The 57,671-nt window shown below is 47.8% G+C and carries 55 protein-coding genes (2 of these 55 running past the window's edge); 27 read left to right on the top strand and 28 right to left on the bottom strand.

Annotated features, from left to right (window positions below):
* Together ACFOET_RS07525 and ACFOET_RS07520 are read right to left on the bottom strand one after the other, a co-directional pair.
* A protein-coding gene (locus ACFOET_RS07525) for an ABC transporter permease (protein ID WP_379021173.1) crosses the window boundary here: on the bottom strand, positions 1-259 show its start. Its footprint begins 1,067 nt before the window's first position; only the first 259 of its 1,326 coding nucleotides appear in the window; its start codon is at positions 257-259; its stop codon lies off the left edge, out of view.
* Complete coding sequence (locus ACFOET_RS07520) at positions 256-1,191, bottom strand: ABC transporter ATP-binding protein (RefSeq protein ID WP_379021171.1); 936 nt, start codon at positions 1,189-1,191, stop codon at positions 256-258. Before ACFOET_RS07520 ends, ACFOET_RS07525 begins: the two co-directional genes overlap by 4 nt.
* A 302-nt stretch (positions 1,192-1,493) precedes the next feature.
* On the opposite strand from ACFOET_RS07520, the gene ACFOET_RS07515 reads away from it, so the two are divergent.
* The 3 genes from ACFOET_RS07515 to ACFOET_RS07505 all read left to right on the top strand — a co-directional run bounded on the left by ACFOET_RS07515 (position 1,494) and on the right by ACFOET_RS07505 (position 3,790).
* Positions 1,494-1,967: a hypothetical protein gene (locus ACFOET_RS07515; RefSeq protein ID WP_379021169.1), complete on the top strand. Its 474-nt coding sequence runs from the start codon at positions 1,494-1,496 to the stop codon at positions 1,965-1,967.
* A gap of 155 nt (positions 1,968-2,122) precedes the next feature.
* Positions 2,123-2,968: a 3-hydroxybutyryl-CoA dehydrogenase gene (locus ACFOET_RS07510; RefSeq protein ID WP_379021167.1), complete on the top strand. Its 846-nt coding sequence runs from the start codon at positions 2,123-2,125 to the stop codon at positions 2,966-2,968.
* Between the two features lie 78 nt (positions 2,969-3,046).
* Positions 3,047-3,790 (top strand): RluA family pseudouridine synthase, encoded by a 744-nt coding sequence (locus ACFOET_RS07505; protein WP_379021165.1) that lies wholly within the window; start codon positions 3,047-3,049, stop codon positions 3,788-3,790.
* A gap of 38 nt (positions 3,791-3,828) precedes the next feature.
* On the opposite strand, the gene ACFOET_RS07500 is transcribed toward ACFOET_RS07505, so the two are convergent.
* The 3 genes from ACFOET_RS07500 to purN all read right to left on the bottom strand — a co-directional run bounded on the left by ACFOET_RS07500 (position 3,829) and on the right by purN (position 6,960).
* A complete protein-coding gene (locus ACFOET_RS07500; RefSeq protein WP_379021163.1) occupies positions 3,829-4,704 on the bottom strand; it encodes a DUF72 domain-containing protein in 876 nt (291 codons plus the stop codon).
* Between the two features lie 17 nt (positions 4,705-4,721).
* On the bottom strand, positions 4,722-6,248 hold the full coding sequence (gene purH, locus ACFOET_RS07495) for a bifunctional phosphoribosylaminoimidazolecarboxamide formyltransferase/IMP cyclohydrolase (protein ID WP_379021161.1): 1,527 nt from the start codon (positions 6,246-6,248) through the stop codon (positions 4,722-4,724).
* Positions 6,249-6,381: 133 nt separating this feature from the next.
* Positions 6,382-6,960, bottom strand: coding sequence for a phosphoribosylglycinamide formyltransferase (gene purN, locus ACFOET_RS07490; protein ID WP_379021159.1), 579 nt, complete (start codon positions 6,958-6,960; stop codon positions 6,382-6,384).
* Between the two features lie 309 nt (positions 6,961-7,269).
* On the opposite strand from purN, the gene asnB reads away from it, so the two are divergent.
* A complete protein-coding gene (asnB, locus tag ACFOET_RS07485) occupies positions 7,270-8,967 on the top strand; it encodes an asparagine synthase B (protein WP_379021157.1) in 1,698 nt (565 codons plus the stop codon).
* Positions 8,968-9,055: 88 nt separating this feature from the next.
* Here the strand turns inward: asnB and ACFOET_RS07480 are convergent, their stop codons facing one another.
* Positions 9,056-9,796, bottom strand: coding sequence for a 3-keto-disaccharide hydrolase (locus ACFOET_RS07480; RefSeq protein WP_379021155.1), 741 nt, complete (start codon positions 9,794-9,796; stop codon positions 9,056-9,058).
* 56 nt (positions 9,797-9,852) lie between these two features.
* Positions 9,853-11,028 carry an acyl-CoA dehydrogenase family protein gene (locus ACFOET_RS07475; protein WP_379021153.1) on the bottom strand — a complete coding sequence of 392 codons (1,176 nt, stop codon included), beginning with the start codon at positions 11,026-11,028 and terminating at the stop codon, positions 9,853-9,855.
* A gap of 214 nt (positions 11,029-11,242) precedes the next feature.
* On the opposite strand from ACFOET_RS07475, the gene folB reads away from it, so the two are divergent.
* Together folB and ACFOET_RS07465 are read left to right on the top strand one after the other, a co-directional pair.
* Positions 11,243-11,638, top strand: coding sequence for a dihydroneopterin aldolase (folB, locus tag ACFOET_RS07470; protein WP_379021151.1), 396 nt, complete (start codon positions 11,243-11,245; stop codon positions 11,636-11,638).
* 100 nt (positions 11,639-11,738) lie between these two features.
* Complete coding sequence (locus ACFOET_RS07465; RefSeq protein ID WP_379021149.1) at positions 11,739-12,176, top strand: Hsp20/alpha crystallin family protein; 438 nt, start codon at positions 11,739-11,741, stop codon at positions 12,174-12,176.
* A gap of 80 nt (positions 12,177-12,256) precedes the next feature.
* On the opposite strand, the gene ACFOET_RS07460 is transcribed toward ACFOET_RS07465, so the two are convergent.
* Complete coding sequence (locus ACFOET_RS07460; RefSeq protein ID WP_379021147.1) at positions 12,257-12,697, bottom strand: acyl-CoA thioesterase; 441 nt, start codon at positions 12,695-12,697, stop codon at positions 12,257-12,259.
* A gap of 62 nt (positions 12,698-12,759) precedes the next feature.
* Between ACFOET_RS07460 and ACFOET_RS07455 the strand changes: the two genes are divergently transcribed.
* The 5 genes from ACFOET_RS07455 to ACFOET_RS07435 all read left to right on the top strand — a co-directional run bounded on the left by ACFOET_RS07455 (position 12,760) and on the right by ACFOET_RS07435 (position 19,192).
* Complete coding sequence (locus tag ACFOET_RS07455) at positions 12,760-13,752, top strand: ligase-associated DNA damage response exonuclease (RefSeq protein ID WP_379021145.1); 993 nt, start codon at positions 12,760-12,762, stop codon at positions 13,750-13,752.
* A complete protein-coding gene (locus ACFOET_RS07450; RefSeq protein ID WP_379021143.1) occupies positions 13,749-15,353 on the top strand; it encodes an ATP-dependent DNA ligase in 1,605 nt (534 codons plus the stop codon). Before ACFOET_RS07455 ends, ACFOET_RS07450 begins: the two co-directional genes overlap by 4 nt.
* An 88-nt stretch (positions 15,354-15,441) precedes the next feature.
* A complete protein-coding gene (locus ACFOET_RS07445) occupies positions 15,442-17,913 on the top strand; it encodes a ligase-associated DNA damage response DEXH box helicase (protein WP_379021141.1) in 2,472 nt (823 codons plus the stop codon).
* Between the two features lie 4 nt (positions 17,914-17,917).
* Positions 17,918-18,580, top strand: coding sequence for a ligase-associated DNA damage response endonuclease PdeM (gene pdeM, locus ACFOET_RS07440; protein ID WP_379021139.1), 663 nt, complete (start codon positions 17,918-17,920; stop codon positions 18,578-18,580).
* Positions 18,581-18,628: 48 nt separating this feature from the next.
* Entirely contained in the window at positions 18,629-19,192 is a 564-nt protein-coding gene (locus ACFOET_RS07435; RefSeq protein WP_379021137.1) for a type 1 glutamine amidotransferase domain-containing protein, read from the top strand.
* Positions 19,193-19,198: 6 nt separating this feature from the next.
* Here the strand turns inward: ACFOET_RS07435 and ACFOET_RS07430 are convergent, their stop codons facing one another.
* From ACFOET_RS07430 to ACFOET_RS07410, 5 genes are all read right to left on the bottom strand, one after another.
* Complete coding sequence (locus tag ACFOET_RS07430; protein ID WP_379021135.1) at positions 19,199-20,077, bottom strand: SMP-30/gluconolactonase/LRE family protein; 879 nt, start codon at positions 20,075-20,077, stop codon at positions 19,199-19,201.
* Between the two features lie 43 nt (positions 20,078-20,120).
* Complete coding sequence (locus ACFOET_RS07425; RefSeq protein ID WP_379021133.1) at positions 20,121-22,013, bottom strand: OmpA family protein; 1,893 nt, start codon at positions 22,011-22,013, stop codon at positions 20,121-20,123.
* 47 nt (positions 22,014-22,060) lie between these two features.
* On the bottom strand, positions 22,061-22,834 hold the full coding sequence (locus ACFOET_RS07420) for an enoyl-CoA hydratase/isomerase family protein (protein ID WP_379021131.1): 774 nt from the start codon (positions 22,832-22,834) through the stop codon (positions 22,061-22,063).
* Positions 22,835-22,861: 27 nt separating this feature from the next.
* Positions 22,862-23,944 carry a mannose-1-phosphate guanylyltransferase gene (locus ACFOET_RS07415; protein ID WP_379021129.1) on the bottom strand — a complete coding sequence of 361 codons (1,083 nt, stop codon included), beginning with the start codon at positions 23,942-23,944 and terminating at the stop codon, positions 22,862-22,864.
* A gap of 104 nt (positions 23,945-24,048) precedes the next feature.
* Positions 24,049-25,014 carry a KpsF/GutQ family sugar-phosphate isomerase gene (locus ACFOET_RS07410; protein ID WP_379021127.1) on the bottom strand — a complete coding sequence of 322 codons (966 nt, stop codon included), beginning with the start codon at positions 25,012-25,014 and terminating at the stop codon, positions 24,049-24,051.
* Between the two features lie 97 nt (positions 25,015-25,111).
* Between ACFOET_RS07410 and recQ the strand changes: the two genes are divergently transcribed.
* Together recQ and kdsA are read left to right on the top strand one after the other, a co-directional pair.
* Entirely contained in the window at positions 25,112-27,304 is a 2,193-nt protein-coding gene (gene recQ / locus ACFOET_RS07405) for a DNA helicase RecQ (protein ID WP_379021125.1), read from the top strand.
* A gap of 67 nt (positions 27,305-27,371) precedes the next feature.
* Positions 27,372-28,190: a 3-deoxy-8-phosphooctulonate synthase gene (gene kdsA, locus ACFOET_RS07400; protein WP_379021123.1), complete on the top strand. Its 819-nt coding sequence runs from the start codon at positions 27,372-27,374 to the stop codon at positions 28,188-28,190.
* On the opposite strand, the gene ACFOET_RS07395 is transcribed toward kdsA, so the two are convergent.
* Positions 28,187-28,357 carry a hypothetical protein gene (locus ACFOET_RS07395; protein WP_379021121.1) on the bottom strand — a complete coding sequence of 57 codons (171 nt, stop codon included), beginning with the start codon at positions 28,355-28,357 and terminating at the stop codon, positions 28,187-28,189. The genes kdsA and ACFOET_RS07395 overlap by 4 nt on opposite strands.
* An 839-nt stretch (positions 28,358-29,196) precedes the next feature.
* On the opposite strand from ACFOET_RS07395, the gene ACFOET_RS07390 reads away from it, so the two are divergent.
* From ACFOET_RS07390 to ACFOET_RS07370, 5 genes are all read left to right on the top strand, one after another.
* Entirely contained in the window at positions 29,197-29,736 is a 540-nt protein-coding gene (locus ACFOET_RS07390) for a DUF3575 domain-containing protein (protein ID WP_379021119.1), read from the top strand.
* Between the two features lie 48 nt (positions 29,737-29,784).
* A complete protein-coding gene (locus tag ACFOET_RS07385) occupies positions 29,785-31,506 on the top strand; it encodes an Mfa1 family fimbria major subunit (RefSeq protein WP_379021117.1) in 1,722 nt (573 codons plus the stop codon).
* A gap of 90 nt (positions 31,507-31,596) precedes the next feature.
* Positions 31,597-32,505 carry a FimB/Mfa2 family fimbrial subunit gene (locus ACFOET_RS07380; protein ID WP_379021115.1) on the top strand — a complete coding sequence of 303 codons (909 nt, stop codon included), beginning with the start codon at positions 31,597-31,599 and terminating at the stop codon, positions 32,503-32,505.
* A gap of 148 nt (positions 32,506-32,653) precedes the next feature.
* Positions 32,654-33,796 carry a clostripain-related cysteine peptidase gene (locus ACFOET_RS07375; RefSeq protein ID WP_379021113.1) on the top strand — a complete coding sequence of 381 codons (1,143 nt, stop codon included), beginning with the start codon at positions 32,654-32,656 and terminating at the stop codon, positions 33,794-33,796.
* A 35-nt stretch (positions 33,797-33,831) separates the two neighbouring features.
* Positions 33,832-34,269, top strand: a complete 438-nt coding sequence (locus ACFOET_RS07370; protein WP_379021111.1) for a hypothetical protein — start codon at positions 33,832-33,834, stop codon at positions 34,267-34,269.
* A 51-nt stretch (positions 34,270-34,320) separates the two neighbouring features.
* On the opposite strand, the gene ACFOET_RS07365 is transcribed toward ACFOET_RS07370, so the two are convergent.
* The 4 genes from ACFOET_RS07365 to ACFOET_RS07350 are packed head-to-tail and all read right to left on the bottom strand — an operon-like array spanning position 34,321 to position 37,697.
* Positions 34,321-35,082 carry a phosphate ABC transporter ATP-binding protein gene (locus tag ACFOET_RS07365; protein ID WP_379021109.1) on the bottom strand — a complete coding sequence of 254 codons (762 nt, stop codon included), beginning with the start codon at positions 35,080-35,082 and terminating at the stop codon, positions 34,321-34,323.
* A 3-nt stretch (positions 35,083-35,085) separates the two neighbouring features.
* Complete coding sequence (locus tag ACFOET_RS07360) at positions 35,086-35,937, bottom strand: PstA family ABC transporter permease (RefSeq protein ID WP_379021107.1); 852 nt, start codon at positions 35,935-35,937, stop codon at positions 35,086-35,088.
* Positions 35,937-36,833 carry a phosphate ABC transporter permease subunit PstC gene (gene pstC / locus ACFOET_RS07355; protein WP_379021105.1) on the bottom strand — a complete coding sequence of 299 codons (897 nt, stop codon included), beginning with the start codon at positions 36,831-36,833 and terminating at the stop codon, positions 35,937-35,939. Before pstC ends, ACFOET_RS07360 begins: the two co-directional genes overlap by 1 nt.
* Positions 36,834-36,836: 3 nt before the next feature.
* Complete coding sequence (locus ACFOET_RS07350; protein ID WP_379021103.1) at positions 36,837-37,697, bottom strand: PstS family phosphate ABC transporter substrate-binding protein; 861 nt, start codon at positions 37,695-37,697, stop codon at positions 36,837-36,839.
* Between the two features lie 367 nt (positions 37,698-38,064).
* Between ACFOET_RS07350 and ACFOET_RS07345 the strand changes: the two genes are divergently transcribed.
* The 8 genes from ACFOET_RS07345 to ACFOET_RS07310 all read left to right on the top strand — a co-directional run bounded on the left by ACFOET_RS07345 (position 38,065) and on the right by ACFOET_RS07310 (position 46,259).
* A complete protein-coding gene (locus tag ACFOET_RS07345; protein ID WP_379021101.1) occupies positions 38,065-40,173 on the top strand; it encodes a HEPN domain-containing protein in 2,109 nt (702 codons plus the stop codon).
* A 19-nt stretch (positions 40,174-40,192) separates the two neighbouring features.
* Positions 40,193-40,981: a uroporphyrinogen-III C-methyltransferase gene (gene cobA / locus ACFOET_RS07340; protein ID WP_379021099.1), complete on the top strand. Its 789-nt coding sequence runs from the start codon at positions 40,193-40,195 to the stop codon at positions 40,979-40,981.
* The gene (locus tag ACFOET_RS07335) at positions 40,978-41,577 is read left to right on the top strand and encodes a precorrin-2 dehydrogenase/sirohydrochlorin ferrochelatase family protein (protein WP_379021097.1); all 600 of its coding nucleotides are present in this window, start codon (positions 40,978-40,980) and stop codon (positions 41,575-41,577) included. The genes cobA and ACFOET_RS07335 overlap by 4 nt, the downstream gene beginning before the upstream one ends.
* Positions 41,574-42,275 carry a phosphoadenylyl-sulfate reductase gene (locus ACFOET_RS07330; protein WP_379021095.1) on the top strand — a complete coding sequence of 234 codons (702 nt, stop codon included), beginning with the start codon at positions 41,574-41,576 and terminating at the stop codon, positions 42,273-42,275. The genes ACFOET_RS07335 and ACFOET_RS07330 overlap by 4 nt, the downstream gene beginning before the upstream one ends.
* Positions 42,276-42,315: 40 nt before the next feature.
* The gene (gene cysD / locus ACFOET_RS07325; RefSeq protein ID WP_379021093.1) at positions 42,316-43,206 is read left to right on the top strand and encodes a sulfate adenylyltransferase subunit CysD; all 891 of its coding nucleotides are present in this window, start codon (positions 42,316-42,318) and stop codon (positions 43,204-43,206) included.
* Positions 43,206-44,453 (top strand): sulfate adenylyltransferase subunit 1, encoded by a 1,248-nt coding sequence (locus tag ACFOET_RS07320; RefSeq protein ID WP_379021091.1) that lies wholly within the window; start codon positions 43,206-43,208, stop codon positions 44,451-44,453. The genes cysD and ACFOET_RS07320 overlap by 1 nt, the downstream gene beginning before the upstream one ends.
* 202 nt (positions 44,454-44,655) lie before the next feature.
* On the top strand, positions 44,656-45,987 hold the full coding sequence (gdhA, locus tag ACFOET_RS07315; protein ID WP_379021089.1) for an NADP-specific glutamate dehydrogenase: 1,332 nt from the start codon (positions 44,656-44,658) through the stop codon (positions 45,985-45,987).
* A gap of 23 nt (positions 45,988-46,010) precedes the next feature.
* Positions 46,011-46,259, top strand: a complete 249-nt coding sequence (locus ACFOET_RS07310) for a hypothetical protein (protein ID WP_379021087.1) — start codon at positions 46,011-46,013, stop codon at positions 46,257-46,259.
* A 7-nt stretch (positions 46,260-46,266) separates the two neighbouring features.
* Here ACFOET_RS07310 and ACFOET_RS07305 read toward each other — a convergent pair whose 3' ends face one another.
* Positions 46,267-46,956: an SIR2 family NAD-dependent protein deacylase gene (locus ACFOET_RS07305; protein WP_379021085.1), complete on the bottom strand. Its 690-nt coding sequence runs from the start codon at positions 46,954-46,956 to the stop codon at positions 46,267-46,269.
* A gap of 67 nt (positions 46,957-47,023) precedes the next feature.
* On the opposite strand from ACFOET_RS07305, the gene rnhA reads away from it, so the two are divergent.
* Positions 47,024-47,482 carry a ribonuclease HI gene (gene rnhA / locus ACFOET_RS07300; protein WP_379021083.1) on the top strand — a complete coding sequence of 153 codons (459 nt, stop codon included), beginning with the start codon at positions 47,024-47,026 and terminating at the stop codon, positions 47,480-47,482.
* 24 nt (positions 47,483-47,506) lie between these two features.
* On the opposite strand, the gene lysA is transcribed toward rnhA, so the two are convergent.
* From lysA to ACFOET_RS07255, 9 genes are all read right to left on the bottom strand, one after another.
* Complete coding sequence (gene lysA, locus ACFOET_RS07295) at positions 47,507-48,679, bottom strand: diaminopimelate decarboxylase (RefSeq protein WP_379021356.1); 1,173 nt, start codon at positions 48,677-48,679, stop codon at positions 47,507-47,509.
* A gap of 23 nt (positions 48,680-48,702) precedes the next feature.
* A complete protein-coding gene (locus ACFOET_RS07290; protein WP_379021081.1) occupies positions 48,703-50,016 on the bottom strand; it encodes an aspartate kinase in 1,314 nt (437 codons plus the stop codon).
* 69 nt (positions 50,017-50,085) lie between these two features.
* The gene (locus tag ACFOET_RS07285; protein ID WP_379021079.1) at positions 50,086-51,033 is read right to left on the bottom strand and encodes a D-2-hydroxyacid dehydrogenase; all 948 of its coding nucleotides are present in this window, start codon (positions 51,031-51,033) and stop codon (positions 50,086-50,088) included.
* Position 51,034: 1 nt separating this feature from the next.
* Positions 51,035-52,102: a 3-phosphoserine/phosphohydroxythreonine transaminase gene (serC, locus tag ACFOET_RS07280; RefSeq protein ID WP_379021077.1), complete on the bottom strand. Its 1,068-nt coding sequence runs from the start codon at positions 52,100-52,102 to the stop codon at positions 51,035-51,037.
* Positions 52,103-52,226: 124 nt separating this feature from the next.
* Positions 52,227-53,114 carry a flavin reductase family protein gene (locus ACFOET_RS07275; RefSeq protein ID WP_379021075.1) on the bottom strand — a complete coding sequence of 296 codons (888 nt, stop codon included), beginning with the start codon at positions 53,112-53,114 and terminating at the stop codon, positions 52,227-52,229.
* A gap of 18 nt (positions 53,115-53,132) precedes the next feature.
* Positions 53,133-54,104, bottom strand: coding sequence for a fumarylacetoacetate hydrolase family protein (locus ACFOET_RS07270; protein WP_379021073.1), 972 nt, complete (start codon positions 54,102-54,104; stop codon positions 53,133-53,135).
* Between the two features lie 30 nt (positions 54,105-54,134).
* Entirely contained in the window at positions 54,135-55,496 is a 1,362-nt protein-coding gene (locus ACFOET_RS07265; protein WP_379021071.1) for a sigma-54-dependent transcriptional regulator, read from the bottom strand.
* A gap of 33 nt (positions 55,497-55,529) precedes the next feature.
* On the bottom strand, positions 55,530-56,819 hold the full coding sequence (icd, locus tag ACFOET_RS07260; RefSeq protein ID WP_379021069.1) for an NADP-dependent isocitrate dehydrogenase: 1,290 nt from the start codon (positions 56,817-56,819) through the stop codon (positions 55,530-55,532).
* A 6-nt stretch (positions 56,820-56,825) separates the two neighbouring features.
* Positions 56,826-57,671, bottom strand: the 3' portion of a protein-coding gene (locus ACFOET_RS07255) for a cation:proton antiporter (protein ID WP_379021067.1). 1,287 nt of this gene lie beyond the right edge of the window; 846 of the gene's 2,133 nt are visible here — the last part of the coding sequence; the start codon falls outside the window, past its right edge; it ends in the stop codon at positions 56,826-56,828.

Here is a 57,671-nt window from a genome sequence, read left to right as displayed (position 1 = left end):
CTTTCTCCTTGTTGATATCATCTGAAGCTTCAATAAACGTCAGCCCTTTGGTATCATTGAGCTTTCCAGTAAAAAGCCCGCTTTGGTCGACAACATACACCGTCGCCTGGCTGCTTTCAAAACTTTTTGCGGTCAGGTAGATGGTCAACGCATAAATCCCGATAAGAAAGAGCGGTACCAAAAAGGTTACCAGCAAAAATGACTTTTTCTTTACCCGGCTGAGATACTCCCGCTTAATGATCAGTATAATCTTATTCATTCGTGTGTTTCGATTAAGTTGTGTGGGGTTTGATTGGTAACCTGTTGTACAAAGATATCGTGGATGCTGGGTACAATCTCCCTCAATTCGTGAATCTGGACAATGGGTATTAAATAGATTAATACATCATTGATGGTTTTGCGATCGGCAATCTTAATGGTCAGCGTGACGCTTTCCTCCGTGGCTACCGTGTGCACGATGGAAAACAACCCTTCCACCGGTGCTACCGACACATCAGGGGTAAGATAATTAACGCGATAGGTATTGGATCGGTATGCATTCTTTATGTCCTTCACCTTGCCGTCTAGTATCTTTTTAGATTTGTTTATCAGCACGATACTATCGCATAGTTCCTCTACCGATTCCATGCGGTGCGTAGAGAAAATGATGGTAGCACCGCCGCGATTTAGAGCCAATATTTCTTCTTTTATGATGTTGGCATTGACGGGGTCGAAACCCGAGAAAGGCTCGTCCAATATAATGAGATCGGGTTGGTGTACCACAGTAGCCACAAACTGCACCTTCTGCTGCATGCCTTTACTGAGGTCTTCTACTTTTTTGTTCCACCAGTTTTGCATCTCCATTTTTTCAAACCAATGCTTTATGCGCTCGGTAGCCTGCTGGCTTGACAACCCTTTGAGTTGTGCCAGGTATAGCATCTGCTCCCCAATTGCCATTTTTTTATAAAGACCGCGCTCTTCCGGCAAGTAGCCGATGCGCCCAATGTGGTCGGGACTGAGGCGATTGCCGTCGAAATAGATTTCGCCGCTGTCCGGCGCGGTAATCTGATTGATGATCCGGATCAGCGAGGTCTTTCCAGCACCATTGGGGCCCAGCAGACCAAAGATGCTACCGCTTTCTACCTGCGTGGAAACATCATCCAACGCCCGGTGATTGGCATACTGTTTAACAATGTTTTTGATCTCAAGCATATGTGTGTTTTGTGGCTTTCTTCCTTTAGACACGCATATGCTCGAATTGTTACATCGTAGCGAACGTCTATTCTCGACTGCTGGTCCAGCCATTCATCGATGTAATGAATACATCATACACGCCTCCTACACACGGGTTGCACTGGTGTCCTTACAAGGATACGGAGAATAATAGAATACTGATAGTTGCCGCTTTAACATTTTTTAACAAAATGGTTAGTTAAACTATTTGATCTAAAATCCCTCTTAACTAAAGAAAGCAAAACAGCATCGATGTTAAATTAATTACGGAGGAGCATATCATGAAAAACACGGCATTGATTACACTTATTGTTTCTGGGATTAGTTTCACGGCAATCGCACAGGAACGCGGAATGCGGCAGGAGAAAAGCGCAGCGGAAATTGCGGAGATGCGGACCGAGCGGATGACAGAAAAGCTGGGATTAAGTGATGAACAGCGAAAGGAAGTATATGCTCTGAATCTGGAAAAGGCAGAAAAGATGAAAGCCTCGCGGGATGAGCAGCAGGCAAAGAGAGCGGCGGTGCGGCGTGAGCGGGAAGCGCGAATAGCCAGCATGAAAGCTGAACGGCAAGCCGAACAAGCGCGGCTAAACGAGATTTTGAACGAAGAGCAGCAAGCACTATTGGAACAGGAACGTGCCGAGCGTGTGGAGAAGATGAAAGTGATGAAAGACGCACGTAGGGACGGAAAGTATAGCGAGGAGCGTCTAAAGATTGGAGAGCGAGGCAGTTCCCGTTTCCATAAAAAGCGATAGTTTAATTGTTCTATATTTTTGGTTAAGTTTGATGATGAACGCCCATTCCGCCGCTTGGTGGATGGGCGTTTTTTTCTTTTTAATTTCAATTTTCATTTTATCCCTGAAAACTTTGCCGGTTTAATTAGTTTTGTGACAAACCAGTATTGTACCTTATGCAGCATATCAGTGTAGTCGGCGCAGGCACCATGGGCAACGGTATTGCTCACACATTTGCCCAATTTGGATTTGACGTCGCCTTGATAGACGTCGATGCTGCGGCGCTGGTGCGCGCTCTAGCAGCAATCAGCAATAACCTGGACCGGCAGGTAAAAAAGGAAACGATTACCGAGGCGGATAAACAGCGTACGCTTGGGCGCATCACGACCTATACGGCCCTTGCCGACGGCATAACAGATGCAGACATTGTCGTGGAGGCTGCTACGGAAAACGAAGCGATAAAGTTAAGGCTCTTCGGCGAACTGGACGGTTTATGTGCCAAACATACTATTTTGGCGAGCAACACCTCCTCCATTTCGATTACCAAGATCGCTTCGGCCACACGGCGTGCCGACCGGGTGATCGGCATGCACTTTATGAACCCCGTGCCGGTTATGAAGCTTGTAGAGGTCATAAAAGGCTATCACACGTCTGAAAATACAACTCGCAGTGTGGTAGCACTATCACAGCGATTGGATAAAACGCCTGTTGAGGTAAACGATTATCCGGGGTTCGTGGCTAACCGGATCTTAATGCCGATGATCAACGAAGCGATTTACGCATTGTATGAAGGGGTTGCCGATGCCCGGGCGATAGATACGGTGATGAAACTGGGCATGGCTCATCCAATGGGGCCGTTGCAACTGGCAGATTTCATTGGGCTGGATGTATGCTTGGCCATCCTGCGTGTATTGCATGAAGGGTTTGGCCACCCGAAGTATGCGCCATGCCCGCTACTGGTGAATATGGTGGCAGCCGGGACGCTGGGGAAAAAATCCGGGCGTGGGTTTTATGATTATTGAGTAGAAGTTTTACACCTCGTTCGCTGTGCGTATCATTGCGATGGCACAAAAAAACAATAAATTCCGTACTTTTGCGGAATGAAGACCATTGGGGGCCGTGTACCGAAAATCCAACAGTTCGCTGAACTGATTATTCATGAGGATGACGACCTTATCGTTATCAACAAACCGCCTTTCTTGGCGTCACTCGACGAACGGGAAGGAGGGGAGGCCAGCGTGCTCCGCCTTGCGAAGAAATACCATGCGGATGCACAGGTGTGCCACCGCCTCGACAAAGAAACCTCTGGATTGCTGCTTATTGCCAAAAACCCGGAAACCTACCGATTGATATCCATCGAGTTCGAACGGCGGCGCGTAACTAAGATTTACCACGCCGTCATTGAAGGCACCCATGTGTTTGAAGACCTTTTGGTGGATCTTCCTATCCTGAACCTCGGCAACAAAAACGTCACGATTGACCGGGCTAACGGCAAACGCGCTGAAACCTTTTTCAGGTCACTACGCTATTTCAAGCACTACACCTTGGTAGAATGCCGTCCGGTGACCGGCCGTATGCACCAAATTCGCATTCACCTGGCCACGCAGCACGCTGCCATCGTAGGTGACTCCCTTTATCGAGGTAAACCGGTATACCTGTCGCAGATTAAAAAAAGGGGCTTCACGTTGGGCAAGAATCAGGAAGAACAGCCGATCATGAAGCGTTTCGCGTTACATGCCCGAGAGCTAAAGTTTACGTTGAATGATAAGGAATTTCACTTTGAAGCACCGTATCCAAAGGATTTTGCGACGTTGCTCCGGCAATTAGAAAAATTTGACGACTGAGACGGAGCCGCCTGACCTGCCTGACAGCTACAATTACCCTATATCAGTTGACCATGTGGTCCTCTGACCTTGAGCCCGAGTGTGTTGTTCAGCTTGTCGATAAAATACCTGGATAGCAGCGGGGATTCTACCTCGACGTTTTGATGCACGAAAAAATATAGCGACTGAAGTCCGGCATCCCGCCACTCTTTGATGCGGGCTACCCAATCGTCCAGCCGGCTGTTGTCGGTCGGGTGATTGGCGCCGACGTAGCGCACGAAAGCGGCAGGAGTGGTGAGGCGCATATGTAGCATGTCGCGGCGTCCTGCGGTATCTACGATGACGTTTGCAACGTTCTCTGTTTCTAACAGCTCATAAAGCTGCTGACTTGTAACAGGATTGGCAAACCATTCCATATTCCGAACTTCTATGGCAAAAGGCACGGATTTCGCGAATTTCCTCACGAACGCGGCCAATCTGTCGAGATCTTTGGGTTTATAATTGTCATGCAGCTGAAGGAACGCTACACCAAGCTTCTCTTCGAAGAATGCTATGGCATCGCAAAAGGCCTTCATTTTTTCATCCACGTTCAGCAGGCGCCCGAAGTGGCTGATGGATTGAGGCACTTTTGGAAAAAACTTAAAATCGGCAGGCGTTTTGCTTTTCCAAATTTCCACTTGCGCTTTGTCGGGTGAATTGTAAAACGTGCCGTTTAATTCAATACTGTTGAATTGTGTGGCATAATAGATCAGCTCATCCTTCGTGCCTCGTGGATAAAAGCCCTTCAAATCCTGCCGGTTCCATTTTGCGCAACCCACATATACCTCCAGCTCCTTACCGGGTTTGTGCTTTTTTAAAAGGGCCAGTGTGTCCGGATGAGTGGGGGGTAAGGCGAAATCCACTTTCCCTGGTTCGTCTACGCTTCCGAATTTCATGAAAAGCTTTTGAGTTCCTAATGTTTAAAATGCCGTACGCCCGTAATAACCATAGCGACCCCTTTTTTGTTGGCCATCTCAACCGATTCATTGTCACGGATCGATCCGCCCGGTTGCGCAATAGCTGTTATTCCCGCTTCTGCTGCGATTTCGACGCAGTCGGAAAAAGGGAAAAATGCATCTGACGCCAACACTGCACCGTTTAGGTCAAAGCCGAACGATTTAGCTTTGGCTATAGCTTGCTTTAACGCATCTACGCGGGAGGTTTGCCCTACGCCGCTGGCAGATAATTGTCCGCCCTTAACCAATACAATGGCATTGGATTTGGTATGTTTAACGATTTTGTTGGCGAAGAACAGGTCTGCCAGCTCCCGCTCCGTGGGAAGCCTGTCCGTTACGGGCTTCATCGCTTCTGGTCCTTCAATGACTGCGTCTTTATCTTGTTCGATAACGCCATTCAGCAATGTTTTGAACTGTTTGGCCGGCAGCGCTGCGTTTTTCCGCCTGAGCAGGATACGATTTTTTTTCGAGGTGAGGATGCGCAATGCATCATCGCTGTATGCGGGCGCGATCAGCACCTCAAAAAACAGCTTATTGATTTCTGCAGCGGTCTCCTCGTCGATTTCGCGATTGCAGATAATTACCCCACCAAATGCAGATACCGGGTCGCAGGCAAGGGCATCTTGCCATGCCGATAACAGCGCGGATCGGGAAGCCACGCCGCATGCATTGGTGTGTTTCAAGATGGCGAAAGTTGGCGCTTCAAACTCATCGACAAGCGCCACGGCAGCATCGATATCCACGAGGTTGTTATATGACAGCTCTTTTCCATTCAACTTGTCGAACAGGTCTTCCAGGTTGCCGAAAAATACGCCGCGTTGATGGGGATTTTCTCCGTATCGAAGCACCTGTGCATGTTGTTCACTCGCCTTGAACACCTCCAAGGGCTCCTGCCGATTGAAGTAGTTGAAGATAGCAGTGTCATAGTGCGAGGAAATATTGAATGCCCGCTTTGCGAAATCCTTCCTGTGTTCCAAAAAAGTATACCCTTCGTTTTCAGTCAATATTTCTGCCAACCGGTTAAAATCGTCCTTTGACGCCACGATGACCACATCGTTGAAGTTTTTCGCCGCTGCACGGATGAGCGAAATGCCGCCAATATCGATCTTTTCGATGATTTCCTGATCTCCGGCACCTGAAGCCAAGGTTTCCTCAAAGGGGTAGAGGTCTACGACAACCAAATCAATCTCAGGAATCTCGTACTCTTGCAGCTGCTGTTTATCGGTTTCCAACGACCTCTGCGAAAGTATACCTCCGAAAACCTTCGGATGAAGCGTCTTCACGCGGCCGCCCAAAATGGATGGATATCCGGTCAGGTCTTCCACCGCGATTACCTCATGGCCCAATTCGCGGATAAAGGACTCGGTACCGCCTGTGGAGTAGAAGGTGACGCCGTGATTACCTAACAGATCTATCAATGGAGCGAGGCCTTCCTTATAATAGACCGATACTAAAGCATTTTTTATTTTGACAGGGTAGCTCATGTTTAGTGTAGCTGTTTGGATTTATGAGCCGCAAACTTAGGTAAAGTTTGCTGAAAGTAAAAGCAAATTTGCAGCGGCATTCTTCTGATGTTTTATATTACATTTTTACGGCATAAGCACATTTTTTCTTCGATCAGTGTTGCATCTTTTTCAAAAGATTTTCAATGATTTTGGGGTAATGCTGGTGTTCCAACTGCTGTCCTTTAAACTTGATAACCTCTAACGTATCACCGGGTTCGATCCTGAAGCGAGCTTGGTAAATCACCTCACCTTCGTCAAAATGTTCGTTGACAAAATGAATGGTAATACCAGATTCTTCCTCGCCAGCGTTCAATACCGCCTGGTGAACACGATCGCCGTACATTCCCTTGCCACCGTATGCAGGCAACAACGCGGGATGGATATTGATGATTTTGTTTGGGAACTTGCGCAACAGGTTTTGTGGTACCAACAAAAGAAAGCCTGCCAATACAACCAAGTCGATGTTCAGTTTTTCCAAGAGCTCAGGAATTTCGTCAGTTTCGTAAAAAGCATACCGATCAAAGACATGTGTCGGGATTTCAAAATTATCCGCACGTTGGAGCACGTAGGCATCCGGATTATTGCTCAGTATTAAGGCTACCTCGGCCAGATCGTGATATTTGAAATATTCCATGATCTTTTGGGCATTAGACCCTGATCCTGAGGCAAAAATGGCAATTCTTTTTTTCACTTTTTTTGTCGATGGTGATGTTATCTGCTGATTGCACCCAAACTTAACAAAGTTTGGCAAATAAACAAACCGCAAAAGTAGCTTTTCCGTCCAGACCGACAAAGGGTAAAACCGATTTCACTAAGCGATAGCTGTTATTATAATATTAAAAATATGATATCTTAATCACAGTTTTATTGATATTATTGTGCGAAAAATTAATTTTTTTTTAGAAAATGATTGTAAAACACATAAATTGTTACGAATATCAATATTTTATTCGTTACTTTGCATGACGATAACGATAACTAACATTTAAGATATTCATTTATGTGTGGAATCATTGGTGCTTTTGACCTGAAACAGAAGTCAGAAGAATTACGGCCCCAAGTGCTGAAGATGTCGAAGAAGGTACGTCACCGAGGGCCGGACTGGTCGGGGATATACAGCTCCGACCGGGCTGTTTTAGCGCATGAGCGTTTGGCGATTGTGGATCCGAAATCTGGTCAACAACCACTATATAGCCCCGATCGGAACGTTGTGCTTGCCGTTAATGGCGAAATATACAACCATCAACAATTGCGGAACGGGCTGCCTGATTATGCGTTTTCCACCCAATGCGATAGCGAGGTTATATTGGCTTTGTATGAGCAAAAAGGTCCGTCTTTTATCGGAGACCTGAATGGGATTTTTGCATTTGCGCTCTATGACGCCAAGAACGATGCTTACCTAATCGCCCGAGATCACATCGGGATCATACCGTTATATATGGGGTGGGACGACTTGGGGACTTTTTACGTGGCATCCGAACTGAAAGCTTTGGAAGGTTATTGCAGCCGCATCGAAACTTTCCCTCCGGGCCACTACCTATACAGCAAATCGAGTAGCGAGCCGCAGCGGTGGTATTCCCGTGAATGGGAGCAATATGAAAATGTAAAGAATAATACTACAGATATCGATGCATTGCGTAAGGGCCTGGAAGATGCGGTGCATCGGCAGTTGATGTCGGACGTACCTTATGGCGTATTGCTTTCTGGGGGATTGGATTCATCGGTTATCGCGGCAATTACGAAAAAATTCGCTTCGCGTCGCGTGGAATCCAATGACCAAGAAAAAGCTTGGTACCCACGCCTGCATTCGTTTGCTGTCGGGTTGAAAGGATCTCCGGATTTGACTGCCGCGAAAAAAGCTGCGGATCACATCGGTACTATACACCATGAGATTAATTTCACCATACAGGAGGGGCTTGATGCGATCCGAGATGTGATTTATCACCTGGAAACTTATGATGTGACGACTGTCCGCGCATCAACACCCATGTATCTGCTTGCGCGAGTAATCAAATCGATGGGAATCAAAATGGTGCTCTCCGGCGAAGGGGCAGATGAGTTGTTCGGCGGGTACCTTTATTTTCATAAAGCACCCAATGCGAAAGCGTTCCATGAAGAGACCGTCCGCAAACTGAGCAAATTACACTTGTATGATTGCTTGCGCGCCAATAAATCGCTGGCTGCCTGGGGCGTGGAAGGCCGGGTGCCGTTCTTGGATAAGGAGTTTGTCGATATCGCCATGCAGCTGAATCCGGAAGACAAAATGATCCGTGAAGACCGCATGGAAAAATGGGTAGTGCGCAAAGCTTTTGAAGATTACTTGCCTGAAAGTATCGCTTGGCGACAGAAGGAGCAGTTTTCAGACGGCGTGGGCTACAGCTGGATCGATACGCTGAAGGAGCAGGCGGCGCTGCGTGTAAGCGATGAGGAACTTGCTTCCGCTGCAGAGCGTTTCCCTATTAATCCGCCCCAAAACAAAGAGGAGTACCTGTACCGGTCTATTTTTACTGAGCATTTTCCATCGGCCGCCGCCGCTCGGACGGTTCCGTCTGTGAAGTCGGTGGCATGCAGTACACCGGAAGCGCTTGCATGGGATGCGTCTTTCCAAAATGTGAATGACCCGTCCGGACGTGCCGTGGCTAACGTACATCAGGAAAGCTACGAAAAAGAGAAAGTTAAGGTGGCTGAAGCGCTGTAATCAGGGGTTGGGGGATAGCGGTGAGTTGATACGTAATAAACGGCCGGGCATCGAAACGATGCTCGGCCGTTTGCTATTTACGTCCGTTTTATAAAGGCCTGATCCAGATATTGCGGAAACTTACGGGATTCCCATGGTCCTGAAGGATGATAGGGCCAGGGCCATGCGCCTTATATTTGGGGTTGCCGATGTATTCAGTGGCCCCATCCAATTCCACGTTATTCTGTACCAACACTCCATTGTGGATGACCGTTATACGCGCCTTGCTGATCAAAATGCCGTCGGCATTGAAGCGCGGGGCTGTCCATACGATATCGTACGTCTGCCATTCGCCTGGCGGCTTGGTGGCATTTACCAGCGGAATGCGTTGTTTGTAGATGCTAGCGGCCTGTCCGTTGGAATACGTGCGGTTATTGTAGCTATCCAGCACTTGCACCTCATACAGTCCTTGCATGAAAACTCCGCTGTTTCCACGGCCTTGTCCTTCGCCCTCGATTTTCGTGGGAGTGCGCCATTCCAGATGCAATTGATAATCCGTGAATTCCTGTTTGGTTTGAATGTCGCCTTTGCCACGAGCCACGGTAAAAGCACCGTCTGCCACCTCCCATTCAGCAGGGGAAGAACCATCCTTCCGGCTCACCCATTGGTCGAGGGAGCTGCCGTCAAACAATACAATGGCGTCGGATGGTGCTTTGTCAGGGTAGGTGGTCACCACGCGCGGTTCGGGCTCCCATACTTCGGTCTCCTCTGGTTTCATCTTTGTCTGCGCTAAGACCGGCAGCGTCAGTAATGCGACTGCTCCGGCGGAAATAACTGATTTTGTATCCATATAAAGTTAACGTTTTATTAGTTTTTCTGTCTGAACGCACCGGCTTATTGCCCTATTCAGCCACCAAAGGCACTGATTCCGGTAATGTCCATGCCCGTGATGAGCAAATGGATGTCGTGCGTCCCTTCATAGGTAACGACCGATTCCAGGTTCATCATGTGCCGCATGATTGAATATTCGCCCGTAATGCCCATACCACCAAGTATTTGCCTGGCTTCGTGGGCCACATGGAGTGCGGTTGCAACGCTGTTGCGTTTCGCCATGGATATCTGCGCCGGTGTAGCGCGGTTGTCGTTCTTTAACGTGGCTAGTCGCCATACCAACAATTGCCCCTTGGTAATCTCGGTGATCATCTCGGCCAGCTTTTTCTGCTGCAACTGAAATGATGCGATGGGTTTGCCGAACTGCTTGCGTTCTTTGGCGTAGCGCAGGGCCGTATCATAACAATCCATCGCCGCGCCCAGTGCCCCCCAAGCGATGCCATAGCGGGCCTGGTTTAAGCAACTGAGCGGACCGCGCATGCCCGTTACACCCGGAAGGATGTGGGTTTTGGGTACCCGAACATTGTCAAATACCAGTTCACCCGTAGCCGAGGCCCGCAAACTCCATTTGTTATGGGTTTCCGGCGTGGAGAAGCCTTCCATGCCACGCTCGACGATGAGCCCTTGCACCTTGCCTTCCGGATTTTTAGCCCATACAACCGCAATATCTGCAAAAGGCGCGTTGGAGATCCACATCTTGGCGCCGTTGAGCACCACATAGTCGCCGTCGTCTTTAAAGCGGGCGAGCATGCCCGCTGGGTTGGAGCCGTGGTCAGGTTCTGTAAGGCCGAAGCAGCCAATAAGTTCTCCACCGGCCAGCTTGGGGAGGTAGTGCCGTTTTTGTTCCTCACTGCCGAAAGCATAGATGGGGTACATCACGAGCGATCCCTGCACGGAAGCCGTCGAACGAATTCCAGAGTCACCCCGCTCCAATTCCTGCATCATGATGCCATAAGCGAGGTAGTCGAGCCCAGCCCCGCCATATTCTTCCGGGATGGTGGGGCCGAAGAGCCCAAGCTGTGCCATACCAGGAAGCAGCTGGTGCGGAAATTCCGCACGTTGGGCGTATTCTTCAATGACGGGCAACAGCTCCCTGTTGACCCACTGCCGCACGCTGTCGCGGATAAGCCGGTACTCATCACCGATGAGTTCGTCCAAAAGGTAATAGTCTGGTGCTTGGTATTGGCCCATAACGTTAATTTAGCAGACAATTATAACGATAAAATCTGGTTTAGGGAACAAGTAATGTGACGCTTATCCGATGTTCAGTTTTCTTGTAAGGTCTTCAACTAGCGCTTTCTTACCGTTGCTTTGGCACGTATGGCGTCCAGTTTGGTTTGGAGAAGCGTTCCTGATGCGGAAATTCGGGGTTGTAATGTTTGCTGATTTCGTGTAGGTTTGCTCAATGGAAACAACCCGGCAGCAGATATCACTCACTGACTTGAAGTGCTATGCCTACCACGGCTACTATCCGGAAGAACAGGTGCTTGGTACCGAGTTCATCGTGGCAATCCACGTAGCATTTTACAAGCGCAGGAAAACCGAAGATGACCTGTCTCGCACGGTCAACTATGAAACACTTTATGCGATCGCTAAGACAGAGATGGAACAACCACGCAAACTTATGGAAGCTGTTGCCGAATCTATTCTTTATCGAATCCGTGAAGCATTTCCCTTTGTAGATCATATTGAAGTGAATCTTTGTAAAAGCCAACCGCCCTTTGGCACCGAGAATGCAAAAGCGACCGTAAAGTTAACTTGGAATTGCAGTCGTGCGACAAAATGTCTTGTAGATAATTGATTTTAGTGTCAAAACGTCATGTTAAGAGCCTATATTTCCATTGGTATACATTTTGGAAAGTTGTTGCTGAGGTTAAATAAAATTATAGGAGGAATAAAATATGACACTGGTAAAATTTTCTGGAAACAAGAACGGAAGCGTGGATAACTGGGTAAATGATTTTTTCAACCCTATCTTCAATGATTCGTTTCTATCCGACCGCTTCATCTCTCGAGTACCGGCAGTAAACGTTGCGGAAACGAGCGACGCCTACCACATTGAGTTAGCAGCGCCGGGCTTGGAAAAGGGTGATTTCAAAATCAATGTAGACGGAGACGTATTAACCATCTCTGCCGAAAAGAAGGTTGAAAACACCGATGAAAACAAAAAGTACAGCAAGCGCGAATATAGTTACGCGTCATTCACTCGTTCGTTTACCTTACCCGATAGCATTGACCACAATAGCATCGATGCCAATTACAAGGATGGTGTTTTGAAGGTGGCTATCGGCAAAAAAGAAGAAGCCAAAGTTGCTTCTCGATTGATCGAAGTAAAATAACGAAGAGTCGCGTAAATAAGAAACGTAACGTTCAAAAAAATAACCCTTGGAGTCACTGACTTCGAGGGTTATTTTTTGCATCAAACTGATACCTCGTGAAAATCTTCGCCTTTTGGGAGACGTTCTACAATCGTCTGCCATTCAGCGGGCAACACTGTCAACTTGCGTTTGGCAATATCCATCCATGCACCATCTACCGTTACCACGGCACATTTGGTGCCGTCCGACCGGTAAATCTCGTGCCGGAATGAAAACCGGGAGTTGGCTGTGTTGTATCTTGTCATCACGACCGTTACCCGGACGTCATCATTTAGGTGTATTTCACGCAGGTACATAAGTTCTTCACGGAAGAGGACCGGCCCGATGTTCATCTCTGCAATCTTATCGAGCGAAAGCCCCATATCTTTTAGCATATTACTTCTTGCTTGCGCACAGAGATCGGCGTACGCCGAATGCCTAAGGTGCCGATTGGCATCGATCTGAGCCCATATGATTTGACCTTCGTAGAAAACATTTTCCATACCCAAACATAGTAATAATATCGATAAACCAAGAAGCCCATTTTTTTGTTTACCTTTAAACGATGCTGAAATTTACCGAACGTGGTATTTATTGTCCACAGGCTGACATTTATGTCGATCCGTTGCTTCCCGTGGAAAGCGCGGTAATTACCCACGCGCACAGCGACCATGCCCGAGGGGGAATGGGAAAGTATCTTTGCCACCAACACACCGCTCCGATCTTGCGGTTGCGGCTGGGGATGGACATCGCAATTCAGAAGTTGAATTACGCGGAAACACGCACAATAAACGGTGTACGCATAAGTTTGCACCCCGCTGGGCACATCATCGGTTCGGCCCAGGTAAGATTTGAATACAAGGGAGAGATTTGGGTGGTTTCCGGGGACTATAAGTTGTTCCACGATGGGCTCAGTGAACCCTATGAACCGGTACGTTGCCACCATTTTGTCACCGAATCGACATTCGGCTTGCCGGTTTATCAGTTTCCTGATCCGAGCACTGTTTTTGTTGCGATCAACGAGTGGTGTGCGCGCAACGCCGCTGATGGCTTTAACAGCGTGATACTCGGCTACGCGCTAGGCAAATCACAGACCCTGCTGGCGCATTTGGATACAACCATTGGTCCGGTATTCCTCCACGGCGCCGTGGCGAACGTGAATGCGACATTGAGCGGAATCGGCTTTCAATTTCCCGGAGAGCGTATTACGCCCGATACCGACCGAAAAGCGGTAAGCCGTGCCATTATCGTGGCGCCACCTTCCACATTCGGTTCCTCTTGGCTAAAGAAATTGTTACCCTACCGGATAGCGCTTTGTAGCGGCTGGATGCAGCTTCGCGGTGCCCGCCGGCGCCGAGGAGTGGACCGGGGCTTTGTCCTGTCCGACCATTGCGACTGGAGACAGCTAAACGATGCGATAGTTGCCACAGAAGCCGAAACGGTCTATGTAACTCACGGCTATGAAGGACCTTTTGCCCGGTGGTTGCGCGAAGGAAAAGGACTTCAGGCAAAGGAAATCCAATTGCATGGTTCAGAAACGGTGGAGGACGACTTATGAAACGGTTCACTAGATTGTTTACAGCCATCGACCAGACGACGAAGACCAACGAAAAAATTGCCGCCATTGTCAGTTACCTTGCAGACAGCAGTGACCGGCATAACCTGTATGCCATAGCGTTACTGATCGGCAACCGACCGAGGCGCCCGGTAAGGACCAGTGATCTCAAGGCGTGGGCAGCGGAGGCAGCGGGAATACCCGACTGGCTTTTCGAGGAATCCTATCACATCGTGGGCGATCTGGCCGAGGCCATCTCGTTAGTCCTTCCGCCCAATCCGCTTTCAAAGAATGATTACCGGCTGCCTGATGTAATTGACGAACTGTCTACGCTACTGAAACAGTCAGATGGGCGGAAAAGGGGGATCATCACCGGTTATTGGCAGCATCTTGACAAGGATGCGCGGTTTATTTTCACTAAACTGATTACCGGGAATTTCCGGATCGGCGTATCCCGGCAACTAGTTATAAAAGCACTTTCCATCCATCTCGGCATGCAGGAGGCGGCCGTTGCACACCGGTTGATGGGCAAATGGGTTCCAGCAGAGGAGACGATGATGTCGCTGTTTTCTGAACCTGCATCCGGCACCCGTGATTTCCAACCGTACCCATTTTATTTGGCCTACCAATTGGACGCTCCCCCCGAGTCGCTTGGCGATATCAATGATTGGTACATCGAAAAAAAGCTGGATGGTATACGGGGCCAGATCATCGTGCGCAATGGCCAGTTATTCGTGTGGAGCAGGGGAGAGGATTTGCTGACGGATAAATTTCCGGAATTCGCACAACTGACGGCGTCTTTGCCCGGTGGCACAGTCATCGACGGCGAAATCATTCCTTGGCAGGATGGACGGCCATTACCTTTCCAGGTCATGCAAACACGCATCGGGAGGAAGAACCTTTCCCAAAAGGCGCTTCAGGAAGCACCGTTGGTGATGGTTTGCTATGACCTTCTGGAATGGAAAGGGAAGGATATTCGCGAGATGCCAATGAGTTACCGCCGAGATCTGCTTGAAGCGCTGCTTTCCGCGCCAACGGACGCCCAAAACGTCCTATTGCTGTCGGAGATAATGCCGTTCAACAACTGGGCTGAAGTGGCGGTTTTCCGTCAACAGGCGCGTGACTTCAATTGCGAAGGGGTAATGCTCAAGCGTCGGGACAGTTCATATGGCAGTGGCCGCAGAAAGGGAAACTGGTGGAAATGGAAAACTGATCCGCTGACAGCCGATGGCGTGCTGATCTATGCCCAAAGCGGGCATGGACGCCGGGCAAACTTATACACCGATTATACATTCGCTGTATGGGATGAAGCGGGGACTTTAGTGCCTTTCGCAAAAGCGTATTCGGGGCTCACTGACCATGAGATCACGGAATTGGATGCTTGGATTAAACGGAATACAACAGAACGCTTCGGTCCTGTGCGCAGCGTAACACCGCACCATGTTTTTGAGATTGCTTTTGAAGGTATCCAGCAAAGCACCCGCCACAAATCGGGTGTGGCGCTGCGGTTCCCCCGAATATTGCGATGGCGCCGAGACAAAAAAGCCGATGAAGCCAATACCAAAGCGGATTTGCTGCAATTGATTGATGCAGCGAATAGGTGAACTGATCGTTGCGGGCACCTCCTGAATACTGACTTGATACCTTCTTCTAAATAGCGCACGTGAATTTACATCCTGCTCCTCGATGTCCATGGGTCAAATTCACGCGCAAAACCGTACCTTTGTTCAAGAGGATATATTGCCGTTGAACGTATTTGCAGATACTTGGTTTTTCAATAAAGGCTGGCAGCCGCATCGCTTCCAGCAGGATTCTTGGGCAGCCATCGCTGAAGGCAAGTCGGGTCTTCTAAATGCACCCACGGGATATGGAAAAACGTTCGCCATATGGTTTGGCGTACTCCAGCGCTATTACCGAGACGAACGGCGAAAAAAAGGCATTCACTGCTTGTGGATCACACCGTTGCGGGCACTTTCTGCAGAAATACTTCAAGCTACCCGCTCGGTAAGCGATGATTTGGAGCTTGACTACCGTATCGGGCTACGCACCGGCGATACAAATGCTGCCGAACGGCAACGGCAGAAGACCTCTGCGCCCCAAGCACTTATTACAACGCCCGAGAGTGTTCATCTGTTGATGGCATCCAAAGGATACCGCGAGTATTTCAGTGGACTGGAGTTCGTAATTATCGATGAATGGCATGAATTGATGGGCAGTAAACGGGGTGTGCTGATCGAGCTTGCGCTCAGCCGGCTCCGCGCCATCTGTCCGGGGCTTCAGGTATGGGGTATCTCTGCAACCATCGGCAATCTTGAAGAGGCCATGGAGATTTTAATGGGCGGGGAGGGTAAGGGTACCCTGGTACGTGCCAGCCTGAAAAAGGACATCCACATGGAAACCTTATTGCCTGATGTACTGGAACGCTTTCCGTGGGCCGGGCATTTGGGCACTGCAATGATTGACAAGGTTTTGCCCATTATCAATGCGCATCAGTCAACCCTATTGTTTACCAACACCCGCTCGCAAGCGGAGATTTGGTACCACCGATTGTTGGATGCTGCTCCGCAGCTTGCCGGGGCGTTGGCCATTCATCACGGGTCTTTGAGCGAGGAATTGCGTCTTTGGGTAGAAGACGCATTGCACCGGGGAATACTCAAAGCGGTGGTGTGCACAAGCAGCCTGGACTTGGGCGTAGACTTTCGCCCTGTGGATTGCGTCGTGCAGATCGGATCGCCTAAAGGAGTGGCTCGATTTGTACAGCGCGCAGGGCGGAGCGGCCACCGCCCGGGTGAAACGAGTAAAATTTATTTTTTACCTACCCATTCCCTTGAAATCATGGAAGGGGCAGCCATCCGCCATGCCGTACATAACGGGCTGTTGGAACAGCGGTTACCCTATGTCCGGTCGTTTGACGTGCTGTTGCAATACATGGTCACGCTCGCGGTGTCCGATGGCTTTCGGGCGGATGAGCTGTATGCCGAGATCAAACGAACGCATTGTTTTTCGTCCATCAGTCGCTGTGAATTTGATGAATGCCTGCTAATGGTGACCCAAGGCGGCCGTACGCTCGATACCTACGAAGAGTTTCACAAAGTAGTGGTGGATAATGGCCTGTATAAGGTCACGAGTAAGCGCGTAGCAATGCGTCACCGGTTGAGCATCGGCGCCATTGTCTCCGATGCAATGATGCGCGTGCAGTATTTGAGCGGCAAATACCTCGGTACCATAGAGGAATGGTTTATTTCTCGGCTACAGCCCGGCGATACGTTCTGGTTTTCCGGGAGATTGCTTGAACTGGTACGCGTAAAGGACATCCAGGCCATTGTCCGCCCGGCCGCCGGCAAAAAAGGCACGGTACCTTCATGGATGGGAGGCAGGTTTCCGATTTCGGATAATTTCGGTGCAGCACTCCGGCATACATTCACGGAGATTCACCGGAAGAGCCGCAGCTTACCAGCGGAATTGCTATTCCTTCAGCCGCTTTTCGTTGAGCAGCGCCGCGTGTCGGCCCTACCAGGAGAGCATGATTTGTTGATGGAATACATTCGCACCCGCCATGGGTATCACTTGTTCGTTTATCCGTTTGAAGGGAAGTTGGTGCACGAGGGCATGGCTGCTGTGGTGGCTTACCGGTTAAGCAGCATCCGGAAGGCTACCTTCAGTATTGCTAGCAATGAATACGGTTTCGAGTTGCTCTGCGATGATCCGCTTCCGTTGGATGAAGCGCTGCATGCAGGCCTGTTTTCCACGGAAAAACTGGTTGATGATATCCGTGGAGGCATCAACATTCGGGAGATGGCGCGGCGTAAATTTAGGGACATTGCCGGCATCGCAGGCCTCGTATTCCAGGGTTATCCGGGCAAACAGATGAAGACGAAGCATCTGCAAGCCAACTCGGGGCTATTTTTCTCGGTATTTGAGGAGTATGATTCTGACAACCTATTGCTCCGACAGGCATATGATGAGGTGTATGATTTCCAGCTAGAGGCGTCGCGCATGCATAAGGCGTTTGAGCGGATCAGCACACACCGCATCATAGTGCAACGGCCGGACCAGCTTACCCCGTTTGCTTTTCCCGTATTTGCCGAATCTTTTCGGGAGCGTTACAGCAATGAGGACTGGCAAGCGAGGTTGGAGAAATTGAAAGCCCAATTGGAGGCGTAACCGTATGGCAAAGATTATTCAACTCTTGGGTACGCGCCTGATTTTATTGCCCGAAAGAGCACTTTTGCTCCCCCAATACCGTACACTGATTGTTGCCGACTGGCACTTGGGCAAGGCCGCACATTTCCGTAAAGCCGGCATCTTCATGCCTGCGTTGCCCGTCGATAGCGATGCAATGCGCCTGCAATCATTGCTGAAAAACCATGATGTCGAAACATTGGTCTTTCTGGGCGACCTCTTCCATAGTGACCTGAATAGCGAATGGTTAAGCTTTGAGCGGCTCCGAACGGCCAACCCATCTACGCGGTTCATCCTGACGCGTGGAAACCACGATATTCTCTCCGACAATTTGTTGGATCATATTGCGGTTGAGGTGATGCCTTCTTATTTCATTGCTCCGCATATCCGTTGTACCCACCATCCTGTTGGGATTGCGTCCGCCGGCGAGCTAAACATTGCAGGCCACATCCATCCGGGTTGCGTTATTCCCGCTGCGGGAAAGCAGACCCATCGGTTGCCTTGTTTTTACTATAGTGAGCAAACATTATTGCTCCCCGCTTTCGGTGCACTGACCGGACTGCACGTCATGGCGCCCACCAGGGATGCCCGCATTTATCCGATAGCCGGGAATAACGTCTGGGAGTGGAAAAAGGATAAAACAATCTAATCTTTTGCATGTAACTATTATTACAACAGCAATAAAAAGGAGTGCAATATGGCAGATGAATTAAAAGAACGGAAAGTAGCAATTCTGACAACAGACGGATTTGAAGAAATCGAATTGACAAGCCCCAGAGACGCCATTCAACTGGCCGGCGGAATTACCCATATCGTATCGCCAAACGGAGAAGTGGTGCGTGGCAAGAAAGGGAACGAATGGAGTTTGGATTTCGACGTGGATATGCCCTTAGACAAGGCCAGCCCGGATGACTATGACGCATTGCTGATTCCTGGTGGTGTGATCAATCCGGATAAGCTCAGGGTAAATGAAAAGGCCCTCGATTTTGTGAAGGCTTTCTTTAAAGCTGGAAAGCCGGTAGCGGCGATCTGTCACGGCCCGCAGGTACTGATTGACGCAGAAGTGGTTGAAGGTCGGAGAATGACCTCTGTAAGCAACATTCGCAAAGACCTGATCAATGCCGGTGCGCTTTGGGAAGACAGCGCCGTTGTCGTAGACCAAGGATTGGTGACGAGCCGAACACCTGATGATCTTCCGGATTTCAACGAGAAAGTTATCGAGGAATTTGCTGAAGGCAAACATGAGGGGCAGCATGCTTAAGGGGGATTATTTTATCCCCTTTACAGCCATTTTCAATAAAAATATTTTATTGCCCGCGGTAATAAAAAGGAAATCTCGGTCCGGTCCACCGAAGCAAACGTTGGCAGTCCAATTGGCCGGCACATCAATGTGTTTGATTTTTTCGCCTGTTGAGCTATACACATCCACCCCCTTGCCCGTGAGGTAAACATTTCCTGCTTCATCGATGGTCATACCGTCGGAACCCTGCTGTGCAAAAAGCTGCTTACCGTACACGGTACCGTCTTGTCGGATGGAGTAACGATAAATTTTATTGTCACCGATATCAGCCACATAAAGATTTTTGCCGTCAGGGGTACCGATGATACCATTAGGTTTTCTGAATTCACCGTCTAAGCGGGCCACTTCCCCGTTTTTATACCCGTATAGCGCTTGCCGTTTCATATCAGGTGATGTCCTTGTCCAGTATTCCCGCTGATAATAGGGGTCTGTAAAATAGATTACCCCGGTAGGAGATACCCACACGTCATTGGGACCGTTGAAAAGAGAGTCTTCGAAGTTTACGACCAGTTTTTCGATATTTTTATCCATGCTGATACGCCAAAGTTCGTTTTTTTCGTCGGCGCAGGCGATCAGGTAACCCTCGTTGTCGAAATATAGCCCATTGGCCCGTCCTGCAGGTTCCAAAAAAACAGATAGACCTCCATCGGTATCGTATTTCCATATCCGGTTATTGGGCTGGTCGGTGAAGTAGACGCTTCCCTCCGCACTAACCGCAGGCCCCTCCGTGAAACTGAATTGATCGGATATCAATTGCAGTTCGGCGCCTGGTGCGACGACTTGTGCGGTGGAAGTCAAGCCAAGAGAAAGCGATAGCAGTGTTGATAGATAAATTTTGTTATTCATTAGACCATATTTGTGTCGCGCCAGCGCTGACGCGGCAGATTCATTATTCAATAATTTTAAAATCGGTCCTTCGATTGAGCTGTCTTCCGCGTTCCGTTTCATTGCTCGCTACTGGCTGAGACTGACCAAACCCTTTATAACATAGGCGAGCGGCTGTAATACCGGCATGAAGCAGGTAATCATGCACCGCTTTGGCCCGATTTTCCGAAAGTACTTGATTATGTGCTTCGCTTCCAGTGTTGTCTGTATGCCCGCCTATTTCCACTCGAACGGACCTATTCAGGTTGAGAAATTCAATAAGGTGATCTAGATCGCTTTTCGACTCGGGCAGGAGTTCATATCGGTTTGTTTCAAAAAAAATATTTTTGAGTGTTTCTGAGTTTCCGACTTTTATCGGGGACAATGCAATGCGGATCTCATAGGCGTCATTGATTTTCACGCTTTCGTCAAGTGGATAGTTTTCCGAATAAAACAGATATCCCGGCTGTTTGACGTGCAGGGCATATGTTTTGCCGAAAGGCAGCGGTGCCAAAAACATGCCATCTTCATAATCCGCCCGTTCGCGATACATCAATTTATCAGCCAAAATATCGGTTACTTCCACTTCAGCTTCAATTGGGGATCCATTCTCAGCATCCATAATGATCCCCTTAAGATAGGCCACCGGATGCGGCCGGACAGACTCGGGCAAGTCAAAGTAATAAATGTCCAATCCGCCCAAGGCGTCCGGCCGGCGCGTGGAGAAAAAGGCCTGCCTCCCGTTCATGCTTACGGACAATGCACTCTGTTCATGGTGGTCGTTTATCGGGTAGCCAAGATTGATAGGCAGCTGCCAATTGCCTGCGCTGTCCACTTGGCTCTTAAAGATATCCTTATCCCCGAATCCAGGCCAGCCGTTGGATGCGAAATACAGTGTGCGATTGTCTGCATGAATATAGGGTGAGCTTTCGTCATAGGGCGTGTTAATCGTTGGGCCTAGATTTTTTGGAATACTCCATTGTCCGTTGTCTTGCAACGTTGATTTCCATATGTCGTATCCACCCTGGCCGCCTTGGCGGTTACTGACAAAGTAAAGCGTACGCCCGTCCGCGCCCAATGCGGGCTGTGCTTCCCATCCGCGGCTATTGACCGGCGCGCCGAGGTTGTGTGGGGGTCCCCAGCGATCGCCCTCACGCCTTGACACATAAATATCACAGCTTCCCAGGCCATCCGGACGGTTACAGCCGGTGAAGAACAGGTATTTCCCGTCAGGTGAAATACAGTGGGCGCCTTCGTTGTGTAGTGCCGAATTGACCTCGCCCTGGAGAGATCTGGCGGGTTGCCATGTACCGCTGCTGTCTTGCTTGCTTTCATAGAAGTTTTCCCTTTCGTCTTTCTTGCGGGTGAAGATGATCGTCTGGTGATCTGCCGTAAGTTTTGGGAAATATTCATCATATTGGCTATTGATGGCCGGTCCAGGATTGTAAGGTCGGAAGGCTTCTGGCCGCTTGAGGGCAGCGATGCTAAATTCACAGTCGGCGATGTATTTGATAGTCCGTCGCCTGCCTGCCTCATCTAATGCGGGGGAGGCTAGGTATCTCTGGAAAGCCGGTAATGCTTGTTCGTAGTCGCCAATATGGAGGAGGCTTTCTCCCAAACCGAACCAGGTAAGCGACGTTAATGTCGAATCCAGCTGAATGACACAAGAATAATACTGTGCGGCTTTTTCATAATCCCGTTGCCTACGATAGATGTCACCAAGCTGCTGATGAGCTGCCGCAAATTTTGGATCGAATGCTACGGCCGATTCCAGTGACGCTATGGCTTCCAGATATTGCCTGTTTTTCAATTGGTCGGATGCCCTTTCGAAAGCCTCTTGCGCCCTTTTGTTTCCCGCTCGCGGCTGGGCATACGCGGAGAACTGTAGCAGGAGTAAGAAGAACATCAAGATATACATTGGTTTTCGCATGAACGAATTATTTCAATGTACTAAAGTACGACAAATTAGCTTTTCTTCTTATTTTGCTTAAACGCTTGCAACAGCTGCTTGGTTTCTTTGCTGAGTGCCAGACGGCCGCTGATAGCGGCTTGATCATACAAAAGTTGATCCCAATGCGTTGTACCAAGCCAAAACGTTTTTTTAAGGGCAGTGAGCGCTTCGATGTTTTTGTTGAGCAGAGGGTCACAAAACTCCTGAACTGCTTTATCCAGCTCTCCAATAGTCGGCAACACGGCATGGAATAGGCCCTGTTGTTGCGCCCACTGTGCATCGAAAAACAGCGTCGGATTGAGTGCGAGGTGGGTTAATGCGGAGATACCTATACGCCGCTCCAACGCTGGTGCGATGACAAAAGGTCCGATGTTGATACTGATTTCACTCAGTTTCACAGCAGCCCTTTCCGCAGCGAGGCAGTAATCACATGCTGCGATCAGTCCTACACCACCGCCTACTGCTTTGCCCTGTACCCGTCCGATGACCAGTTTGGGCGATTTCCGTATCGCGTTGATAACGTCGGCAACCCCAGAAAAAAAAACTTTGCCGGACTCCTCGTCGGTAATGGCCAGCAACTCATCAAAACTTGCGCCCGCACAAAACGTGCCCTGTCCGTCACTTTTCAGCAAGATAAGCTTAGTACGCGAATCGGTGCCTGCAGCTTGAATCTGACGCTTTAACTCGGCCAACAAAGCGGATGGTAGCGCGTTATGCGCGGGATGACCGAAGGTAATAGCGGTCAGCCCATTGCTGCATATTTCGGTGTTCACAAATCCTGATTGCATAATAAGAAGACTTAGAACGCGACATTATCAAATATATTTGTTTCCGAATTTTTCCTTTACGTCAGTAACGATTTGCTTAACGTCCTGTTCCTGATCCTTCGGACAGATGACTAAACTGTCGTCTGACTGGACAACTATAAAATTATGCAGCCCTTTGACGATGACCAACTTGTCTTTTGGTGCGCGGATCATGCAGTTGGAAGAATCGTACACGATTACATTGTTAGCTGATGAAGACACGTTGCCAAGATAATCTTTCTCTGCTAACTCGTAAATGGACGCCCATGTACCCAAATCGGACCAACCGAAGTCTGTTGGCAACACATAAACGTTGTCTGCTTTTTCCATGACTGCAAAATCGATGGATATATTGACACAGCGCACGAATGCTCCTGAAATGAATTTGGCTTCGCGGTCGGAGTTATACACCTCAACTCCTTCTTTGAACACCTCATTCATTTCGGTTTGATATTTCTGAAAAGCTTGGATGATGGACTTAGCCGACCAAATGAATATCCCTGCGTTCCAGAGGAAGTCGCCGCTCTGCAGAAAGGTTCTCGCTAGTTCGAGATTCGGCTTCTCGGTAAAGGTTTTTACCTTTTTAAAACCCGGGGCCGAAGCACTTTTTCCATATTGGATGTATCCGTAGCCGGTGTCCGGGCGCGAGGGCTTAATGCCCAATGTAATTAACCAGTCTTTGCTTTCGGCACATTCAAGTCCTTTGGTCACATCGTTGACAAAGACATCTGTTTCGAGAATCAGGTGATCTGCCGGTGCGATGACCATGGTGGCGTCTGGGTTCAATTGCTGTATTTTATGGCTCGCATAGGCAATGCAGGGGGCGGTATTCCGCATGATTGGCTCGAGTATCAGCTGGCCCTGTGATAGCTGCGGAAGTTGTTCGCGTACCAGGTCTGCATACGATTCGTTTGTGGCGACGAAAATATTCTCTTCCGGAACAATTTTTTGAAAGCGCTCATAGGTTGCTTGGATAAGCGTTTTCCCCGTACCCAACATATCAATAAACTGCTTGGGCTTTCGCGTGCGGCTTACCGGCCAAAACCGGCTACCAATACCTCCTGCCATGATTACGGCATAATAATTCTTCATGTATGGTTCTTTTTTAATGATAATTCGGCTACCAATCAATAATCGAAAATTTGACAAATGACCTAAGTATGAAGCTGTAAATCTACAACCTAAAATCCAACATCTCAAATAATCCCTTCCTTGAGCAAATCATGCAAATGAACAATTCCGTCATAAGACTGATTGTGGATCACCAAAAGTTGTGTAATATTGTTCTCCCTCATGATAGTGAACGCATTGATGGCTAACTCATTCCGGTCAATTGTCTTCGGCGATCGGCCCATTATATCCTTTGCGTGGAGCTGATCGATTTGTTGGTGGTTCTCCAGCATCCGCCTTATATCCCCGTCTGTGATAATCCCTATCAGGTTTTGATTAGCGACTACAGCAACCGCCCCCAATCGATGTTGAGTAATCGTAACGATCACCTCCCTCACTGATGCATCAGGCTGGACACTTGGCCTGCCGTTTTGCGCAGAGAGGTCTGAGACCTTTAGATACAAGCGTTTACCCAATGCACCGCCGGGATGGTAGCGGGCGAAATCACGGTCGCTGAATTGTCGGCATTCCAATAGGCAAACCGCCAGGGCATCGCCCATCGCCAGCTGTGCGGTGGTGCTGGTGGTGGGAGCAAGGTTATGCGGGCAGGCTTCTTTGTCTACCGTGGTATCAAGGACGAAGTCAGCGTGCTGGGCCAGGTAAGATCGTGTGTTTCCCACAATAGCGACGAACTGGCTTGATGTTTGCCTTAAAAGCGGCACCAGAACCCGTATTTCGGGTGTATTTCCGCTTTTGGAGACCGCCATCACCAAATCTTCCGCCTGGATGATGCCAAGATCGCCGTGAATGGCATCGGCAGCGTGCATAAAAATAGCGGGTGTTCCCGTCGAGTTCAGCGTCGCCACAATTTTTTGAGCAATGATAGCGCTTTTACCTACACCTGTTACGACAACGCGGCCCTTTAATCCCAAAATGGCTTCTACTACGGCAATGAAATCACTTCCAATTCGTTCCGTCAGTTTGTTCAAAGCATCCGCTTCTTGGGTCAAAACGTTTATTGCGATATTTTTAATTTCGGAATTGCTTTTCACAAATATATTTTATAATTTTAGATACTGATATGCGCAAAAATATGTTATTTTGGCCATTCTTTGGTTATCAGTCTGTCTAAATTTTGCGAAGAGCGCAATGGAAATAGAGAAAAGATTATTTGACAATTTACAGGAATTTTTTGGTTTTGACGCGTTTAAAGGTGACCAAGAAGCAATAATCACCAACATCCTACAAAAGAAAGATACATTTGTGATCATGCCCACGGGGGGAGGGAAATCTATTTGCTATCAACTGCCTGCACTGATGAGCGAAGGTACTGCCATAGTGATCTCGCCACTTATCGCTTTGATGAAAAATCAGGTCGATCAGCTGCGATCCTTCGGTGGGGACGATAGTATCGCACACTTCCTAAACTCTTCATTGAACAAAAGTGACATAACCCGTGTGCGGCAGGATGTAATCGCTGGGAAGACCAAACTGCTTTATGTGGCTCCTGAGTCGTTGGCGAAAGCCGAAAACGTGGAATTCTTAAAGTTGATTACGGTTTCATTTGTGGCTGTAGACGAAGCGCATTGTATCTCTGAATGGGGACACGACTTCCGGCCTGAATACCGGAAAATTCGCTCGGTCATCAATTCGATCGGGAGCGGGATACCAGTGATTGCGCTCACCGCGACAGCCACCCCGAAGGTGCAGTCGGATATCCGCAAAAACCTTCAGATGAACGACGCGACGATGTTCAAATCGTCATTCAACAGGCCAAATTTGTATTATGAGGTGCGGCCGAAACGAAATGTCGTAAAAGAAATCGTACGGTTTATCAAGAATAACATAGGAAAGTCCGGCATTATTTATTGTCTCAGCCGCAAAAAAGTTGAAGAAATCGCTGAAGTGCTGAGCATTAACGGAATTAAGGCGCTTCCTTATCATGCCGGGCTGGATGCGAAGACACGGGCGGAGACGCAGGACAAATTTTTGATGGAAGACGTTGAAGTGATTGTCGCGACTATAGCTTTCGGTATGGGCATCGACAAACCGGATGTGCGCTACGTGATCCATCATGATATCCCCAAAAGCATGGAAGGTTATTACCAAGAAACGGGGAGGGCCGGACGTGATGGCGGTGAAGGGCATTGCTTAGCGTTCTATTCAGAGAAAGATATCGAAAAGCTGACGAAGTTCATGAAGGATAAGCCTGTTTCTGAGCGTGAGATAGGCACCCAAATACTAAAGGAGGTGATTGACTATTCCGAATCTTCCGTATGCCGCCGAAAGCAGATTCTTCATTATTTCGGGGAAAATTTCGATGAAACGGGCTGCAACAACATGTGTGATAATTGCAGTAGTCAACAGACGTCTTTCGATGCAGATGCATCACTGCTGAACGTGTTGACATTTATTCAGCAACAAGGTGAAAAATTTGATGACCATCACATCATTAATGTCTTTATGGGTCAAAACAACCAACCTATTTCCTCCTATAAGCACGACACCCATCCTTTGTTTGGTGCTGGGAAAGAGCATGGGGTTATCTATTGGAAATCGCTGATCAGGCAGGCCGTATTAAATAATTTTTTAGCAAAGGATATTGATCACTACGGACTATTGATGCTCACTGAATCAGGTCGGCGCTTTATTGAAAATCCCTACGGCATTAAGTTTATTTTGAATAAGCCGATGGATGCCGCAACCGAAGATGGGGGAGATGAACCCACCCAGCAGACCGGCGGTGCCGTGGATACCCAATTGCTGAAAATGCTGAAGGAACTGCGGAAAAAGATAGCCAAACAGAAAGGGCTACCGCCGTTTGTGATTTTCCAAGATCCTTCGTTAGATGAGATGTGTACCCATTACCCGATCACTATTGATGAGCTAAAGCAAATACATGGCGTAGGGGCGGGGAAAGCGATGAAATTTGGCAGCCAATTTGTGCAGCTCATCAAACAATATGTCGAGGAAAACGAGATTGATCGTCCACAGGATCTTGTTATCAAAGGTACGGCCAACAAATCCGCATTGAAGGTGTCCATTATCCAGAACATCGACCGTAAGATCGGGCTGGAAGACATTGCTCACGCCAAAGGTATCAGCTACGAGGACTTACTGAAGGAGGTGGAATCTATTGTAAACTCGGGCACTAAACTTAATTTAGGATATTTCGTTGATGAGATTATTGATGAAGACCGGCAGGACGAAGTGTTCGATTATTTTCGGAGTGCCGAGGTTGACTCGATAGACCAAGCGCTTCGGGACTTAGGGTCGGAAGACTATACGTACGAAGAAATTCAGTTGATGCGTATTAAGTTTATGTCTGAATTAGGAAATTGACTTGAGAAGTGCAAATTGTGAGCTGTCAGGCTTTCGGCGTTGCGGAGCCTATATAAACGAATGAGTTATGACTATCGACTTAATTGTACCTGGTATCAGGCATGCAGATTCTGGGAACTTCTTTTTGATGGCCGGCCCGTGCGTCATCGAAGGAGAAGACATCGCCATGCAAATTGCTGAACGCGTCGTGTCGATTACGGACCGACTGAAGATACCCTATATATACAAAGGTTCTTTTCGCAAGGCTAATCGTTCTCGGGCCGACTCGTTTTCCGGAATCGGTGATGAAAAAGCGCTGAACATCTTGCGCAAGATTGGTGATACCTTCGGCATACCCACGGTGACTGACATACACGAGAGTCATGAGGCTGCCATTGCTGCGGAATTCGTAGACGTATTGCAGATACCAGCCTTTCTTTGTCGACAAACGGAATTGCTTGTAGCCGCGGCAAAAACGGGCAAGGGCGTAAATGTAAAGAAGGGCCAATTTTTGTCGGCGGGAGCTATGCGGTTTGCCTTGGATAAGGTGGTGGACTCAGGCAACAGCAAGGTTATGCTAACCGATAGAGGGAATAGTTTTGGCTACCAAGATCTCATTGTTGACTTCCGAGGTATTCCGGAAATGCGCAGCTTCGGTGTACCGGTTGTGATGGATTGTACACATTCGCTGCAGCAGCCTAATCAAGTGTCGGGCGTTACAGGCGGCAAACCTGCCCTCATAGAGACCATTGCTAAGGCGGCAATCGCTGTCGGTGCCGACGGTTTGTTTATCGAAACCCACCCTGATCCAGCCAACGCTAAATCCGATGGTGCAAACATGCTGCATTTGGATGTGCTCGAGAGTCTGCTGCGAAAATTGATCCGATTAAGGGAAGCAGTGTGTTAGCGAATTGCTGTTTCACTAAGCACTCTGTCCACTAATTCCTCCAGTGCGGCGATCATTTTTTGCTGAGCAGCGATGACACTGTACAAGGACTCAATCACGCGCTCATAATTTCTTTCCAGTGTAGCTAAATCGGTGTAAACCATGCGCCCATGTCTGGGTGTTATCAAGTCGTCCTCTTATAACATCTTGCCTTTACCTAAAAGCACGCAATCCGCACTGAGATCTGGATGCGCTTTTAGTATATTCTCTAATTTATCCACGCCGATTGTCTTCTGCTTTTTCAATTGGCCGCCGAAGCTCCGTTTTAGAGGCCTGCTGATATTTCAAAAGCGCTTATACTTTTGCCTTTGAAATCAATAATTTTCTTAATTCTATTCAACGGGGTTGACATGTCTGAGGTAGCCAGTAAGAAATGTTAGAAAAAAGCTGCATATAATAGAATATAATGTATATTAGCCGCGTATAATCTACCTTGTATTAAATTATTACCTAAAGGAAAAAGAATGACCTATGGAACATTTACTTATTCGCAATACCACAAAATAGAGTCAAAATGAGATAGTAAATTCGTTGGCGCCTATATAATGGTGTGAAAAATTAGATGAATGTATTTAGTTTTGTTGATCTAACTAAACAATGTTTCACCTATTCCCTTTTCGACTGTGCGCTATATTTTTCACATATCTGGCATATAAAATTTAAAGCAAGTTGGACAATGTTCATATTTGATGAATAGACTTTGTTGTTCACCGCGTTTTACTCACTAAAAAACAAATCCTTCAAGTCAATGCTTTCGCAATTAGTGAAAAATTATGTCAATTCAACGTCTCTTGGACACCTCTGTTTTTTTTTGGCGTGTTCGCTGTGGTTTTTCAATGTCTCTGCTCAATTGCAGCATGACCTTAACACGACAACTGTTGAAAAAAATTTTAGAACGTCGGGAGCGATTCCTATCACTTACTCGAACCCCTTACGTCAAATCGGAGGAGGTCGTTGGGTGGATCCGATGCTAACTGTAAAAGCCAACATAACCGAGTTGGCTACCTCCACTATAAACATAGGGGTCGAACAGTACTTCAATAACCGCTTCAGCGTTAGTCTGCCGGTCAGCTACAATCCTTGGACATTCTCGGACAACAGGAAAATTAAGCACCTTGCCTTTCAGCCGGAGCTTCGGCGCTGGTTTGGTGAAACATTCAGAGGAAGCTTCATTCATGTGCAGTCCTTTATTGGTCTTCAACTTCACTACCTATATTACAATGCTGGCGGTATTGGTATCCCGTTCGGCATGTTTCCTGACCCGAAAAACACCCGCTATCAAGGGCATGGTGCTGGCGGAGGCCTTACGTATGCGAACCAGTTTGGCTTGGGGGGACGATGGCGAGGGGAGGTCGGCACCACTTTGGTTTTTTCGTATCTGTGGTACGATAGCTATGAATGCAAGACCTGCGGCTCATTCAAGGGATCAGGTACGAGAAGGTACGTCGGTCCGGGCAAATCGTCATTATCCATCGTATACCTCACGGCAATATATGCGCTTTATTAATCACATGTGTTATATTACAAATTAATTTAAACAATTAAACTTCTACTTATGAAAATCAAACAACTATTGACAATTGCATTGGTCGGATTGGTGCTAGGTGCTTGTAAACGACCAGGAGGAGATGACCGGGATACTGTGGTGCCGGAAGGGAAAATCGTGAAAGCGAAGTTGGCCGTATCTATACCAAAGAATATTCGTACCTACGCACCAGGGGATGGAGATCTTTATGCAACACCTGAAGAGATATATGCAGAATATTTAGACGTATTTATTTACGAAAATGGCGGTAGTTACGCTGTTGATCACTTTCATTTTGTACGTACCGGTCCTACGCCAGCCGATTTTATTTCAGCAAACGACCCCGGTGAGGGCGAATTCAAGAACCCAGGCAACAGCAGCACCTTTGTAACGGGCGAATTTGAAGTTAAGCAAGGTGATAAGCTGGTATATGTTGGGGTAAACCTGCCAGATTTGATTGTGCACAGGCTGAGAACGGGGTATTATGTCAACGAAGTATTCGAAGACGAAGATCTCCTTGCTGAATTGCTATCAGGCACGCCGAGTGCTGGGGGCGCATCCCGTGTGGCCTATTTTTCCGCAACCAGGGGCACCAATGTGACTTTTGACGATGTGACTACTATTAATCCGATTGCTACACCGATAAGTGTAAGCCGATTGGTAGCTAAAGTTGTTGTGACAACAGATGGTGGCCCCGGCAGTCTTGTATTCGATAATGTGAGTGGCGGTACGGTCACCAATTTTGAATTTGCCATCGGACAGCGCAATAATCAGATGTATGTTGCACCGCTCCTTGGCACTCCTGGCGAAGACCCAAATCATGCTGCTAATACTATACATTCAGTTGGTGCGCTTAGTATTAACAGTATCAGGAAATTACGAAATGTTAGCGATGTTGAATTCAAAGCGATAAACGACCTGCTTGTGGTCGGAAATGGTGATTTTCAAGACCCTGCTGCTAATATTCATTATACAACTGAAAACACATCAGTTTCGCACCGGCACCAAGACGTTACCTATGTTAGCGTCAGGGCGCAGTTTATACCGCATAAATTGGGATGGGACCCAATTACCGGTGACGCTACTACCTATAATAATAGTGTACTGCCAGAATTATATGCTGTGTTTACTGGAGATAATACCGGGGGAGAGGATGCGCTGGGTGCGCGTTATTTCGATAACTTGGGAGCCGCACGCGAATTTGTGATGAGCGAATATTTTGAGAATTTGGTAAACGGTGGCGTTGACATAACCTTCAATGAGAGTGGAGTTCCGGTCGATACGGATCCTATAAACACGCCATATGATGTTAATGCCAGAATAGGAGGAGATCATGAGGCCGATCACTATATTTTCTATTATCCAAACAGTTATTGCTATTACAGAATCTATCTCAACCCCAACGGAAACGGGCCTTCAGGACCAGGAACTACCAATTTATATGATATCCTTCGAAATACAGTTTATGTAGCCAACATCACCGGTGTGAATTACATCGGAACAACAAACCCCGACGCCATACCCGGTGGTTATGAAAACGGTGCTTTGAGCGCGGCCGATGTGACGCTCCAACCGTCAGGCACTTATCGGGGTACACCTATATATCCAGGTGACTGGTTTCCGAACATCCTTACAGGAACACCCTTACATCCCGAACATGTCATTGACCCAACTCCTACGGCGACTGGTCTTAATGTGACTGTTTCTATGGAGAATTGGGATTCTGATGAGGATGAATATGAGTTAAACTAACGTAATTGGGGTTAAACTTTACGAGTTATGCGGAGGCCTGTTTCTTATCGATGCCTCCGTGTACTTGAATTGTAAAGCGCGATAAAAGAGATGAAGGCTGTTGAAAATTTAAGGCTATTCAGCTGCGTGCTCATATTCATGGCAACTAGTTGTATCAAAGAAAACTTGGACATCTGTTTGCCGCAGCCTGTTTTCATTTCGTTTTCCTTTGTTCCCTCCCAAACTTGCGCACATGAGTTTTTTGTGCCCGATGATTTAAACCGACTAACGGTGTTTGTATTTGATGACAATGGATTGTTTTTACAGCAAGTGGACGCCTTACCGACAGGAGACCGTTATCAAGTTGAATTGTCTTTGGAGCCCGCTCACTATCAAATTTTTGCTGTTGCCGGATACGATAGAGATCAAATGCAGAGTGCCCCTTTCATACCAGGGAAAACGAACTTACTCGATGCCTCCGTATCCAGCTACCTCGAACATCGGGACGGTTCGTTGCTGTCAGCCAAACAAGCGCTTTTTATCGGTAGTCATACGCTTACGGTCTCGTCTAAATTACAAGACCAAAAATATTTAATGACCTTGATTCAAAAAACAAAAACGTTGCACATAACGGTAGACGGTATATCCCACGCACTATACCAGATTGCACTTGCCGGAAATGCCGCGCGGTATAGGTTTGACATGGATCAGGTCTACCTAACGGGGAACCCCTTAATGTACTTTTCGCTGGAAGGCGAAGGCCATCGTTATACAGGGCGTACGTTGATTAACTGGCCTATGAGAGGGGAGGGCAATTATACACGCTTACAAATCATTAACCCAGCTACCGGCATGCGACTCCTGAACGAGGATTTGCTGGAATTGTTGTTTCGTGTGCCAGGAATTGACTTGGAATGCGCAGCTGCTTTCCACGTCGAAATTGAATATAGGGTTACTACGGGGCTAGCCATCTACATTAATAATTGGAGGGTACACAGTGGCGGATACGTTCTTATTTAAATATACGACTACCTATGACGAAACACGCGCAATTGTAAGCAATACAAGAGCAATGACTATATCCGTAATAAAGATTAGTATTTAGCCCATGTTAAAGTTAAAGTACCGTAAAATATGCTGGTTACATTGCGCTGCTGCATTAATCTTAATGTTATTTACATGGGGCTGTAACAAGGATAGTGGCAATGAACCAGACCTGCCGAATCGTACTGTCCTTTACTATCTGGGAGGCGATAACAACCTCGCTATAGAAGCCGACGAGAAGATCGAGGCCCTGCGCCGCGGTTTTCCCGGAGGCAAAAATCGGTTAGTGATTTACCGGGATACGGACAACGAAGTACCTCAACTGTTGGAAATTTATCGTGAGGCTAGCGGGGAAAACCATATTCGCATAATGAAAACCTATTCCGAGCAGAATAGTGCTAATAAGCAAACCGTCCGCTTGGTGTTGGAAGATATTGAGCGACTTTTTCCAGCAAAATCTTATGGACTAATTTTGTTCTCCCATGCGTCTGGCTGGCTGCCCAAAGGTGCCCTTACCCAACCGGAATCGGCCCAGTGGTATATGGGAGCAGTGCCTTTATCCATCAGGACACCGATACGGACATACACCGTCGTCATGGACGGAACCATGGAACTCGGCCTGAGTGAATTTGCTTCGGCTATCCCGGATGGCTTTTTCGATTTTATTGTGTTTGAAGCCTGCTTTATGGCGGGGATCGAAGTGCTTTATGAATTGAAAGATAAAACCGTGTATATTTTGTCGTCATCGGCAGAAATCGTGTCACCTGGTTTTACTCCGGTTTATCCGGGGTCATTGCCGTTACTGTTTGAACCACAAGCTGATCTCGTAGGCTTTGCAAAAGCATTCTTCGATTTTTGGGATGGTCAAATTGGAGACTATCGCTCAGCCACCATAACCGTGGCAAAAACCACGGCATTGCACGCGCTGGCAGCATGGGTAAAGAAGCATAACAATATAAATGTATCAGAGGATATCCTGCCTGAGGTTCAGCACTTTGACCGCTACAGAGGTCATCGCTTATTTTTCGATTTCGGTGATTACTATCAGCGAAAGACCTTAGCGGGGACACAAAACGAACTAAACGTCCTATTAAAAAATACTGTCGTTTTTAAAGCTGCCACTCCGGGGTTCATCCCCAATCAATTTGGGTTTGAAATCGAACATCATAGTGGAATTACTACGTATATTCGGCAAGAGCGGTTCAAAAATTTAAACGAAAAATATGAGGAACTTGCCTGGAATAAGGCTACACAAGCTGAACATTAGTGAGCTGACATTGTTAAACTTGAAAACTCAGTATAATGTGCGCTATTACCGTCTTTGAGTATGCAGAAGCTATCTCGAAAACAAAAACTGGACTACGTGTCCTGATCGCAAATAATGTAATCATCGAACAAGTCTTTTTCCTGGAGATCATCAGGCAGTATCTGCCCAACTGGGCTGTCCAAGCGGTGGACAAGTCGGGATTGGAAAATAAATTAAACCAGGCAGATAACGAAGTATATGACCTGGTCGTACTGGAAGAGCGTATTCTCTTGGATGAACCTGAGAAAGTGTATATCAATCATGTCAGGGATAAATATCCGATAGCAAAGATAGCACTGTTCGTTAATCGCGAAAGGCTTTCTCAACTTCGCTCTGTTATCCGGATTTCAGAAATTGATATCATGCTAACAAAAAACTCGGTTGTGGAGGCCATTGCTGAAAAGTTCAGTTTGGCATTTCAAATCGGGGAATAGTCTGCTTCTCCCTCTTTGTTAGTAAGGTTTCACTAGCTGATGGTTGATTAATTAACTGATGAATCCTTTCACATACTGTTTGGTAAGCTCTTCCTGAGGGTTGAACAGCACCTCTTCGGTAGGGCCAAACTCGATAATTTCTCCCATGTATACGAAGATAATGAAGTCTGAAATTCTGCGCGCCTGCCTCAGGATATGCGTAACCAATACGATTGTATACTGTTCCTTGAGCCGGACAAAAAGGTCCTCAATTTTTTGAGTGGATATCGGGTCCAATGCAGACGTGGATTCATCACCAAGAATGATTTCAGGTTCCACAGCCAATCCCCGGGCTAAACACAGGCGCTGCTGTTGTCCAATGGACAGCTTGGCGGCAGGGCTGTGGAGGCGATCCTTCACCTCGTCCCAAAGGCTCGTGTCTCTCAATTGCTTTTCAACGATTCGATCCAACGCCGCCTTTCTCCCAACGCCATGGATCCTCGGGCCAAAGGCGACGTTGTCATAGATAGACATGGGCAGCGGATAAGGCCGCTGGGAAAGTAACCCCATTTTTTTGCGGATATGCGTCACCTCCGCATGGGGTGCGTAGATATCTTCGTCATCTACCAAAACGCTTCCTGAAACCTTTACGTTGGCAGTGTCGTCCAAAAGCCGGTTGAAAGTTTTCAATAACGTGGTTTTACCGCATCCGGACGGACCGATGATCGAGGTGACGCGCTTATCGGGGATATTGATATTGACGTTCTTCAGAATATGTTGACCGTCAATATATACATTCAAGTTTTTAACACTGATCAGCGGATGTTGTGTCATAAGTTATATTTTGTGTTTGGTCTGTTTAGCCACGAGAATATTCGATACCACCACGATTACCAGAATGATGATTGTGAGGATCAACGCAGATGCGTACGCCCGCCCCTGCACTTCAGGTATAGGGCTGCTGAGCTGGAAGAATATCGCCAATGGTAGGGTAGCCGCTGGCTCATCGATGTACCTTGGAATGTTGTCGCTGAAACCTGCGGTAAACAGGACTGAAGCTACGTCACCAATGCCTCTGCCGAATGCGAGGAGGACGGCGGTATAAATGCCTGGACGGATTTGTCTTAAGATGACTTTAGATGCCTCCCATCGGGTAGCTCCTAATGATAATGCGGCATGTTTAAGCTCCTTTGGTACCGTGGAGATCATCTCGTCCAATGTGCGCACCATGATGGGAATAACAAGCAGTGTGACTGCGATGATTCCACCCAGCAGTGATGCGCGCACGCCCAACCAGATCATAATGCTAAATGCAAACGCGCCATAAACGATGGATGGAATACCAAACAGTACGTCATACGCCAATTTGGCTGATTTACTTAATAGACTTCCGTTCTTAAGGTAACTGTTAAGATATACCGAAATCGGAATGCTTACGAACAAGCCTAAGACTGTCGCTCCTCCAGCAAGGTAAAGAGATCCGATGATTGCATTAAGCACACCGCCTTCTTTGCCTATGTAAAAGCCGCCTTGTGGCACTTTGGATATCATATCCCACGTAAGGTGAGGTAACCCTTTGACGACGATTGTACCTATAATTAAGAATAGGCAGGAGCTGACCAATATACAGGCCAACATCATCAATATTTTGAAGATCGCCTCTTCGGACTTTTTCTTGTTTATATCCATCACGAATTATATTTGTATTCTATGCTGTTAAGAATAATACGCGATACCAGGTTGAAAAGGAAGATGATGACAAATAGCAGTAAAGCTGCAAACATCAATGCCGAATCATACAACGGAATTGACATCATTTCCCCGAAATTGTTGGCGATCAGCGCGGGTAGCGGATAACCACCGTCAAAAGCAGTAGTCGGGGCAACAGGTACATTACCGCACACCATCAAGACGGCGATCGTCTCGCCGAAAGCTCTTGAAACGGCCAAAACGGTAGCGGCCACAATCCCTGGTAGCGCGCGTTTGATTACCACTTTTTTTATCGTTTCCCATTTTGTCGCGCCCAATGACAACGAGGCATCTTTCAACTCCTTGGGAATCGTGCGCAAAACCTCTGAAACGATGCTTACCAGAATGGGGAAGATCATCACGGCAAGTACTAACCCTCCGGTAAACACCGTGTAACCGCTGGAGTATTCCATAAAAGGAGGTGCTATGTGTTCACGTACGATAGGGACCACAAAGAAGATGCCCCAGACGCCATAAATGACAGGGGGGATGCCGGCAAGGATGTTCACCAGCGGCAAGAAAATTCTACGGACACTTGGCTTTGCATACTCCGTAACATAAATAGCAGTGAGTAGGCACAGCGGCAACGCCACGACAATGGCGATAAACGTGACCCATAATGTACCCATGATAAATGGATAAAATCCGAATTTGCCGTTGGATGGTGCCCATTCACTTGTGTGAAACAAGGAAAGCAAGGATTGCTCTTCGAATAGTGGCGCCGCGCGGTAGTATAATCCAAAACCAATCAGAAACACTAATGAAACAGATGCCAATGAAAGAACCAGCATAGCATTAGCGATTACTTTGTCTTTTATTATCCTTGGGTTAACCATCAATCAATCAAGTTTGGCTAATTCCTCCGCCAGCAGCTCATCGTTGAGCGGGATGTAGCCGTTTTCCAACAAAATGGACTGGGAGTCTTGGGTAAGCACGAATTTAATAAACTCGGTGAGCACGATGTCATCAGGTTTGCCTTTCATTAGAAAAGATAGGTTCCGCGAAGGAGGCGAAGGATAGCGATTGCCCGCTACCGCAAGAGTAAGGCTATCGATGTCGTCATAAAAATTCTCCGCAGGGCAGATTGTTCCATCACCGTCTAAATCGATAGGAATTATCCGGATACCGGGTGCCTGCTTTCGGGTCTTGAGGTCATAGACAAAGCTGATGTTGCTGAAGCCGATCGCCAACGGGTTTTCTTTAATCGCCTGTACGATCCCAGGGTCGCCGAAAATCCCCACACCTTTGAGGTCCTCTTGCGATTTACCGAAGTATGCGGCCCATGTTTCCGCAGCGCCGGCTGCATCTGACCGTACATAAACGTGTAGATTGTCATTAGAAAAGTAGGGGTTGACCTGATCCCACTTCGACACATTGCCGGATAAAAAGACACGCTCCAATTCAGCTCGTTTGAAACCTCGCTGCAGGATGGCGGCCAAATTGGGATTGCTGCTGTTTACGGTGCCCACCACCGCATCCCTGGCTACATGAATGACAAATGCTCCACGATCGTATTCCTGCGGGTGAACCTCACGCGACACTAGCCCGATATCTACCATGCCGCTCAGCGCATCGGCGATTCCTTTGCCCGCCCCACCAGCAGAAATATTGAACCGGACATTAGGATGGATGGCCTTAAACGCTTCACTCCACAAGACTACGAGCGGATAAAGCGCGAAGGCTCCCGATATACTGACCATACCCTGTAATCCTTTTTCCTTATCGAAGCTCGATGAATTTTTAGGAGCGCAGCTCCATTGTGACAAGCAAAAAAATATCATTACAGATTTTACAACTGCCGACCATCGAATATGGTTAATTTTCATTCTGGCTTTGTTCATCGCTGCAAATATATACAAAATTGGTAGACATTATATTTTATAGATATATTTCTGCTGCCGTAAACTTAACAAACCCATCACGTCGAATTGAAATGAAAAAATAGATTTCTGATTATCAATTATTTAATTTAAACTAAAGTCAGTTTTGTGAATTAATGCTACTAAACCTATATACATTACGTATATTTGCTCCGTACAGCGATTAGCGAACGAAAACATAACATTCATGCAGAGCTTCAGGACGGAACTGGAAAATCCGGTCGTAGAAAACGAAATAATTGAGCTTGAGCGAAAGATCAGGGAATATCAAGAGGGCAAAACCACCGAAGAAAAGTTTCGCAGCTTGCGGCTTGCCAGAGGGATTTATGGCCAACGGCAACCCGGGGTGCAAATGGTTCGCATTAAACTGCCGTTCGGCAAGGTAACGTTTCAGCAGTTGCTGCGCATTGCTGACGTTTCGGATGAATATGCAAGTAGTAACCTGCACCTCACTACGCGTCAGGATATTCAAATTCATTTTGTTAGCCTTGACAGAACACCGGAGTTGTGGGCGAAGTTAGCCCAAGACGACATTACTTTACGCGAAGCCTGTGGGAATACGGTGCGTAACGTTACAGCATCGCCCACCGCGGGTATCGATCCGGAAGAGCCCTTCGATGTGTCTCCTTATGCCCATGCACTATCCTCGTATTTCCTCCGCAATCCCATCTGTCAGGAAATGGGCCGTAAATTCAAATTCGCATTTTCTTCAAGCTCGCGCGATACGGCTTTCACTTATGTCCACGACTTAGGGTTCATCCCCAAAATTCAGGTTGTAGATGGTATCGAACAACGGGGCTTTAAGGTGTTGCTGGGAGGTGGTCTCGGCGCGCAGCCCATGATTGCGTCCGTCGTGCATGAGTTCCTTCCCGAAGATCAATTGATTCCGTATTCAGAAAGCGTTATCCGTGTATTCGACCGTTATGGCGAACGGAATAACCGTAACAAGGCACGGTTCAAGTTCCTGATCCAGAAAATCGGATTGCAAGAAGTGCTACGGCTGATCGACGAAGAGCGTATTGCAAACAAAGTTAAATCGTTTGTGGTGGACGACAGAGCAGTACCGCAGCCAACGCCACCTGAAGCCAACGAGGCGCCGATAGCTACTATTGAAAATCCAATTGCTTATGAACTGTGGGAGAATACAAACGTATCACCGCAGAAACAGGCCGGCTTTTATGCCGTATTTGTAAAGGTGTCTACAGGTGATTTACCGACTTGGAAGGCGAGAAAACTTATTGAAGGTGTGCGAGGACATATTGCCGACGAGATCCGTATCACACAAAACCAAGGGTTGATGTTCAAATTCGTTCGGAAGGATTCTTTGCCGCATATCTATTCGATATTGGACGAAATCGGCCTTTCGGCACCAGGGTTTGATAGTGTAGCTGATGTAACCACATGTCCGGGCACCGATACTTGCAACTTGGGGATTTCAAACAGCACAGAAATGGCTCGCGTACTCGAGCGCATTATATATGATGAATATGCCGATTTAGTATATAACCGAGAGCTAAAGGTAAAAATTAGCGGCTGTATGAATTCCTGTGGTCAGCACGGTTTGGCACATATCGGGATACATGGCAGCTCGTTGAAAGCTGCCGGCAAAGTTGTTCCGGCTGCTCAGGTAATGCTTGGCGGCGGCACGTTGGGGGACGGGCTCGGTCGGGCGGCAGAACGGATTGTTAAAGTTCCTTCGAAGCGAGTAACCGATGTGTTGCGGTTGATTTTGGACGATTACGCAACACACGCATTCAAGAGCGAGCTCTTCCATCAGTATTACGACCGTCAGACCAAGGATTATTTTTACCGTATGCTCAAGCCGCTGGCCGACCTTTCTACCTTATCGGAAGACGAATTTGTGGATTGGGGGCACGAAGAAATGTTCCACACGGCAATTGGTGTTGGTGAATGCGCGGGTGTGGTAATCGATTTGGTTGCCACATTATTGTATGAAGCCGAGGAAAAACTGGGATGGGCCGGCGAGAGCTTCAATGCTGGGGCATATGCCGACGCTATCTATCACGCGTACAGCGTGTTTATCAGTGGTGCGAAAGCGCTTTTATTGGATAAAGGTATAAACAGCAGTTCGCAACATGGAATTATCAGAGATTTTGACGTAAATTTCGTCGAACCCGGTGAATTCACGTTTCCTGGCGGCTTCAGTGAACAGGTGCTCCAGATCAACAAACATGATCCGTCGCCAGACTTTGCCAAGCGATATTTAGCCGCAGCGATCGACTTCTATAAGGCCACACAATCGAAAAGGGAAACAAAGCGTGTGATAAACGCCTAGATTGACTGAGCAAAGCATCATGAAACATAACAGTAAGCAGAGTACAGCAATGAAGCGCTATTCAAGAATCACATTGGTAGGGGCAGGACCGGGCGACGCGGATTTGATCAGTCTGAAAGGACTGAAAGCGTTGTCGACTGCCGACGTGATACTCTATGATGCGTTGGTGAATGAAACATTGCTTGAATACGCTCCCAAGGAAGCACTTCGCATATTTGTGGGCAAGCGAGCCAATCATCATACATACCGCCAGCACCAAATCAACGAGATGCTGGTTAGCTATGCACGATCCAACGGCCATGTAGTACGGCTGAAGGGGGGTGATCCGTTTGTATTCGGCCGCGGCGGGGAAGAGCTTGAATATGCTAGTGAACATGGCATCCGTACGGACGTGGTTCCGGGCATATCCAGCTCGATAGCACTTTCCGGACTTCAGGGCATCCCGCTAACTTATCGCGGTGTCAGTGAAAGCTTCTGGGTCATCACTGGCGCAACTACTGCAGGTGTGGTTTCAAAGGATATTTATACCGCCGCTAAGACGGACGCCACGGTAGTGGTGTTGATGGGAATGAATAAACTAACGGAAATTGCACAGGTTTATCTGCAAGGGGGCAGGGGGGAACTGCCCGTGGCAATTATCCAGAACGGTTCGATGCCGGATGAAAAAATTGTGCTGGGGACAATGGCTACAATCGTCGCGAATGCCAGCGAGCAGCGGATAAGCGCCCCGGCGGTGATCGTGATCGGTGATGTGGTGGCCAAACATGAACACTTTGCCGCACGGCAACATAAAGCAGTGGCGATATGATTAAAAATACTGAAAACCAGCTGTTCCCCGTTTTTTTGCAGTTAAATAGACTGCGGACGCTTCTCGTGGGAGGTAGCACGGTGGCGTTGGAAAAGCTCTCTGCTTTGTTAGTCAATAGTCCGCACTCCAATGTAACCGTAGTCGCTAAGCGGATCATCCCAAATGTCCGCGAATTCGTCAAAAGCTATCCATCGGTGCAATTGCATGAACGAGCCTTCGAAGACGCGGATTTAGCGCATGTGGATTTGGTGTTGGTTGCTTCGAATAACGCTCGTCTGAACAGGCAGATCCGCGAGGAAAGCCGTAAGCGAAACCTCTTGATCAATGTGGCCGACAAACCGGAATTATGTGACTTTTACCTCGGCTCGGTCGTCAAAAAAGGGAACCTGAAGATTGGAATATCCACCAATGGCAAGTCGCCCACGATTGCCAAAAGGATAAAGGAATTATTGAACGAAGCGCTGCCGGACGAAATCGATGAAACATTAAACTATATGAGCCAGCTACGTGATCTGTTGAAAGGAGATTTCACGGACAAGGTAAAGGCGCTGAATGCGCATACCGCAGTACTGCTGACAAAGGAGGGGAATATATGAACGCATTGGTCGAAGAAATACAAAAACTCGTGCGCGGAAAAACGGTATTGGAATCCTTGCGGCTGGTCGCCGGCCGATTTCCCGGAAAGGTGGTTTTTTCCACCAGTTTCGGGATTGAAGATCAGCTGATTACGCATTTTATTTTTAGCAACAACTTACCGATCCGTGTTTTTACATTGGAAACAGGACGGTTGTTTCCAGAAACGTACTATGTCTGGAACCGTACGTTAGAAATCTATTGCAAAGAAATAGAGGCGTATTTTCCCGACACACACGCTATGCAACAGTTGATCAACCAAAAAGGGCCGTCGAGTTTCTATGAATCGGTTGAAAATCGTAAAGAATGCTGCCGTATCCGTAAAATAGAGCCGTTGCAAAGGGCATTGAACGGCGCGGCATGCTGGATCACGGGAATCCGGTCCGAACAATCAGATAACAGGCAAGACATGTCCCCAGTTGAATGGGATAATGGCAACCGGTTGGTGAAGTTCCATCCCATCTATAATTGGACACTGGATGAGGTGTGGGAATATGTAAAAAAACACCAGATCCCTTACAATCCATTGCATGACAAAAATTTTCCAAGTATCGGCTGTGCGCCATGCACCAGAGCGGTAAGACCGGGGGAGGACTTCAGGGCCGGTAGATGGTGGTGGGAAGAAAAGAGCAAGAAAGAGTGCGGATTGCACGCGACATGAGGGCATTGGGGCAACTTAACGGGTGAATATAAAACGACATATGGATTATTTAGACCATCTAGAGGCAGAAGCGATATACATTTTACGGGAAGTAGCCGGACAATTCGACAAGCCAGCATTGCTATTTTCGGGGGGAAAAGATTCGATAACACTGGTGCACTTGGCGGAAAAGGCATTCAGACCAGGTAAGTTTCCGTTTCCGCTGGTGCACATCGACACCGGCCATAATTTTCCGGAAACCATTGCTTTTCGGGATGAACTGGTCGCAAGGATTGGCGAAAAACTGATTGTGGGTTATGTACAGGATAGCATTGACGCCGGCAAAGTGGTTGAGCAGAAGGGTAAGAACGCGAGCCGAAATGCCCTGCAGACCGTTACCCTGCTGGACACAATAGCTGAGCATGGGTTTGATGCATGCATTGGCGGTGCCAGAAGAGACGAAGAGAAAGCACGGGCAAAAGAACGGATTTTTTCCGTCCGTGACGAATTTGGGCAATGGGATCCGAAACGGCAGCGCCCCGAATTGTGGAGCTTGTATAATGGTCGCATCCACAAAAATGAAAACGTCCGTGTTTTTCCCATCAGCAACTGGACAGAATTGGATGTTTGGAATTATATCCGACGGGAAAACATCGAACTGCCTTCGATCTATTTTTCACATGGTCGGGATGTTATTACCCGAAACGGTCAATTAATGGCTGCAACAGCGTTTCTAAACATGGATCACGAAGATGTAATTGAATATCGCAACGTTCGCTTCCGCACAGTTGGAGATATGACTTGCACCGCAGCGGTTTTGTCGGAAGCTTATCACATTGACGACATTATTGAGGAAATTCGCGCATCGAAAATCAGCGAAAGAGGTGCGAGGATGGACGACAAAGTATCGGAAGCCGCTATGGAAGAACGCAAAAAAGGAGGGTATTTTTAATGGACTTATTGAAATTTATCACAGCAGGAAGTGTAGACGACGGTAAAAGTACCCTGATCGGAAGATTATTGTATGACACCAATTCCGTATTGGATGACCAGTTGGAAGCAATTCAACAGGCAAACCGTAAAAACAACGATGGCACGTTGGACCTCGCTATATTGACCGACGGATTGAAAGCGGAACGGGAACAAGGAATCACCATAGATGTGGCTTACAAGTATTTTCAAACCAAAAAGCGCAAATTCATCATAGCGGATGCACCAGGGCATATCCAGTACACGCGCAATATGGTCACCGGTGCTTCCAATGCCGATCTAGCCATTATTTTGATTGATGCAAGAAAAGGGGTCGTCGAGCAAACCCGGCGGCATTCATTTATTGTAGCGCTACTGGCGACACCGCATGTACTGATTTGCGTCAATAAGATGGATATGGTAGACTATGATCAGGCAGTATTCGACAAAGTGAAGGACGATTATGAGCGACTGAGGGAAAGCCTAAACATCCAACAAGTAGACTATATTCCAGTGAGTGCATTAAAGGGCGACAACATCGTCAGCTGGTCGGCCAATATGCCGTGGTACGCCGGAAAGCCCATGCTCGATTTTTTGGAAACCGTCGCTATCAATCGCGTTTCAGAAACTGCAAAGGCACGGTTTCCTGTCCAATGGGTTATTAGACCTCAGACGGATGAATTGCATGACTATCGGGGATATGCCGGTCGCGTTATAGGTGGCACATTTCAAGTAGGAGACCCTATAGTGGTTTTACCGTCCAGCTTCAGCAGCACTATTAAACGCATTGAACTGGCCACAAATGAGCTGGACATCGCTGAAAATGGTGCCTCGGTGGTTATTCATCTCGCAGATAACATCGACATTGGTCGCGGCGATATCTTGGTGAAGCAATATGAATTACCGCCGGTGTCCCAACAGTTTGAAGCGGATATCTGTTGGATGGACACCAAACCGCTTGATCTGAAGCAGGTATATCTGCTTCAACATCACAGCAAACTCACTAAAATAAAAATATTAGACATTCTTTACCGAATTGATATACAAACGCTTGGAAAAGCAAATGGTGGAGACTTTGGGCTAAATGACATAGGACAGATACAATTCAAATCGGCCGAACCGCTAACGATCGAGCCGTATAAGGAGAATAAATCAAACGGCGGTGCGATCTTGATTGACCCGCGCAATCATTTAACTGTCGCCGCATTAATGGTTACCAAATCCGAGTAGGCGTGCAAAGCCGCTTCAAACCTCTGCAGAAGGACCCGAAAGTTTCTATTTAACATAACGTAAATTATGTATATTTTACCATTTAAAAGCAATTTCGAGGTCCTTAAAAAAAGGCGATTTCTATTGCATGTGTCCCTACAAAACACAAAGTTTGTTGAATTTTTTTAAATTTGCGATTCCAAACGTAATATTAGATTCAAGCATGTCAAATTATTTCAAATCATTCATTGACGACGTCAAGGCACGCAACCCGGACCAGCCTGAGTTTTTACAGGCTGTAAAAGAGGTCGCTGAAGACATCGTTCCTTATATAACCGAAAACGCGCCTGAATGCATTGACTTAAAATTACTCGAACGCATAGTTGAGCCCGAACGCATCATTTCATTCAGAATTGTTTGGCAGGATGACGGGAATAATGTTCATGTGAACCGGGGTTACCGCGTGCAGATGAACAGTGCGCTTGGACCATATAAGGGCGGCCTACGTTTTTCGACCGCCGTAAATTTAAGTGTGTTGAAGTTCCTCGCATTTGAACAAACGTTTAAGAACAGCCTTACCGGACTGCCGCTCGGCGCAGGAAAAGGTGGTGCTGACTTCGATCCGAAAGGAAAATCTGATAATGAAATCATGCGCTTTTGCCAGAGTTTCATGACCGAGCTTTCTCGCCATATTGGCGCAGAAACCGACGTGCCTGCAGGTGATATTGGCGTAGGCGAACGAGAAATAGGCTATCTATTCGGCCAATACAAACGACTACAAAATAACTTCACCGGCGTGTTGACCGGCAAAGGGCCGGCTTGGGCTGGCAGCTTTATTCGCCCGGAGGCTACCGGATTCGGTTTGCTGTATTTTGTTGAACGGATGCTTTATGAACATGGTGAGTCGTTGAAAGGCAAAACCGTAGCGATTTCTGGCGCAGGAAACGTCGCTTATTATGCTGCTTTAAAAGCGATTTCCATGGGCGCTAAGGTAATTACTGTTTCGAATAGCAACGGAACTGTTTATGACGCAAACGGCTTCTCATTAGAAAAGCTTGATTTTGTAAACTCACTGAACCGCAATTTACAAGCATACACCGAGCGCTATGCAGCGGAATATCATGCCGGCAAAAAACCTTGGCAGTTTCCATGCGATGTCGCCCTCCCCTGCGCCACACAGAATGAACTGGATGAACACGACGCTAGACAGCTTCTCGAAAACGGATGCACTTGTATAGCCGAGGGCGCAAACATGCCCTGTACGGACGATGCCGTTAAAATCATACAGCAATCCAATATTTACTATGCGCCCGGTAAGGCCGCTAATGCCGGTGGCGTGGCGGTTTCGGGCCTTGAAATGTCTCAAAACAGACTTGGCCAGCAATGGTCTGCGGATAAAGTAGACGGCAAACTAAAGAAAATCATGCATGATATCCACGACACTTGTGTGCATTACGGGAGAAACAAAAACGGAGCCGTTAACTACTTGAAAGGCGCCAATATCGGTGGGTTCGTGAAGGTTGCAGCCGCAATGAAAGCGCAAGGTTTAGTATAATACACGTAGATTGATGTTCAAGCATGAGAACAATAGCTGAACTGCCTCATCCTGAGTTTAAAATTACCATTTTCGCAATGAACCAGAAGTTTATTATTAAATTTGAACAGGGACTGCTGGAGCAGGTTTACAAAATTGCGGAAATGGACGTCACCGGTGGTGTCGATGGCGTCTTTCAACTGATCGATGAGGAGTTCAGCCGATCGGTATCATTACGGTTTGAAGAAATGCACCAATCATTTATACAGACTTATAATCGACATGAATACTAAATATATTTCATCTGCTCTCAATCAGCTGCCCAACGACCCACGGCACCGCAACGGTTGCCCGCTCGTCTATGCAAATCACACCATGCTGCCTTGCCAGCGCTGAGGCCTGTGGATCCGCAAAATACGTTATCGTACCTGCTGGTACTTCGTCCAATAATCCCGCTGCCGGGTATACCTGCAGCGAAGTACCAACAACAATGAAAATGTCAGCCGTGCGGCAAATACCGATGGCCTCTCTCATGGCAGGAACCGCTTCACCGAACCACACCACATGCGGGCGGAGTTGACTGCCTAATTCACACCTGTCTCCCATCCGGATTTCATTCCCAACCACTGGATAGGTCAATTTGGGGTCAATACTTGATTGAGATTTGGTGAGCAAGCCATGGAGATGCAATACCGTGCTTGACCCTGCTCGTTCGTGAAGATCATCGATATTTTGCGTAATAACCGTTACCTGATATTTCCGTTCCAGCTCTGCCAGGGCAAAGTGGGCCGCGTTCGGCTTGGCGGCCAATACCGCTTTGCGGCGCACGTTGTAAAAGTGCTGCACCAAATCAGGGTTTTTTGCCCACGCTTCCGGGGTAGCGACGTCTTCTACTCTGTGCCCCTCCCACAATCCGTCATTTCCCCTGAACGTCTTCAGTCCGCTTTCCGCGGAGATTCCAGCTCCGGTAAATACCACGATGTGCTCCATGGATGCAAATAAAGCAAATTCTCAAAAAATTAACGAATGATGAAGCAATGGCTTACCTTTGTTGGCCATGATCGAACTGTTTACAGATGGTGCCTCAAGCGGCAACCCTGGTCCGGGGGGCTATGGGGTCATCCTCCGCGCAGGCCCGCATTACAAAGAGATATCGGAAGGCTTCCGAAAAACTACAAACAACCGCATGGAGTTGCTCGCTGTCATAAAAGGACTAGAAGCGTTAAAAAAACCGCGACAGGAAGTAGTAGTCTACTCCGACTCCAAATACGTGATTGACGCAGTAGAAAAAGGATGGGTCCACGGCTGGGTGCGCAAGGGTTTTGCGGGTAAAAAAAACAAGGACCTATGGATACGCTTCCTCAACGTTTACAAATTACACAAGGTGCGCTTCGTCTGGATAAAAGGTCATGCCGGCCATCCTGAAAATGAACGCTGCGACCAGCTTGCTGTACAAGCTTCGCTCGACTCTGCGCACTGGAAAATAGACGGAATATTTGAATGTGGCAACTACTAGAAAGCTGTTTGCGAAATCCATAGATCACCGGATAAGCTCATCGCTGTATACATATCTAATTTCATCACGGAGATTATAGCGCGAAGCCATCACCTCTCCGTATGCCCCAGCCGTTCGGATAGCGATAAGATCACCGCGTTTTGATTGCGGAAGCAGCACTTCCTTGCCGAAACAGTCGCTGCTTTCACAGATGGGGCCTACGACATCGTAGTGTACCTGCACTGTGCTATTACTATAAGCAGCGGTAAGGTTCTCAATTTTATGATATGCTTGATACAATGCTGGCCGCATTAGCTCAGTCATGCCCGCATCGAGAATCAGAAAATCTTTCTTAATTCCATTCTTGACATACAGTACCCGGCTAACAAGGCTCCCACTTTGGGACACCAATGCCCTGCCGAGTTCAAAATGTACATCCTGCCCCGGTTTGCGTTCAAGAAATTCTGCAAAAACAGCGAAATAAGACTGGAAATCGGGAATAGGCGCTGTGTCTGGGTGGTGATAATCAACACCTAGCCCCCCTCCTACGTTGAGCACGCGGAGACGGAAACCGCGATCGTCAAACCAATTATTCAGCTCGTTAACTTTGACACATAAACTTTTAAACACGTTAAGATCGGTTATTTGTGACCCGATGTGAAAATGTATGCCGATCAGCTCAATATGCTGGCATTGTCTTAACACTTCAATAGCTTCTCCCAGTTCCCAGTGCGCAATGCCGAATTTGTTCTCATCCAAGCCTGTGGTGATGTAATGGTGGGTCTGCGCGTCCACGTTGGGGTTTATGCGAAGCGCTACCTGGCCCTTCTTTCCTGCGGCACCGGCCAATTCGTCTATGATCCGCAATTCCTGTATGGATTCGACGTTGAACGCAAAAATATTGCAGCTCAGTGCGTGGCTTATTTCTTTGTCCGATTTGCCGACCCCGGCAAACACAATTTGGTCAGGGTTGAATCCTACTTCAACAGCTTTCTTCACTTCGTTGCCGCTCACACAATCCGCGCCGAAGCCGGCCTCACGAATAAATCCGAGCACCCGGTCATTGAAATTTGCCTTCAAGGCATAATGCACATGAAAACCAAACTTGGTGGAAGCCCGTTTCGCGGCATCCAATGTCCGTTTCAGTAAATCTAGGTCGTAATAATAAAACGGCGTTTCTTTTTCGGAGAAATGAGTAATGCGGTTGGCGTCAAACATCATGTCGGTCATTCGCTTGGTTGTTAAAATAGCCTATTGTGCAACGACCGCAAAGCCTCTACCTTGTACGCTGTTTGTAACACCAAAGATATGTTGTAGTTGCTTCCGCCGTATGAAATCATTCGGACCGGAATATGTTTTATAGCATCAAGTACCCGCGAAGCGTACCCATGAGTATCCACACTGAAGTCTCCCACAACGCAAACAATGGTCTGTTCCCTGTCGATTTCAACGGAACCGAAATTGTTGAGTTCCGTCGCGATTTCATCCAAATACTTTGTGTCATCGATAGTCAGCGATACGGCCACCTCCGATGTGGTGATCATATCGATAGGGGTTTTATACCGCTCAAACACTTCGAATATCCTACGCAGAAAGCCATACGCCAGCAGCATCCTAGATGAATGGATGCGGATGGCGGTAATGCCGTCTTTTGCTGCGATGGAGCGCACTACCCCTTTCGCAGCTCCTTCTTTGTTGATCAGCGTGCCGGGAGCCCGAGGATCCATGGTGTTAAGAAGTCGCACAGGCACGTTGTAACGCTGAGCAGGGAATACACTCTGCGGATGAAGTATCTTCGCACCAAAATAGGCCAGTTCCGCAGCCTCGTCAAAACTCAGATTAGCAATAGGCGTAGTTCCTTTTACAATACGCGGATCATTATTGTGCATACCGTCGATATCTGTCCAAATCTGAATCTCGTCAGCAGTTATCGCAGCGCCGATGAGCGAGGCCGTATAATCGCTTCCCCCTCTTCTAAGATTATCGATCTCGCCAAAGGAGTTTCTGCATATATAACCTTGAGTTATAAATAGATTGTGATCACTTGCCTGCAGTAACAGTTCTGTTAGATTTTCCCTGATGAAATCAATTTTAGGTTCGTTGTCTTCATCGATCTTCATGAAGTCAAGTGCCGGCAGCAATTTGGAACGTATTCCAAGTTCCGTCAGGTAGAAATGAAAAAGTGTGGTTGATATTAGCTCGCCTTGCGCCAGGATAACTTTTTCCTCAAGGGGGGTGAACAAGTGGCTCGCTAACGACGAAATTAAGCTGAAATGGTAATCAATTAATTCGATGCCGTTCCGTAGACCTTCTTCGGTGGAGAAAAGCTCGGCAACTAGCTCCTTGTATTTGTCATTAAGTGCCTTGATGCATGCGGCGGCCCGGTCCTTTTCTTCAGCGTAAAAAGCTTGGGATATCTCAACCAAGGCATTGGTGGTGCCTGCTACGGCAGACAATACAACGATCTGACGTTCCCGTGTGTCGATAATATCAAGCAGCGCTTTGATGCGTTCCGCGTTGCCTACGGACGTTCCTCCGAATTTCAGTACTTTCATTGGCGATAAATCGTTAAAACGGCACAAAGTTAGCTAAATAGCCCTTTATGCCGTCATAAAAGATTCGGATTATTTTTTAAGGTGCTCAATGATCAGATTGGCCAGCTCTTCGCCGATTCGCTCCTGCGCTTCGTTTGTGGCCGCACCGATATGCGGGGTTAGGGATATTTTCGGGTGTGTCAACAGTTCCTGGCGTGGAGTAGGTTCGTTCTCGAACACATCCAGCCCAGCAAAAGACACCTTTCCACTGTCCAGTGCAGCGATGAGCGCGAGTTCATCGATGACACCACCGCGTGACGCATTGACAATGCCTACCCCATCCTTCATCAAACCGAACTCAACTTCGCCAATGATCGGTTTATCCGTGTAGGGAAGGTGTAACGAAATAAAATCCGCACGTTTTAACAATTCGCTGATGTCCACCTGCTGAATAGGGACATCTACCACAATCCCTCCTGAAAGTGCCAACGAAAGATGTTTCGGCGCTTCAAAAAGATCGCTTACTATGACGTCCATCCCCAGTCCCAGACCAACCTTACCCGTTTCCCGACCGATCCGTCCAAACCCGATTATACCCAGCGTTTTCCCCCGCAGTTCGATACCCTTGGCGTACTTCTTTTTTAGGTTGCTGAAATTTGTACCGCCTTCAGCGGGCATCCTGCGTTGAGCATCGTGAAGGAAGCGTACACCGCTTAATAAATGTGCGAAGACCAATTCTGCCACAGACAACGAAGATGCCGCAGGCGTATTCACTACCGCAACCCCTTTGGAGCGCGCATATTCAACATCAATATTATCCATACCTACCCCACCCCTGCCGATCAGTTTTAAGTCGGGGCAGGCATCGATTAGGGCTTTCCGCACCTTAGTAGCACTGCGCACGGTAATGGCATCATAACCTTGCAGTTTTCCAAACAGCTCATCCTGTGGTATGTGATTGGTGTCGACGGTAAACCCTGCATTTTCAAGTAGCTGTTTGCCCAATGGATCAATCCCGTCGTTCGCTAATATCTTCATTTTACTTAGTTTTTTCTTCAAACTCCTGCATTGCATCAACCAGCGCGTTTACGCCTGCTATGCTAAGCGCATTATAAATGGACGCTCGGAAGCCGCCAACGCTCCGGTGTCCCTTGAGACCTACCAGGTTGCGCTCTTTTGCCAGTTCCAAAAACGCTGCTTCATGAGCCTTGTCTTCCGTTATGAAAGTTACGTTCATCCGTGAACGGTCTTCTACTACGGCGGTACCCCTGAATAACGGGTTCCGATCTATTTCGTCGTATAGCGTGCGCGCCTTAATAATGTTTTCTTGTTCGATCACCTTCACCCCTCCTTTGTTTTTCAACCAGCGGAGGTTAAGCATAGATACGTAAATCGAAAACACTGGAGGTGTGTTATACATCGAGCCGGAACCGATATGTGTCTGGTAGTCAAAAATACTTGGCAATGTACGTCCTACCTTTCCCAAAAGCTCGTCTTTGACAATAACAAGGGTAACACCTGCCGGACCCATGTTTTTCTGTGCTCCAGCATAAATCAGGCCGTAATCAGCCACATTGACTTTGCGGCTCAAGATATCCGACGACATGTCTGAAACTAAGGGAACGTCTGCCTTTGGCGTCTCGAGCATCTCCGTCCCGAAAATCGTGTTGTTCGACGTAAAATGAAAATATGCTGCATCGGCCGGCACTTCATAGGCCTTCGGTATATATGTATAATTGGCATCAGCAGAGGAAGCGACAACCGTTACCTCGCCAACTTTTCTTGCTTCCTTGATGGCCTTGCTCGCCCAAGTTCCAGTATCCAGGTACGCACATTTTCGTCCTTCAGGCAATAGATTAAGCGGCACCATTGCAAATTGGGTGCTTGCGCCACCCTGGAGGAAAAGGACGGAATAACCAGTTGGTACGGAAAGCAATTCACGCACGAGACGTTCAGCTTCAGCAATTACCGCCTCGAATTCCTTGCTCCTGTGCGATATCTCGAGAATGGAAAGTCCGGTATCGTTAAAGTTCAGCACGGCTTGCGATGCCTCCTGGAAGACCTCCTGTGGCAAAATACAGGGTCCAGCTCCAAAGTTATGTTTCATATCGTTAGCTTATCAAGGGTATATCCCGTTTTTATGGCTGCAAAATTAATAATTATTTATTGAAATCAATTCAATGATTCCAATAAATAATTGCGAATAATTCAATAAAACTGGGTTCCCGCGGTCAATCTAACAACAGCACCTTCCATGCTTTATGCACATCACCGGCATCAAGAAATTCTGCGGCTTTCCGGTGCAAGTGGATTTGCAGAGTTGCCTTATCGCCGATAAAGGCGTTAAACATATCGCAGATTTCAGATTCTGTACGGAGCGCCTCCACCTCTTCATCAGAAGGGAGCTCTTCGACATTTCCTAGCTGGCCTAGGTGATTGCCGGTGAGTACCGGTGAAAGCCTGATATGCTGGGGCAGTTGGTCCACGCCGATACCCAAGCTCCGCAAGGGTTTCGCTACGCGGAATAAATTTTCGGACGTCACCCTGCAATACCAATCGCCACCAAGCCGCGCCACTAGGTCAAGTTTAGCTTGGTCGATACGATTGCCATCGTCCAGAACCTGCTCCTGCACATGCATTCGTAGTACTTCTGCCACTACTAAGCTTCCGGCTCCGGGCGAATCCGCTAGTTCAATGATTTCGCGCACTTTGCATTCCAGTTGTACTGGCGACTCGGCGACCCGAGGCGGCATCACCAGCTCTGATGCCGTCGGCGTGAAACCCGCTTTATCAAACTCGTTTACTTCCTTCGCATACTCTGTACTCGCCAACGATTGTTGCTGTACCATGCCATAATCAACGATATTGATGACGACTTGGGGCACTTCCCTCATGTTTTCGAGTGTGTGCTTGGTGCTCCCGTCTCGGATCCGGCGCAAAGGTGAAAACACGCAAATCGGTGGGCGCTGGGACATCAGATTGAAATAACTGAACGGGCTCAGGTTTACGCGTCCAGACCCGTCGATTGTGCTTGCGAAGCAGATAGGCCTTGGGGCAACAGCGTGTTTGATCAGGTCGTCGAATTGCGGGTGGGTGTACGGATCGAAGCGTTTTGTCATCGGCGCAAAGCTATGAAACTATGATGCAAATTCCAATTTCACGGTATTCAATAGCCGCCCCAACCCTGTCACCTCCATCTCTACTACATCCCCCGGTTGCAACCATTGGGGAAGATATGACGGGTCCTGAAGCTTTTTTGTGCCGTTCAATTCAAGGAAACAGCCTGTACCTACTGTTCCGGATCCGATAACATCGCCTGGATACACCTCTGCGCCATAGGAAACGCGCTCAATGATTTCGGCAAATGTCCAATGCATGTCGGCGAGACTACCCTTGGATACCCGAATTCCGTTGATCTCACAGGTCATCTCCAGATTATAAACATTCCCAATGTGCCCAGCAGCGGGCGCGGTTCGGAAGTCCTCCAGCTCGTCGGGCGTAACGAGGTATGGACCCATAGCGGTTGCAAAATCCTTGCCCTTTGCGGGTCCCAGGTTGAGCTTCATCTCTTCCATTTGCAGGCGTCTGGCACTAAGGTCATTCATAATCATATAGCCAGCGATGTAGCCATCGGCGTCGCTTGCCTTTATGTTCTTCCCCCCTTTATTGAGCACGACGGCTACCTCCAATTCAAAATCCAGCTGGTCGAAGTGAAGCGGCATGCAAAAGATGTCGCCCGGGCCGCAAACAGCCTGGTGGTTGGTAAAGTAAAACACAGGAAATCGGTCAAATTCAGAGAGCATCGCCAATCCCCTGTTCCGCCGGGAAGTTTCCACATGCTGCCTGAACGCATAGGCGTCGCGGCAGGACGTTGGTTGGGGAACCGGTGCAACCAGGCGAACTGCTTGTAGAGGCTCAACATCGGTAGGGCCCGTTGTCAGTCGGACGGCCACACGCTTAGCTAACTCCATGGCATCAGTGCCGCCCCTCAGAAAATCAGCCATGTTATCTGGCAATTGGGGATTGGCTTGATGTAGGTCATAACGTAGGGTACCGATGGCTATCCCTAGCCGGTCTTTATTATCGACATTATATGAAAACAACTTCATATGCACCTTACAAATGTTTGTACTGATGGGTTATTCAATACCGTACTTTTCCATTTTGTTATAGAGCGTCTTGCGGTCTATATTGAGCATCTGAGCCGCCTTGCTCTTGTTGTATTTTGCTTTTTGAAGGACGTCCAAAATCAACTTACGTTCGTGCGCCTCACTATGTAGGCGCAAGTCGGGATTATCTGCGGAAGGCGCCGGCTCCGTCGCGCCTTGGTGCTTAATTGCAAACACCATTTCTTGGGGCAACGCTGAGATGTCGGCCGTATGCCCACGGGATAGCAGCACCATGCGTTTAATGACGTTTTTCAACTCCCGCAAGTTGCCCGGCCAATCGTACGCATCGAAAATGTCTTTGACCTCGTCGGCCAATTCGCGGACGTCCCGGCCTAATTCGTCGTTGGCTTTCTTAACAAAGAAATCGACAAACTGTTGGAAGTCGCCTCTTCTCTCACGGAGCCCGGGTACAACGATCTCAAACTCATTAATACGATGGTAAAGATCTTCCCTGAACTTACCTGAACCGAGCAGATCTTCATTGGTAGCTGCGATAACTCTCACGTCTACGCTGATGGTCTTATTCGCACCTACCGGTTGTATTACCTTCTCTTGCAACGCCCGCAATAATTTCACCTGCACATCATACGACAAGTTTCCTATTTCATCGAGAAAAAGCGTTCCGCCGGACGCCTCAACAAATAGCCCAGTCTTATCGTTAAGGGCTCCGGTAAAAGATCCTTTAATGTGTCCGAAAAGCTCGCTCGATGCCAGTTCTTTAGACAGGGTACCGCAGTCTATAGAGACAAAAGGCGCATTCGTCCTTGTGCTCAACCGGTGAATGGATCGGGCCACGTATTCCTTCCCTGTGCCACTCTCTCCGCGGATCAACACCGACATATTTGTAGGTGCAACTAACGAGATATATTCATGGAGTTTACGGGCGGCTGCGCTTGTTCCTTGCACGGAATCTGTAGGGTCCGTACCCTCTTTGTTTGGACGTGGGTACGAAGGGTGTGCTCGCTGGGGAGATTTACCTTCAAGTGCTTCGTTCACCACCATTAGCAGTTCATCCGGATTTACAGGTTTGGTAATGTAATCAAAAGCCCCCTGCCGAATCGCTTTCACAGCGGTCCTGACATCGTTAAAACTGGTCATGATAATCGACGGGACGTACTTGCCCTGCACCCGGAGCGCCTCCAATACGTCCAATCCTATCCCATCCCCCAGCCGGTAGTCCAAAAGGATTAAGTGGAACGTTTCGTGTTTAAGCGCTTCGATGCCGCTTTTTACGCTATATTTCACCGAGACATCGAATCCTTTCTTTTTTAGGAAGTTTTCGAGAATGGCGGCAAACGTTGTGTCATCTTCTACCAATAGAATATTGGCCATGGGGTCCGTCATTTAAAAATGAGTATCTGTTGTTTATATCGAACGTTCAATGCCGGGTTTTATTTTATCGATGATTGCTGAAGCAAATTCACTCGTTCTTAGCAGTTTTCCGCCTTCCATGTGGTTAAAGAAGTCGATGGTGACGGTTTTCTGTAAAATGGTTTCCTTTAGGGCGGTTACAATCGCTGCTGCGGCTTCATTCCATCCAATGTATTCCAACATCATTACGCCACTGAGTATCACTGACGATGGATTCATGCTGTCAGTATCTGCAAATCGCGGCGCTGTACCATGTGTAGCCTCGAATACAGCGTGTCCTGTACGGTAATTGATATTGGCTCCCGGCGCAATACCGATGCCGCCAACAATAGCCGCCAGTGCATCCGAAATGTAGTCACCGTTCAGATTCAATGTAGCAATAACGGAATAATCTTTGGGATTCAACAAAATTTGCTGCAGAAAATTGTCGGCAATGACGTCCTTTACAATGATTTTGCCCTCGTTTTGGGCCGCCACTAATGCTGCATTTGCATGCTTCTCCCCATTCGACGCTTTCATTTTTTCCCATTGAGCCCACGTATACGTATAATCAGTGAAATCGGCCTCGGCAAGTTCGTACCCCCAATTCTTGAATGCACCCTCCGTGTACTTCATGATGTTGCCTTTGTGTACTAATGTCACTGAGGGTAGGCGGTGCCGGATGGCGTATTCGATAGCGGCCCTTACCAGCCGCTTAGACCCGTTTTCAGAAACCGTTTTAATGCCTAGCGCCGTATCCGCCGTGAAATTGAAATCAACCGCCAGATCACGCTCAAGGAAATCTTTTAGATGGTCACCGTCGGCAGAACCGGCACTAAACTCGATCCCTGTGTAGATGTCCTCCGTATTCTCTCTGAAGACCACCATATCTACATATTCAGGGTGTTTTACCGGCGAGGGCACGCCTTTAAACCAGCGTGTGGGTCGTTGGCAGACATAGAGATCGAGCGCTTTTCGTATCGCCACATTTAGCGAACGGATTCCGCCGCCGATCGGCGTGGTCAGTGGGCCCTTTATGCCAACCAGGTGGTTATGCAGCGTATCAAGCGTTTCCTGAGGCAGCCACTCCCCGGTGAGGTTAAATGCCTTCTCTCCTGCCAGTACTTCAATCCAGTTGATCCGTCTCCGTCCTCCATACGACGCTATCACCGCCGCGTCAAACACCCTTACCGATGCGCGCCAAATATCAGGTCCTATACCATCGCCAATGATAAAAGGGATGTTGACATGATCAGGAACGCTAAGCGTCCCGTCCGATCTTTTTGTGATTCTTGGCGTTGTCATACCGTTCTAATGTTTGTCTTTCGTGAACATACTGCCGATTCCTCTTCCTATGCGCTGTAGGATCGGCGCTGTGGATACGTCTTCATATTCGTCGAGCGAGTATCCCGTTCGCCTGCTTGGGAATATCAGTATCCTGTTATGTTGCGCGTATACCCGGCCGAGTTTTTTGGGGATACCATCAAACGAATGCCGGTATGACACTTCCCCCTGCCTTGAAGACACAAACACAATCAGGTCGTTCTCCTTTACAAATTTTCGCAATTCGGCTAAGTCCTCCCATTCGTCATGGTAAGAGAAAAACACGCGCGTACTGTTTTTGTTTCGTTTTAAGTAATCGGCTATGGCGGTTTCAGTCCGCGCAGCACAGACATAATGAATGGCAACGGTCAGCTCCAGCGAAAGGCGCAAAATTTTCTCCATACAGAAATCAAAGCCAAGTTCAGATTCCGATAGCGGTGGAAAAAACGCTACAATGCGTTTCTGCGTAATCAGCGGCTGGTCTACATGACACATGAATAGATTAGTGTCGGTCTGATTGAGGATGCTTTCGGTCTTCTCTCCCACCATTTTTTCAATGATACCCGGCTTACTCGGCCACCCCAGCAAGATGCCGTCAGCCCCTATTTCCCGTGCAGCCCGACTGATACCGCTTGCTATATTGTGGTCTATGGTAGCCATCATATTCACCTCGGTCTCGCTACCTGAAGCATATTTGGCGGTCGAGTCAAGGTTTTTCCTTGCTCTTTGCAGGTTTTGTTCGGCCATTTCATTGTTGGGGACGACAGTCAATACCGTAAGCGGGTGCGGTGAATGTTTGCTCTTGATAAGGGTCGCAAAGTCCAGTAAAGACTC

The organism is Parapedobacter deserti, from assembly GCF_042646065.1.
Taxonomy (GTDB): Bacteria; Bacteroidota; Bacteroidia; order Sphingobacteriales; family Sphingobacteriaceae; genus Parapedobacter; species Parapedobacter deserti.
Note: the sequence above shows the minus strand (reverse complement) of the source record. Positions and strands in the feature narration are given on the sequence as shown.

What these genes read in the sequence shown, in the direction of transcription:
- ACFOET_RS07500 (WP_379021163.1), bottom strand. Translation starts at nt 4,704, where the DNA reads ATGAAATTCGGAAGCGTAGACGAACCAGGGAAAGTGGATTTCGCCTTA.
- pdeM (WP_379021139.1), top strand. Translation starts at nt 17,918, where the DNA reads ATGGCAAAGATTATTCAACTCTTGGGTACGCGCCTGATTTTATTGCCC.
- ACFOET_RS07365 (WP_379021109.1), bottom strand. Translation starts at nt 35,082, where the DNA reads ATGACACAACATCCGCTGATCAGTGTTAAAAACTTGAATGTATATATT.
- ACFOET_RS07455 (WP_379021145.1), top strand. Translation starts at nt 12,760, where the DNA reads ATGCTGAAATTTACCGAACGTGGTATTTATTGTCCACAGGCTGACATT.
- ACFOET_RS07385 (WP_379021117.1), top strand. Translation starts at nt 29,785, where the DNA reads ATGAAAATCAAACAACTATTGACAATTGCATTGGTCGGATTGGTGCTA.
- ACFOET_RS07515 (WP_379021169.1), top strand. Translation starts at nt 1,494, where the DNA reads ATGAAAAACACGGCATTGATTACACTTATTGTTTCTGGGATTAGTTTC.
- serC (WP_379021077.1), bottom strand. Translation starts at nt 52,102, where the DNA reads ATGAAACATAACTTTGGAGCTGGACCCTGTATTTTGCCACAGGAGGTC.
- ACFOET_RS07390 (WP_379021119.1), top strand. Translation starts at nt 29,197, where the DNA reads ATGCTAACTGTAAAAGCCAACATAACCGAGTTGGCTACCTCCACTATA.
- ACFOET_RS07475 (WP_379021153.1), bottom strand. Translation starts at nt 11,028, where the DNA reads ATGGGCCAATACCAAGCACCAGACTATTACCTTTTGGACGAACTCATC.
- ACFOET_RS07320 (WP_379021091.1), top strand. Translation starts at nt 43,206, where the DNA reads ATGGACTTATTGAAATTTATCACAGCAGGAAGTGTAGACGACGGTAAA.
- ACFOET_RS07520 (WP_379021171.1), bottom strand. Translation starts at nt 1,191, where the DNA reads ATGCTTGAGATCAAAAACATTGTTAAACAGTATGCCAATCACCGGGCG.
- ACFOET_RS07350 (WP_379021103.1), bottom strand. Translation starts at nt 37,697, where the DNA reads ATGGTCAGTATATCGGGAGCCTTCGCGCTTTATCCGCTCGTAGTCTTG.
- ACFOET_RS07265 (WP_379021071.1), bottom strand. Translation starts at nt 55,496, where the DNA reads ATGGCCAATATTCTATTGGTAGAAGATGACACAACGTTTGCCGCCATT.
- gdhA (WP_379021089.1), top strand. Translation starts at nt 44,656, where the DNA reads ATGTCAAATTATTTCAAATCATTCATTGACGACGTCAAGGCACGCAAC.
- recQ (WP_379021125.1), top strand. Translation starts at nt 25,112, where the DNA reads ATGGAAATAGAGAAAAGATTATTTGACAATTTACAGGAATTTTTTGGT.
- ACFOET_RS07505 (WP_379021165.1), top strand. Translation starts at nt 3,047, where the DNA reads ATGAAGACCATTGGGGGCCGTGTACCGAAAATCCAACAGTTCGCTGAA.
- lysA (WP_379021356.1), bottom strand. Translation starts at nt 48,679, where the DNA reads ATGTTTGACGCCAACCGCATTACTCATTTCTCCGAAAAAGAAACGCCG.
- ACFOET_RS07480 (WP_379021155.1), bottom strand. Translation starts at nt 9,796, where the DNA reads ATGGATACAAAATCAGTTATTTCCGCCGGAGCAGTCGCATTACTGACG.
- folB (WP_379021151.1), top strand. Translation starts at nt 11,243, where the DNA reads ATGGAAACAACCCGGCAGCAGATATCACTCACTGACTTGAAGTGCTAT.
- ACFOET_RS07360 (WP_379021107.1), bottom strand. Translation starts at nt 35,937, where the DNA reads ATGGATATAAACAAGAAAAAGTCCGAAGAGGCGATCTTCAAAATATTG.
- ACFOET_RS07305 (WP_379021085.1), bottom strand. Translation starts at nt 46,956, where the DNA reads ATGGAGCACATCGTGGTATTTACCGGAGCTGGAATCTCCGCGGAAAGC.
- ACFOET_RS07270 (WP_379021073.1), bottom strand. Translation starts at nt 54,104, where the DNA reads ATGAAGTTGTTTTCATATAATGTCGATAATAAAGACCGGCTAGGGATA.
- asnB (WP_379021157.1), top strand. Translation starts at nt 7,270, where the DNA reads ATGTGTGGAATCATTGGTGCTTTTGACCTGAAACAGAAGTCAGAAGAA.
- pstC (WP_379021105.1), bottom strand. Translation starts at nt 36,833, where the DNA reads ATGGTTAACCCAAGGATAATAAAAGACAAAGTAATCGCTAATGCTATG.
- ACFOET_RS07345 (WP_379021101.1), top strand. Translation starts at nt 38,065, where the DNA reads ATGCAGAGCTTCAGGACGGAACTGGAAAATCCGGTCGTAGAAAACGAA.
- ACFOET_RS07285 (WP_379021079.1), bottom strand. Translation starts at nt 51,033, where the DNA reads ATGAAGATATTAGCGAACGACGGGATTGATCCATTGGGCAAACAGCTA.
- kdsA (WP_379021123.1), top strand. Translation starts at nt 27,372, where the DNA reads ATGACTATCGACTTAATTGTACCTGGTATCAGGCATGCAGATTCTGGG.
- ACFOET_RS07450 (WP_379021143.1), top strand. Translation starts at nt 13,749, where the DNA reads ATGAAACGGTTCACTAGATTGTTTACAGCCATCGACCAGACGACGAAG.
- cysD (WP_379021093.1), top strand. Translation starts at nt 42,316, where the DNA reads ATGGATTATTTAGACCATCTAGAGGCAGAAGCGATATACATTTTACGG.
- ACFOET_RS07380 (WP_379021115.1), top strand. Translation starts at nt 31,597, where the DNA reads ATGAAGGCTGTTGAAAATTTAAGGCTATTCAGCTGCGTGCTCATATTC.
- ACFOET_RS07335 (WP_379021097.1), top strand. Translation starts at nt 40,978, where the DNA reads ATGATTAAAAATACTGAAAACCAGCTGTTCCCCGTTTTTTTGCAGTTA.
- ACFOET_RS07445 (WP_379021141.1), top strand. Translation starts at nt 15,442, where the DNA reads ATGGGTCAAATTCACGCGCAAAACCGTACCTTTGTTCAAGAGGATATA.
- ACFOET_RS07275 (WP_379021075.1), bottom strand. Translation starts at nt 53,114, where the DNA reads ATGACAAAACGCTTCGATCCGTACACCCACCCGCAATTCGACGACCTG.
- ACFOET_RS07370 (WP_379021111.1), top strand. Translation starts at nt 33,832, where the DNA reads ATGTGCGCTATTACCGTCTTTGAGTATGCAGAAGCTATCTCGAAAACA.
- ACFOET_RS07430 (WP_379021135.1), bottom strand. Translation starts at nt 20,077, where the DNA reads ATGAATAACAAAATTTATCTATCAACACTGCTATCGCTTTCTCTTGGC.
- ACFOET_RS07290 (WP_379021081.1), bottom strand. Translation starts at nt 50,016, where the DNA reads ATGAAAGTACTGAAATTCGGAGGAACGTCCGTAGGCAACGCGGAACGC.
- ACFOET_RS07510 (WP_379021167.1), top strand. Translation starts at nt 2,123, where the DNA reads ATGCAGCATATCAGTGTAGTCGGCGCAGGCACCATGGGCAACGGTATT.
- ACFOET_RS07460 (WP_379021147.1), bottom strand. Translation starts at nt 12,697, where the DNA reads ATGGAAAATGTTTTCTACGAAGGTCAAATCATATGGGCTCAGATCGAT.
- rnhA (WP_379021083.1), top strand. Translation starts at nt 47,024, where the DNA reads ATGATCGAACTGTTTACAGATGGTGCCTCAAGCGGCAACCCTGGTCCG.
- ACFOET_RS07310 (WP_379021087.1), top strand. Translation starts at nt 46,011, where the DNA reads ATGAGAACAATAGCTGAACTGCCTCATCCTGAGTTTAAAATTACCATT.
- ACFOET_RS07435 (WP_379021137.1), top strand. Translation starts at nt 18,629, where the DNA reads ATGGCAGATGAATTAAAAGAACGGAAAGTAGCAATTCTGACAACAGAC.
- ACFOET_RS07415 (WP_379021129.1), bottom strand. Translation starts at nt 23,944, where the DNA reads ATGAAGAATTATTATGCCGTAATCATGGCAGGAGGTATTGGTAGCCGG.
- ACFOET_RS07420 (WP_379021131.1), bottom strand. Translation starts at nt 22,834, where the DNA reads ATGCAATCAGGATTTGTGAACACCGAAATATGCAGCAATGGGCTGACC.
- icd (WP_379021069.1), bottom strand. Translation starts at nt 56,819, where the DNA reads ATGACAACGCCAAGAATCACAAAAAGATCGGACGGGACGCTTAGCGTT.
- purH (WP_379021161.1), bottom strand. Translation starts at nt 6,248, where the DNA reads ATGAGCTACCCTGTCAAAATAAAAAATGCTTTAGTATCGGTCTATTAT.
- ACFOET_RS07425 (WP_379021133.1), bottom strand. Translation starts at nt 22,013, where the DNA reads ATGTATATCTTGATGTTCTTCTTACTCCTGCTACAGTTCTCCGCGTAT.
- ACFOET_RS07465 (WP_379021149.1), top strand. Translation starts at nt 11,739, where the DNA reads ATGACACTGGTAAAATTTTCTGGAAACAAGAACGGAAGCGTGGATAAC.
- cobA (WP_379021099.1), top strand. Translation starts at nt 40,193, where the DNA reads ATGAAACATAACAGTAAGCAGAGTACAGCAATGAAGCGCTATTCAAGA.
- ACFOET_RS07375 (WP_379021113.1), top strand. Translation starts at nt 32,654, where the DNA reads ATGTTATTTACATGGGGCTGTAACAAGGATAGTGGCAATGAACCAGAC.
- ACFOET_RS07330 (WP_379021095.1), top strand. Translation starts at nt 41,574, where the DNA reads ATGAACGCATTGGTCGAAGAAATACAAAAACTCGTGCGCGGAAAAACG.